General features: G+C 73.8%; 45 protein-coding genes and 1 pseudogene. 33 read left to right on the top strand and 13 right to left on the bottom strand.

What is annotated here, in order from left to right; all coding sequences use genetic code 11:
* Together E1212_RS19770 and E1212_RS19765 are read left to right on the top strand one after the other, a co-directional pair.
* Positions 1 to 394, top strand: a pseudogene (locus tag E1212_RS19770) (hydantoinase B/oxoprolinase family protein); the annotation flags it as partial.
* Between the two features lie 252 nt (positions 395 to 646).
* A complete protein-coding gene (locus E1212_RS19765; protein ID WP_203417020.1) occupies positions 647 to 1603 on the top strand; it encodes an MHYT domain-containing protein in 957 nt (318 codons plus the stop codon).
* On the opposite strand, the gene E1212_RS19760 is transcribed toward E1212_RS19765, so the two are convergent.
* Entirely contained in the window at positions 1567 to 2301 is a 735-nt protein-coding gene (locus tag E1212_RS19760) for a carbonic anhydrase (protein WP_131985586.1), read from the bottom strand. The two genes, E1212_RS19765 and E1212_RS19760, sit on opposite strands and share 37 nt — an antisense overlap.
* A gap of 23 nt (positions 2302 to 2324) precedes the next feature.
* Here E1212_RS19760 and E1212_RS19755 point away from each other — a divergent pair, with 23 nt between their 5' ends.
* Entirely contained in the window at positions 2325 to 3503 is a 1179-nt protein-coding gene (locus E1212_RS19755; protein ID WP_131985584.1) for a CaiB/BaiF CoA transferase family protein, read from the top strand.
* 129 nt (positions 3504 to 3632) lie between these two features.
* Here E1212_RS19755 and E1212_RS19750 read toward each other — a convergent pair whose 3' ends face one another.
* Positions 3633 to 3890 carry a hypothetical protein gene (locus E1212_RS19750; protein WP_131985582.1) on the bottom strand — a complete coding sequence of 86 codons (258 nt, stop codon included), beginning with the start codon at positions 3888 to 3890 and terminating at the stop codon, positions 3633 to 3635.
* Positions 3887 to 4993, bottom strand: coding sequence for a M48 family metalloprotease (locus tag E1212_RS19745; RefSeq protein WP_162605551.1), 1107 nt, complete (start codon positions 4991 to 4993; stop codon positions 3887 to 3889). The genes E1212_RS19750 and E1212_RS19745 overlap by 4 nt, the downstream gene beginning before the upstream one ends.
* A 113-nt stretch (positions 4994 to 5106) precedes the next feature.
* Between E1212_RS19745 and E1212_RS19740 the strand changes: the two genes are divergently transcribed.
* The 6 genes from E1212_RS19740 to E1212_RS19715 are packed head-to-tail and all read left to right on the top strand — an operon-like array spanning position 5107 to position 10755.
* Positions 5107 to 6081, top strand: a complete 975-nt coding sequence (locus E1212_RS19740; RefSeq protein ID WP_131985578.1) for a carbamate kinase — start codon at positions 5107 to 5109, stop codon at positions 6079 to 6081.
* Complete coding sequence (gene bar / locus E1212_RS19735) at positions 6074 to 7183, top strand: barbiturase (protein WP_131985576.1); 1110 nt, start codon at positions 6074 to 6076, stop codon at positions 7181 to 7183. Before E1212_RS19740 ends, bar begins: the two co-directional genes overlap by 8 nt.
* Before the next feature lie 30 nt (positions 7184 to 7213).
* The gene (gene fmt / locus E1212_RS19730) at positions 7214 to 8143 is read left to right on the top strand and encodes a methionyl-tRNA formyltransferase (protein WP_131985574.1); all 930 of its coding nucleotides are present in this window, start codon (positions 7214 to 7216) and stop codon (positions 8141 to 8143) included.
* Positions 8140 to 9519: an RsmB/NOP family class I SAM-dependent RNA methyltransferase gene (locus E1212_RS19725; protein WP_238992415.1), complete on the top strand. Its 1380-nt coding sequence runs from the start codon at positions 8140 to 8142 to the stop codon at positions 9517 to 9519. Before fmt ends, E1212_RS19725 begins: the two co-directional genes overlap by 4 nt.
* 1 nt (position 9520) lies before the next feature.
* Positions 9521 to 10075: a GNAT family N-acetyltransferase gene (locus tag E1212_RS19720; RefSeq protein ID WP_131985572.1), complete on the top strand. Its 555-nt coding sequence runs from the start codon at positions 9521 to 9523 to the stop codon at positions 10073 to 10075.
* Entirely contained in the window at positions 10072 to 10755 is a 684-nt protein-coding gene (locus tag E1212_RS19715; protein WP_238992414.1) for an NUDIX domain-containing protein, read from the top strand. Before E1212_RS19720 ends, E1212_RS19715 begins: the two co-directional genes overlap by 4 nt.
* Here E1212_RS19715 and E1212_RS19710 read toward each other — a convergent pair.
* Positions 10668 to 11339, bottom strand: a complete 672-nt coding sequence (locus E1212_RS19710; RefSeq protein ID WP_131985570.1) for a hypothetical protein — start codon at positions 11337 to 11339, stop codon at positions 10668 to 10670. The two genes, E1212_RS19715 and E1212_RS19710, sit on opposite strands and share 88 nt — an antisense overlap.
* Before the next feature lie 147 nt (positions 11340 to 11486).
* On the opposite strand from E1212_RS19710, the gene ald reads away from it, so the two are divergent.
* From ald to E1212_RS19645, 13 genes are read left to right on the top strand one after another with little or no spacing between them, the layout of a single operon-like run.
* On the top strand, positions 11487 to 12602 hold the full coding sequence (ald, locus tag E1212_RS19705; RefSeq protein WP_131985568.1) for an alanine dehydrogenase: 1116 nt from the start codon (positions 11487 to 11489) through the stop codon (positions 12600 to 12602).
* 19 nt (positions 12603 to 12621) lie between these two features.
* Complete coding sequence (locus E1212_RS19700) at positions 12622 to 13641, top strand: site-specific tyrosine recombinase XerD (RefSeq protein ID WP_131985566.1); 1020 nt, start codon at positions 12622 to 12624, stop codon at positions 13639 to 13641.
* Positions 13642 to 13667: 26 nt separating this feature from the next.
* A complete protein-coding gene (locus tag E1212_RS19695; RefSeq protein ID WP_420814400.1) occupies positions 13668 to 14582 on the top strand; it encodes a ParA family protein in 915 nt (304 codons plus the stop codon).
* Positions 14579 to 15424 (top strand): segregation and condensation protein A, encoded by an 846-nt coding sequence (locus E1212_RS19690; RefSeq protein WP_203417019.1) that lies wholly within the window; start codon positions 14579 to 14581, stop codon positions 15422 to 15424. The genes E1212_RS19695 and E1212_RS19690 overlap by 4 nt, the downstream gene beginning before the upstream one ends.
* Positions 15402 to 15977 carry an SMC-Scp complex subunit ScpB gene (gene scpB / locus E1212_RS19685; protein WP_238992413.1) on the top strand — a complete coding sequence of 192 codons (576 nt, stop codon included), beginning with the start codon at positions 15402 to 15404 and terminating at the stop codon, positions 15975 to 15977. Before E1212_RS19690 ends, scpB begins: the two co-directional genes overlap by 23 nt.
* The gene (locus tag E1212_RS19680; RefSeq protein WP_131985564.1) at positions 15970 to 16722 is read left to right on the top strand and encodes a pseudouridine synthase; all 753 of its coding nucleotides are present in this window, start codon (positions 15970 to 15972) and stop codon (positions 16720 to 16722) included. Before scpB ends, E1212_RS19680 begins: the two co-directional genes overlap by 8 nt.
* Positions 16723 to 16748: 26 nt before the next feature.
* Positions 16749 to 17114, top strand: a complete 366-nt coding sequence (gene aroH / locus E1212_RS19675; protein WP_131985562.1) for a chorismate mutase — start codon at positions 16749 to 16751, stop codon at positions 17112 to 17114.
* Entirely contained in the window at positions 17114 to 18211 is a 1098-nt protein-coding gene (locus E1212_RS19670) for a prephenate dehydrogenase (protein ID WP_131985560.1), read from the top strand. The genes aroH and E1212_RS19670 overlap by 1 nt, the downstream gene beginning before the upstream one ends.
* A gap of 43 nt (positions 18212 to 18254) precedes the next feature.
* Positions 18255 to 18959 carry a (d)CMP kinase gene (gene cmk, locus E1212_RS19665; RefSeq protein ID WP_131985558.1) on the top strand — a complete coding sequence of 235 codons (705 nt, stop codon included), beginning with the start codon at positions 18255 to 18257 and terminating at the stop codon, positions 18957 to 18959.
* A complete protein-coding gene (locus tag E1212_RS19660) occupies positions 18956 to 19609 on the top strand; it encodes a lysophospholipid acyltransferase family protein (protein ID WP_131985556.1) in 654 nt (217 codons plus the stop codon). Before cmk ends, E1212_RS19660 begins: the two co-directional genes overlap by 4 nt.
* Complete coding sequence (gene der / locus E1212_RS19655; RefSeq protein WP_131985554.1) at positions 19606 to 20985, top strand: ribosome biogenesis GTPase Der; 1380 nt, start codon at positions 19606 to 19608, stop codon at positions 20983 to 20985. Before E1212_RS19660 ends, der begins: the two co-directional genes overlap by 4 nt.
* Positions 20982 to 21977 (top strand): non-homologous end-joining DNA ligase, encoded by a 996-nt coding sequence (gene ligD, locus E1212_RS19650; RefSeq protein WP_203417018.1) that lies wholly within the window; start codon positions 20982 to 20984, stop codon positions 21975 to 21977. Before der ends, ligD begins: the two co-directional genes overlap by 4 nt.
* Positions 21974 to 23236 carry a winged helix-turn-helix domain-containing protein gene (locus E1212_RS19645; RefSeq protein WP_131985552.1) on the top strand — a complete coding sequence of 421 codons (1263 nt, stop codon included), beginning with the start codon at positions 21974 to 21976 and terminating at the stop codon, positions 23234 to 23236. Before ligD ends, E1212_RS19645 begins: the two co-directional genes overlap by 4 nt.
* Before the next feature lie 160 nt (positions 23237 to 23396).
* Here the strand turns inward: E1212_RS19645 and E1212_RS19640 are convergent, their stop codons facing one another.
* Entirely contained in the window at positions 23397 to 24506 is a 1110-nt protein-coding gene (locus E1212_RS19640; protein WP_131985550.1) for a winged helix DNA-binding domain-containing protein, read from the bottom strand.
* 564 nt (positions 24507 to 25070) lie between these two features.
* On the opposite strand from E1212_RS19640, the gene E1212_RS19635 reads away from it, so the two are divergent.
* Positions 25071 to 27125: an elongation factor G gene (locus E1212_RS19635; protein WP_131985548.1), complete on the top strand. Its 2055-nt coding sequence runs from the start codon at positions 25071 to 25073 to the stop codon at positions 27123 to 27125.
* Between the two features lie 12 nt (positions 27126 to 27137).
* On the opposite strand, the gene E1212_RS19630 is transcribed toward E1212_RS19635, so the two are convergent.
* Together E1212_RS19630 and E1212_RS19625 are read right to left on the bottom strand one after the other, a co-directional pair.
* Entirely contained in the window at positions 27138 to 27983 is an 846-nt protein-coding gene (locus E1212_RS19630; RefSeq protein ID WP_162605550.1) for a MerR family transcriptional regulator, read from the bottom strand.
* Positions 27984 to 28025: 42 nt separating this feature from the next.
* Positions 28026 to 30326 (bottom strand): exo-alpha-sialidase, encoded by a 2301-nt coding sequence (locus E1212_RS19625; protein ID WP_131985544.1) that lies wholly within the window; start codon positions 30324 to 30326, stop codon positions 28026 to 28028.
* Between the two features lie 152 nt (positions 30327 to 30478).
* Here E1212_RS19625 and E1212_RS19620 point away from each other — a divergent pair, with 152 nt between their 5' ends.
* From E1212_RS19620 to E1212_RS19595, 6 genes are all read left to right on the top strand, one after another.
* Positions 30479 to 31366 carry a helix-turn-helix domain-containing protein gene (locus E1212_RS19620; RefSeq protein WP_131985542.1) on the top strand — a complete coding sequence of 296 codons (888 nt, stop codon included), beginning with the start codon at positions 30479 to 30481 and terminating at the stop codon, positions 31364 to 31366.
* On the top strand, positions 31363 to 31755 hold the full coding sequence (locus E1212_RS19615) for a PPOX class F420-dependent oxidoreductase (protein WP_131985540.1): 393 nt from the start codon (positions 31363 to 31365) through the stop codon (positions 31753 to 31755). Before E1212_RS19620 ends, E1212_RS19615 begins: the two co-directional genes overlap by 4 nt.
* Complete coding sequence (locus tag E1212_RS19610; RefSeq protein WP_131985538.1) at positions 31752 to 32342, top strand: dihydrofolate reductase family protein; 591 nt, start codon at positions 31752 to 31754, stop codon at positions 32340 to 32342. Before E1212_RS19615 ends, E1212_RS19610 begins: the two co-directional genes overlap by 4 nt.
* Positions 32339 to 33298 (top strand): NAD-dependent epimerase/dehydratase family protein, encoded by a 960-nt coding sequence (locus tag E1212_RS19605; protein ID WP_131985536.1) that lies wholly within the window; start codon positions 32339 to 32341, stop codon positions 33296 to 33298. The genes E1212_RS19610 and E1212_RS19605 overlap by 4 nt, the downstream gene beginning before the upstream one ends.
* Positions 33299 to 33581: 283 nt before the next feature.
* Positions 33582 to 34607: a hydroxyacid dehydrogenase gene (locus E1212_RS19600; RefSeq protein ID WP_131985534.1), complete on the top strand. Its 1026-nt coding sequence runs from the start codon at positions 33582 to 33584 to the stop codon at positions 34605 to 34607.
* A complete protein-coding gene (locus tag E1212_RS19595) occupies positions 34604 to 35377 on the top strand; it encodes a sugar phosphate isomerase/epimerase family protein (RefSeq protein ID WP_131985532.1) in 774 nt (257 codons plus the stop codon). Before E1212_RS19600 ends, E1212_RS19595 begins: the two co-directional genes overlap by 4 nt.
* Positions 35378 to 35524: 147 nt before the next feature.
* Here the strand turns inward: E1212_RS19595 and treZ are convergent, their stop codons facing one another.
* From treZ to E1212_RS19565, 6 genes are read right to left on the bottom strand one after another with little or no spacing between them, the layout of a single operon-like run.
* On the bottom strand, positions 35525 to 37273 hold the full coding sequence (gene treZ, locus E1212_RS19590; RefSeq protein WP_131985530.1) for a malto-oligosyltrehalose trehalohydrolase: 1749 nt from the start codon (positions 37271 to 37273) through the stop codon (positions 35525 to 35527).
* Positions 37270 to 39561, bottom strand: a complete 2292-nt coding sequence (treY, locus tag E1212_RS19585; RefSeq protein ID WP_131985528.1) for a malto-oligosyltrehalose synthase — start codon at positions 39559 to 39561, stop codon at positions 37270 to 37272. The genes treZ and treY overlap by 4 nt, the downstream gene beginning before the upstream one ends.
* Entirely contained in the window at positions 39558 to 41699 is a 2142-nt protein-coding gene (gene glgX, locus E1212_RS19580; protein ID WP_131985526.1) for a glycogen debranching protein GlgX, read from the bottom strand. Before glgX ends, treY begins: the two co-directional genes overlap by 4 nt.
* 57 nt (positions 41700 to 41756) lie before the next feature.
* Positions 41757 to 43034 carry an RNA polymerase sigma factor gene (locus E1212_RS19575; protein WP_131985524.1) on the bottom strand — a complete coding sequence of 426 codons (1278 nt, stop codon included), beginning with the start codon at positions 43032 to 43034 and terminating at the stop codon, positions 41757 to 41759.
* Position 43035: 1 nt separating this feature from the next.
* Positions 43036 to 43443 carry a YciI family protein gene (locus tag E1212_RS19570; RefSeq protein WP_131985522.1) on the bottom strand — a complete coding sequence of 136 codons (408 nt, stop codon included), beginning with the start codon at positions 43441 to 43443 and terminating at the stop codon, positions 43036 to 43038.
* Positions 43440 to 44111, bottom strand: a complete 672-nt coding sequence (locus E1212_RS19565; protein ID WP_131985520.1) for a DUF998 domain-containing protein — start codon at positions 44109 to 44111, stop codon at positions 43440 to 43442. The genes E1212_RS19570 and E1212_RS19565 overlap by 4 nt, the downstream gene beginning before the upstream one ends.
* Positions 44112 to 44230: 119 nt before the next feature.
* Here E1212_RS19565 and E1212_RS19560 point away from each other — a divergent pair, with 119 nt between their 5' ends.
* From E1212_RS19560 to E1212_RS19545, 4 genes are all read left to right on the top strand, one after another.
* Entirely contained in the window at positions 44231 to 44728 is a 498-nt protein-coding gene (locus E1212_RS19560; RefSeq protein ID WP_131985518.1) for a hypothetical protein, read from the top strand.
* 41 nt (positions 44729 to 44769) lie between these two features.
* Positions 44770 to 45222 carry an SRPBCC family protein gene (locus tag E1212_RS19555; protein ID WP_131985516.1) on the top strand — a complete coding sequence of 151 codons (453 nt, stop codon included), beginning with the start codon at positions 44770 to 44772 and terminating at the stop codon, positions 45220 to 45222.
* Positions 45219 to 45557 (top strand): ArsR/SmtB family transcription factor, encoded by a 339-nt coding sequence (locus E1212_RS19550; RefSeq protein ID WP_131985514.1) that lies wholly within the window; start codon positions 45219 to 45221, stop codon positions 45555 to 45557. Before E1212_RS19555 ends, E1212_RS19550 begins: the two co-directional genes overlap by 4 nt.
* Positions 45558 to 45679: 122 nt before the next feature.
* Positions 45680 to 46333, top strand: coding sequence for a pyridoxamine 5'-phosphate oxidase family protein (locus E1212_RS19545; protein ID WP_131985512.1), 654 nt, complete (start codon positions 45680 to 45682; stop codon positions 46331 to 46333).
* Positions 46334 to 46508: the final 175 nt, after the last annotated feature.

Here is a 46508-nt window from a genome sequence, read left to right as displayed (position 1 = left end):
GGCCGGGCGGCCGTTCTCGGTGACGATCGACCCGGGAGGCCCCGGGGAGCGGACGGTGGACGCGCTCGCCGACGCCGAGCCGGTGCGGGCCGGCGAGGTGATCCGCATCCGGACCACGGGCGGGGGCGGCTGGGGCGATCCGCTGGACCGCCCGGTCGACGAGGTGCTGCGCGACGTGCGCTGGCGGAAGGTGTCCGTCGACGGCGCCCGCTCGGACTACGGGGTGGTGGTGGGCGGCACGCTCGACGACCCCGTCGCCGACGAGGCCGCGACCGCCGCGCTCCGCGCTGACCTGCGGGCGGAGCGGACCGGCGACGAGCCGTTCTTCGACCGCGGCCCCGGGTACGCCCGGCTGTCCGGCGGCGCGACGTCCGCCGCCGTCGACCGGCTCTGATCGAGAACGTGCCGAATCGGGCAATTCATCCGCAATCAGCTATTGACGGCGCATAGCGCGATATCACATGCTCCCCATTGTGGTTTCCGCGAGATGCCACAGTTGATCACTAGAAGTTGATCACATGAGTTGATCATCTAAACACATTGATATTGATCCACTGGACGCACGGGGGGCTGTGTCTGCATGAGTCATGTCGATCATTTCACGCATGGACCCATCACACCCGCGATCGGTTACGTCTTCATGGTGATGGCGGCCGTGATCGGGCTCATGTGCACCGTCCGCGCGCGAGAATCGTCCGGTGACGCGCGGCGCAATTGGTTGATCACCGGAGCGGCGTCGCTGGCCGCCGGGATCTGGACGCTGCACTTCATCGCAATGCTCGGCTTCCGCGTTTCCGGCAGCCCGGTGCGCTACAACGTAGCGCTCACCGTGATCAGTTTGATCGTCGCTTTCCTCGTGGTCGGTGCCGGCGTCCTGATGGTCGGTTACGGCAGGAACCGCACCCGTTCCCTGCTGCTCGGCGGGCTGGGTACCGGCGTAGGCGTTGCCGCCATGCACTACAGCGGGATGGCGTCGGTGCACATCAACGGGAGCATCCACTACCGGGGCGACCTGGTCGCGGCTTCGGTGGCGATCGCCATCGTCGCGGCCACCGTGGCGCTGTGGCTGGTGTTCAACATCCGCACCTTCGCCGGCGCCGTCGCCGCGGCCCTGGTCATGGGCCTGGCCGTGAGCAGCATGCACTACACCGCCATGGCGGCGGTGTCGGCCGACCTCGCCGACGCGGCCGCCCCGGTCGCCGGTGCGACGGCGACGGAGTTCCTGGTGCCGTTCACGATCGGGCTCGGGGCGCTGCTGCTGGCCGGGTTCACCGTCATCGCCGTGTCGCCGGTCGAGCTGCGCCCGCCCGACGACGAGGACGAGCCCTACGCCCCGCCGGTCGAGGGGGAGCGGGAGAACCTGTTCGTGCCGCGCTCGCGCCCGACGCAGCGGCAGGCCGCTGGACCGCCGTCGCCCGCGCCGACGACCCCGGCCGCCGCGCGCCCGTACGTGCAGCCGGGGGTCCGCCGCCAGCCCACGCCGCTGCGGCGGGCGCCGCAGCCGCGGCCGTTGCCCACCCGGACGCCGCGTGAGGACGGGGACTCGCGCGACGACCCGCCGGTCGTTCAGAGCTGGCTGACGCGGCCCGACTCGAGGTCGTAGACCCCGGCGACGACGGCGGTGCGGCCGGCGGCGACCGCCTCGTGCACGATCGGCGAGGCGGTGGTGAGCGCCGCCGCGGCGTGCCGGGCCTGGGCGGCGACGCAGTCGGCCAGGTAGGCGGTGTCGTCGCCGCCGGCGGGCACCTCGCGGACGGCCGGCTCGATGGCCCGCACCAGCGCCGCGATGGAGCCGCCGGGCGCGGGGGCTCCTCGGACGACGTCGACGGTGGCTTGGACGGCGCCGCAGCCGGCGTGCCCGAGCACGACGACCAGCGCGACGGCGACGTGCTCGACGGCGTACTCGATGCTGCCGACGACGGCGTCGTCGAGGACCTCGCCGGCGGAGCGGACGGTGAACAGGTCGCCGAGGCCCTGGTCGAAGACGAGCTCCGGCGCGACCCGCGAGTCGGCGCAGCTGAGCACGCAGGCGATCGGGTGCTGCCCGGCGACCAGCGACTCGCGGTAGGCGGTGTCCTCGTGCGGGTGCCGCGGCGTCCCCGTCGCGAACCGCTCGTTGCCGGCGGCGAGCACCGCCCAGACGTCGTCGGGACTGGTGGGGACGGGCGACGGGGTGGCCGCGGCATCGGCGGCTTCCGGCTCGCCCCCGCGCGAACAGGACGCGAACACCGTCGCCGACAAGCCGAGAGCACCGAGCAGGCCGAGGGTCTCACGCCGGGACAGCAGGCCGCCGTCGATCATGGTCGTCAGCGTAATCTGTGACGATGTCCGACACCCAGGAGTCCGCCGATGCCGGACCGCTGGCCGGCTACGTCGTCGTCGATCTGAGCCGGGCGCTCGCCGGGCCGCACGCCGGCATGATGCTCGGCGACCTCGGCGCGCGCGTCATCAAGGTCGAGGCGCCCGGCCACGGCGACGAGTCGCGCACCTGGGGCCCGCCGTTCCTCGGCCCCGACGACGACCCGGTGTCGTCGTACTTCCTGTCCTGCAACCGCAACAAGGAGTCGGTCACCGCGGACCTCAAGTCGCCGGAGGGCAAGGAGCTGCTCACGCGGCTGGTCGAGCGGGCCGACGTCCTGGTCGAGAACTTCCGCACCGGCGTCCTCGACCGCCTCGGCTTCGGCGTCGAGCGGCTGCACGAGCTCAACCCGCGGCTCGTCGTCCTGTCGATCACCGGGTTCGGGCCCGACGGTCCCGAGGCGGGCCGGGCGGGCTACGACCAGATCGCCCAGGGCGAGGCCGGCATCATGAGCCTCACCGGCGAGCCGGACCAGCCGGCCAAGGTGGGCGTGCCCATCGGCGACCTGCTGGCCGGCATGTACGGCGTGTCCGGCCTGCTCGCGGCGCTGCTCGAGCGCGAGCGGACCGGCCGCGGCCGCGTCGTCCGCGTCTCGCTGCTGTCGGCGCTGGTCGGCGTGCACGCCTTCCAGGGCACCCGCTGGACGGTGGCCGGCGAGGTGCCGCACGCCATTGGCAACCACCACCCGTCCATCGCCCCGTACGGACTGTTCAACGCCTCGGACGGGGCTCTGCAGGTCGCCGTCGGCAACGACCTGTCGTGGCGCGCCTTCGCCGGAGTGGTGGGCCTGGAGCCGGACGATGCCCGGTTCGCGACCAACCGGCTGCGCGTCCAGCACCGCGGCGAGCTGATCGCCGCCATCGAGAAGGCGTTCGCCGCCCACCCGCGCGACCACTGGCTCGCCCTGCTGGACGCCGCGGGGATCGCGAGCGGCAAGGTGCGCACGCTCGACGAGGTCTACGAGTGGGAGCAGACCCGCTCCCAGGGCCTGCTGGTCGACGTCGAGCACCCGCTGCTGGGGACCGTGCAGCTGCCCGGTCCGGCGATCCGCTTCGACGGCGCCGCCCCGAAGCGGCACGCCCCGCCGCCCCTGCTGGGCGAGCACGACGAGAGCGTTCGCGCCTGGCTGGCGTCCGACGGTTAGCGGGCCGGCCGAAGCCGGTGTGACGGCCGGAATCGGTGGAGTCGGGTATCGCCCGCGCCTGGCGGTGGATACCCGTGATGATCAACCTTCTGTGTCGTCAGGGCAGCACAGAAGGTTGATGATCATGGACTAGTGCTGGATCGGGCCGCCCACAGCGACGGGAGTGACGTGACCGGTCGGCGGGACGGCGAGCGCCAGGGCGATGCCGATGTCGACCAGCGACGAGCGGCGGAGCAGCGCGACCTCGGGGAGCGGCGTCCACGCCGACTCCGCGACCTCGTCGCCCGGCTGCGGCCGGAGCTCTCCGCCAGTGAGCGGCACCTGAAGGGCGAGCAGTACGCGACCGTCCTCGATGCACATGGCGTACGCGGCCGGCCGCCGACTCATGCCGAACCGCTCAGGTCGCGCGAGAGGGCGGCCAACGGCTCCAGCCGCGCCGCGAGCGGCGGGTGCGAGGCCATCGTCCGGTCGAGCAGCCGCGAGAACCAGTCGGTGCCGGTGCCGGTGCCGTCGGCGTCGTCGGGCGGTAGCGCGACGATCGTCATCGAGGACATCGCCCGGAGCTCGCGCAGGTCCTTCACCGGGATCGCCGGGCCGTCGGCGTGCAGGGCGGTGAGGGCCGCGGCGAGCGCGGCGGGCCGGCCCGTCAGCGCGGCCGCGCCACGGTCGGCGGCCAGTTCTCGGTAGCGGCCGAGCCGGGCGATGATGCCGGCGGCCGGCAGCGCCAGCAGAAGCATCGGCGGCACCAGCACGATGCCGAGCCCCGCCAGCAGCATGAAGTTCGCCACCCGGGCCAGCGTCAGCGCCGCCACGACCAGCAGCAGCACCGACGGCGCGTCGGACCGTACCGGCGGCATCAGGAAGTCGTCGTCCTCGGTGGCCGGCTTCCACTGCCGCCCGCACCAGCGCGCCGCCCGGCAGAGCGGCACCTCCAGAGCCATCAGCGGCGCCAGCAGCGCCATCGGCGCCAGCGCCAGCGACGTCGACAGCGCCATCGCGACGGTCATGGCGGCCGCGTCGCGGTGCGCGATGTGGGCGAGCTCGTGCGCCAGGACGGCGTCCAGCCGCGAGTCGTCACTCTGATCGAGCAGCCCGCGGGTGACGGCGATGGTCGGCTTGCGGCCGGGCAGCCGGAACGTCAGCGCGTTGGGCCAGGTCGCGTCGATGACCTTGAGCCTGGGCCGGTCCAGCGCGGCCAGCGCGCACAGCCGGTCCACGACGGCGAACAACCGGCGGTCGGCGACGGCGGCGGCATCGGCATCGGTCACGGGGAGCGTGCGCGGCAGCACCGCGCCGTCCTCGATGGCGTACACGACTGCGCCGCCGACCAGCGGAGCGACCAGCGCCACCCACCAGGGCCAGCCGACGAGCCACTGCAGCAGCAACCCGAGCAGCGCGGCGTACCCGAACGCGAGCAGCAGCACCAGTAGCCACGTCTCTCCGATGCGGTACGTGAGCCTGGTGTCCGGCGGGAAGCCGGCGCCGGCCATGGGGACCTCCGACACTCGAGAACGGCTGTGACGGCACATCATGCCGAACCCCGGAAGCCGATTGGGCGAAGGTGACCATCGTCGCGCCCGACGGCGGTCCGTAGGCTCGGCGCGTGCGGGTGCTGATCGCTCTGGGCGGCAACGCCATGACCTCGGCCGACGGGCGGGCGCGGCCGGGCGACCAGATCGCCGCGGTCACCGTCGCCATGGAGCCGGTCGCCGACCTCGTCGCCGCCGGCTATGACGTCGTGCTGACCCACGGCAACGGGCCGCAGGTGGGGAACCTGCTGGTCAAGAACGAGCTCGCGGTCGCCGTCGTGCCACCGGTGCCGCTGGACTGGTGCGGCGCGCAGACCCAGGGGACCATCGGGTTCATCGTCATCGACGCGCTGGAGCGGGCGCTGGCCGCGCGCGGCGTGCGCCGCAGGGTCGCCGCCGTCGTCACCCGGACGCTGGTCGACGCCGCCGATCCGGGGTTCGCGCGGCCGACGAAGCCGATCGGGCGGTACCTGCCGCGCGACGAGGCGGCGGTGCTGATCGACCACGGCGAGACCTGGGAGGACCGCGGCGCGCGCGGCTGGCGGCGGGTCGTCGCCAGCCCGGAGCCGCTCGAGGTCCTCGACGCGCCCGCGGCCGCCGCGCTGCTGGCCGCCGGGTTCGTCGTCGTCGCCAACGGGGGCGGCGGCATCCCCGTCGTGCGCGAGCCCGACGGCGAGGTCCGCGGCGTCGAGGCGGTCATCGACAAGGACCTGGGCGCGGCGCTGCTCGGCCGGGCGCTCGGCGCCGACGTGCTGGTCATCGCGACCGACGTCGACGGCGCCGTGCTCGGCTTCGGAACCCCGCACGAACGCGCCGTCGGCACCGGCGACGTCGGCACCCTCCGCGGGTACGCCGCCGAGGGGCACTTCGCGTCCGGGAGCATGGGCCCCAAGATCGAGGCGGCCTGCCGGTTCGTCGAGCGGGGTGGCCGCCGTGCCGTCATCACCTCGCTCGGCCGCATCGCCGACGCCGTCCGCGCGGATGCGGGCGGTGCCGCGACGACGGTTCTGCCAGCAGACATCACACGAGAGGTGGCCGGGCATGCCTGAGCCGATCGAGGTCCGCAAGGTGCCGATCACGCACGTCAGCGACGCTTCCGGGCTCGCCGAGCTGATCGACGCCGGGGTCATGGAGGCCGACCGCGTCATCGCCGTCGTCGGGAAGACCGAGGGCAACGGCGGGGTCAACGACTACACCCGGATCATCGCCGACCGCGCCTTCCGCGAGGTGCTGGTCGACCGCGGCACGCGCACGCCCGAAGAGGTCAAGCAGATCCCGATCGTCTGGTCCGGCGGCACCGACGGCGTCCTCAGCCCGCACGCGACGGTGTTCGCGACGGTCCCGGCGTCCTCGGCCGAGGCGACCGACGAGCCGCGGCTGTCGGTCGGGTTCGCGATGAGCGAGCCGATCCTGCCCGAGGAGATCGGCCGCCGCGGCATGATCGAGAAGGTGGCCGCCGCCGTCGGCGTGGGCATGGAGCGGGCCGGCATCGCCGACGCCGCCGACGTCCACTACGTGCAGACGAAGACGCCGCTGCTGACCATCCACACCATCCGCGACGCCAAGGCCCGCGGCAAGCAGGTGTGGACCGAGAACACGCACGAGTCGATGGACCTCTCCAACGGCGCGACGGGGCTGGGCGTGGCGGTCGCGCTGGGCGAGATCTCGATGCCGGACGACGACGCCGTCCTGCACGACCGGTCGCTGTACTCGTCCGTCGCCTCCTGCTCCTCGGGCGTCGAGCTCGACCGGGCGCAGGTCGTGGTGGTCGGCAACGTGCGCGGCGTGGGCGGTCGGTACCGCATCGGGCACTCCGTCATGCGCGACGCCATCGACGCCGACGGCATCTGGGCCGCCATCCGCGACGCCGGGCTGAAGCTGCCGGACCGCCCGCACCCCGACGACCTCGACGGCCGGCTGGTCAACGTGTTCCTCAAGTGCGAGGTCAGCCAGGACGGCGTGGTGCGCGGCCGGCGCAACGCCATGCTGGACGACTCCGACGTGCACTGGCACCGCCAGATCAAGGCCGCGGTCGGCGGCGTGACGGCCGCGGTGACGGGCGACCCAGCGGCGTTCGTGTCGGTGTCGGCCGCCCACCAGGGCCCTGACGGCGGCGGCCCGGTCGCCGCCATCGTCGACCTCGGCGAGTGATGTGATCCGGGACCGATAGGCTCGGCGCTCATGCGCGTGCTGTTCGCCGGAACCCCCGAGGTCGCCGTCCCGTCGCTGCGGGCGGTCCTCGGCTCGCGGCACGAGGTGATCGCCGTCCTGACGCGGCCCGACGCGCCCGCTGGGCGGGGCCGCAGGCTGACGCCGTCGCCGGTGGCGCAGGTCGCCGAGGCGGCCGGCGTCGAGGTGCTGAAGCCGGTCAAGCCGCGCGACCCGGAGTTCCTCGAGCGGCTGGGCGAGCTGGCGCCGGACTGCGCGCCGATCGTCGCCTACGGTGGGCTGATCCCGAGGACGGCGCTCGACGTGCCGAAGCACGGCTGGGTGAACCTGCACTTCTCGCTGCTGCCGGCCTGGCGCGGCGCGGCGCCGGTGCAGCACGCGGTGCTGGCCGGCGACGACATCACCGGCGCGTGCACGTTCCAGCTGGAGGAGGGACTCGACACCGGCCCCGTCTACGGCACCGTCACCGAGGCCGTTCATCCCACCGACACCAGCGGCGACCTGCTGCACCGGCTGTCGCTGTCCGGGGCGGAGCTGCTGGTGCGCACGCTCGACGGCATCGAGGACGGCGCGCTGCGCCCGCAGCCACAGCCGGCCGACGGCGTGTCCCTGGCGCCCAAGCTCACCGTCGACGACGCGCGGGTCGACTGGACGGCGCCGGCGCTGCGGGTCGACCGGGTCGTCCGCGGCTGCACGCCCGCGCCCGGCGCCTGGACGACGTTCCGCGGCGAGCGGCTGAAGCTGCGCCCCGTCAGCCTCGAACGCGGCCGCGACGGCCTCGCGCCCGGCGAGATCGTGGTCGAGAAGTCCGGCGTGCGCGTCGGCACCGGCAGTCACGCCGTCGTGCTCGGCGAGGTCCAGCCGCAGGGCAAGAAGGCGATGCCGGCCGCCGACTGGGCCCGCGGCCTCCGGCTGGAGCCGGGGGAGCGGCTCGGCACGTGAGACACGAGAAGGGCCGGCAGGGCGACCCCGCCCGCGAGGCCGCGTTCGAGGTCCTGCGCGCGGTCGCCGCCGACGACGCCTACGCCAACCTCGCCATGCCCGCGGCGCTGCGCCGGCACGAGCTGCGCGGCCGCGACGCCGGGCTGGCGACGGAGCTCGGGTACGGCGCGCTGCGCGGCCAGGGCACCTATGACGAGATCATCGCGGCCTGCGTGACCCGGCCGCTGGAGGACCTCGACCCGCCGCTGCTCGACGCGCTCCGGCTGGGCTCCCATCAGCTGCTGGCGACCCGGGTCCCGGCGCACGCCGCGGTGTCGACGAGCGTCGACCTCGTCCGCCGGCACGTCAACGAGGGTGCGGCGCGGCTGGCCAACGCCGTGCTGCGGCGGGTCGGCGAGCGCGACCTCGACGGCTGGGTGGGCGAGCTGGCGCCCTCGCGCGAGAAGGACCTGGTCGGTCACCTGGCGTTCCGGCACGCGCACCCGGCCTGGATCGTCCGGGCGCTGCGCGACGCCCTGAACACCGGTCCCGACGGCGACGACGCGGAGCTGGAGGCGGCGCTGCGGGCCGACAACGAGCCGGCCGAGGTCACGCTGGCCGTCCGGCCCGGCCGTGCCACCGTCGACGAGTTGGTCGAGGCCGGCGCCCGGCCCACCCGCTGGTCGCCGTACGGCGCGGTGCTCGAGTCCGGGTCGCCCGCTCGGCTGGCGGCGGTCCGCGACGGCCGCGCCGGGGTGCAGGACGAGGGCAGCCAGCTGGTCGCGCTGGCGCTGGCCACGGCTCCGGTCGAGCCGCCGGACGAGCGCTGGCTCGACCTCTGCGCCGGCCCGGGCGGCAAGGCGGCGTTGCTGGCGGGCCTGCTCACCCAGCGCGGCGGCCGGCTGCTCGCCGTCGAGCAGCACGAGCACCGCGCCCGGCTGGTCGCGCAGGCGCTGGCCGGCGACCTCGGCGAGCACGAGGTCCTGGTCGCCGACGGCACGCGGCCGGACTGGCCCGAGGCCGACTTCGACCGGGTGCTGCTCGACGCCCCGTGCACCGGCCTCGGCGCGCTGCGGCGGCGACCCGAGGCGCGCTGGCGGCGCCGCCCGGCCGACGTGGCGGGGCTGCGGAGGCTGCAGACCGACCTGCTGCGCTCCGCGCTGTGGTCGGTCCGGCCCGGCGGGCTGGTGGCCTACATCACCTGCTCGCCGCACCTCGCCGAGACGGTCACCGTCGTCGACGACGCACTGCAAGGGCGCGACGACGTCGAGAGGGTCGACGCGCGGCCGTACCTGCCGGGCGTGCCGGACCTGGGCGACGGCCCGGACGTCCAGCTGTGGCCGCACCGGCACGGCACCGACGCGATGTACCTGGCGCTGCTGCGGCGGACGGAGTGAGATGACCCTCGTGAGCCACATCTACGACCTGGCCGATGACGGCGACGCCGCGGCCATCGCCGATCTGCACACGCAGAGCTGGCGCTCGGCCTACCGCGGGCACGTGCCCGACGCGTTCCTCGACGGCGACCTGGCGGCCCAGCACGCCGCGGGCTGGTCGGCGCGCTTCGGCGACCGCACCGGCACGGTGACGGTGGTCGCCCGCGACGCCTCCGGGCAGCTGTCCGGCTTCGCCCACGCCGTGCTCGATCACGATCCCGAGCTGGGCACCCTGCTCGACAACCTGCACGTGCGGCCCGGCCTCAAGCGCCAGGGCATCGGGCGCCGGCTGCTGGCCGAGGTCGCCGTCCGCCTCCAGGACGCCGGCCGGGACCGCCTGCACCTGGAGGTCATCGAGACCAACGAGCCGTCGCGGCGGTTCTACGTCGCACTGGGCGGAGTCGAGGCCGGGCGCGGGACGGAGCGGTTCGGCGACCACGAGGTGGCGGTGCTCACGTACGCCTGGGCATCGCTCGACCCGCTGGCCGCACCCCTGCGCCTGGGGCCGTCGGCGTGAGCGGCGACGGCGTCAGCGGTCCGCTCCGCGACGAGCCGCTGAGCTGGCCGGTCGCCGCGTCCGAGAGGCGGTTCGAGGGCCGGGTCGTCGCCGTGCGCAGCGACACCGTCCGGTCGCCCGTCGACGGCTCGGAGTTCGTCCGCGACGTCGTCGTGCACCCGGGCGCGGTGGCCGTCGTCGCCGTCGACGACCAGTACCGCGTGCTGGTCGTCCGCCAGTACCGGCACCCGGTCCGGCTGCGCCCGGTCGAGCTGCCGGCCGGGCTCCGCGACGTGGCCGGCGAGCCGCCGCACGAGGCCGCCGCCCGCGAGCTCTACGAGGAGGGCCACGTCGAGGCCGCCGAGTGGCGCGTCCTCGCCGACCTGCTCACCTCGCCGGGCATGACCGACGAGGCGATCCGGGTGTTCCTGGCCCGCGGCATCGACACGCTGCCCGACGGCGACCGCTTCGCCGGCGAGCACGAGGAGGCCGACCTCGGGGTCGAGTGGGTCCCGCTCGACGACCTGGTGGCGGCGGTCCTGGCCGGCGACGTGCAGAACGCGACCCTCTGCGCCGGAGTGCTGGCCGCGAAGGCCGCCCGCGACGGCGCCGGCTACGACGCGCTGCGCCCGGTCGACGCGCCCTGGCCGGCCGGTGACCGGCGTGCGGGATCCAGGCCGGGCGACAGGTCCGGCGGGTAGGCCATCCCGAGCCGGTCCAGCTCGGCTCTGGCCAGTGCCCGGACGGCGGCCGGCTCACCCGCCCGCCAGCCCGCGACCAGGCGTCCGGCCCCGGGCTGCTGGATCACCCCCGCCAGCGCCTGCGCCGACAGCACCTCGTCGCGGTCCGGCAGGCGCAGCACGGCCCGCGCGTCGGATGCCTCGTGGTACCAGTGCATGCGCGGGCGCAGCCAGACCGAGGCGGCCGCGCCCACCCCCACCACGATGACGAACAGCCCGAAGAGGTCGCCGATCCGTTCGATCGACCCGGCCATCGACTCGCCCGACGTGCTCAGGCCGGCGGCGGCGTCGGCGGCCCGCCGCAGCGCCGCGGCCAGCTCGTCGCCGACCACCGGGACGTCGGCGATCCGGTCGGCGGCCTCGGCCAGCGCGTCGGCCAGCGAGGCGGCCGTGGACTCGACGAACATCGCCGGCTCGGTCCGGTTGCGGACCCACCCCCGTACCGCGATGCCCACGGCGACCGCCCCGAGGCACCACATCATCCCGAACAGATCGGTCACGATCTGCTGCATCCGCCGCTGCGGGCGGTCGGCGTAGAGGTACATGGGTGAGATGTACCCACGTGGCGCATTTCACTTGTCATGACAGCACCGAGACCTGGATGACGCGTCGCGGTTAGACTCGCCCCGCCGCTCAGACCGGGTGGCGGGCCCGACAGCGTCGTCGGGCGTACGGAAGAGGTGGAACGCGTCGTGCTGGTCGGCATCCCTACCGAGGTCAAGAACAACGAGTACCGCGTGGCCATCACGCCGGCCGGTGTTCACGAGTTCGCCCGCAACGGCCACGACGTCGTGGTGCAGGCCGGCGCCGGCGCCGGCTCGTCGGTGCGCGACGAGGAGTACGTCGCCGCCGGGGCGCGCATCGCGCCCGACGCCGACGCCGTCTGGGGCGCCGCGGACCTCGTGCTCAAGGTCAAGGAGCCCGTCGCCGAGGAGTACCACCGCATGCGCCGCGACCAGGTGCTCTTCACGTACCTGCACCTCGCCGCGTCGCGCGAGTGCACCCAGGCGCTGCTCGACTCCGGCACCACCGCCATCGCCTACGAGACGGTCGAGACCCCCGGCGGGCACCTGCCGCTGCTGGCGCCCATGAGCGAGGTCGCGGGCCGCATGGCCACGCAGGTCGGCGCCCACGTGCTCGAACGGGCGCAGGGCGGGCGGGGCATCCTGCTCGGCGGCGTGCCGGGCGTGAAGTCGGCGAAGGTGGTCGTCATCGGCGCCGGCATGGCCGGCATGAACGCCGCCGTCATCGCCATGGGCATGCAGGCCGACGTGTGGGTGCTGGACAAGAACGTCGCCCGGCTGCGCGACGTCGAGGAGCTCTACGGCGGCACGGCGCAGACCATCGCGTCGAACCTGTTCGAGATCGAGAGCGCCGTCGTCGACGCCGACCTCGTCATCGGCGCGGTGCTGGTGCCGGGCGCGAAGGCGCCGAAGCTCGTCTCCGACGACCTGGTGTCGCGCATGCGCCCGGGCAGCGTGCTCGTCGACATCGCCATCGACCAGGGCGGCTGCTTCGAGAGCTCGCGGCCCACCACGCACGACGACCCGACCTTCCCGGTACACGAGTCGATCTTCTACTGCGTCGCGAACATGCCCGGCGCCGTGCCGCACACCTCCACCTACGCACTGACCAACGTCACGCTCCCGTACGCCGTCGAGCTGGCGAATCGGGGCTGGCGCGACGCCGCGCGGTCCGACCCGGCGCTCGCGAAGGGCGTGAACGTGCACGACGGCGCTATCGTCTACGAGCCGGTCGCCGAGGCGCATGGGTTGCCGTCGGTCCCGCTGGAGAAAGTGCTGCACTAGCGTCGAGGAGCCGCCGTCGATGGTCACCGCCGAGTCCGCGCTCGAACGCGCCGTCCGCGGCTACCTCGACCACCTCGCCGTCGAGCGCGGCCTGGCCGCCAACACCCTCGCCTCCTACCGTCGCGACCTGCGCCGCTACGCGGAGTTCCTGAGCGAACGCGGCCGCGACGCGCCGGAGAAGGTCGAGGAGGAGGACGTGACGGCGTTCCTGCGCGACCTGCGCGAGGGCTCCGAATACCGGGTCGCGCTCAGCGCGACGTCGGCGGCGCGCACTGTCGTCGCCGTCCGCGGGCTGCACCGGTTCCTGCACCGCGAGGGGTTGTCCGACGGCGACCCCGCCGGCGCCGTCCGCCCCCCGACGCCGCCGCGGCGGCTGCCCAAGGCGATCCCGCTGGCCCAGGTCGAGCGGCTGCTCGAGGCGGCGTCGCTCGGCGACGGGCCGCGGGCGCTGCGCGACCGGGCGCTGCTCGAGGTGCTGTACGGCTGCGGTGCGCGCATCTCCGAGGCGGTCGGGCTCGACCGCGACGACCTCGACGGCGAGACCGGGACGGTGCTGCTGCGCGGCAAGGGCGGCAAGGACCGCGTGGTCCCGCTCGGCAGCTACGCCTGGGAGGCGGTCGACGCGTACCTGGTCCGGGCCAGGCCGGCACTGGTCGGCACCGGACGAGACACGTCTTCCCGTCGAGGGCCGGACATGAGTGGCAAGGGGACGGCGGCGCTGTTCCTCAACGCCCGCGGCGGCCGGCTGTCGCGGCAGAGCGCGTGGGCGGTGCTGCGGACGGCGGCCGGGCGGGCCGGGCTGTCCACCGCGGTCACCCCGCACACGCTGCGGCACTCGTTCGCCACCCACCTGCTCGAGGGCGGGGCCGACGTCCGGGTGGTCCAGGAGCTGCTCGGGCACGCCTCGGTCACGACCACCCAGGTGTACACGCTGGTGACCGTCGACCAACTCCGTGAGGTCTATGTGGCCGCGCACCCGCGCGCCCGCAGCTCCGCGGCGCCCCCGCGAGGTAGGCTCCCGTCCCAGGACGAAGCGTAGAAGGCCACTCAAACCATCGAGGAGCTCTGAACGACGTGGCACCCTCGAACCCGGACGCCGCGGGCGTGCTGCCGTTCGACACCGAGCCTGAGCTCGATCTCGGACCCACGCGCCGTCCCCCGGTCGACTTCCCGAAGCCCAAGCGGCTGGACCACCACGGCCCGGCGCGCATCGTCGCCATGTGCAACCAGAAGGGCGGCGTCGGCAAGACCACCACCACGATCAACCTCGGTGCGGCGCTGGCCGACTACGGCCGCCGGGTGCTGCTGGTCGACTTCGACCCGCAGGGCGCGCTGTCGGTGGGCCTCGGCCTCGACGCGCACGACCTCGAGCTGTCGATCTACAACGTCCTGATGGACCCGTCGCTGCAGGCCGGCGACATCGTGCAGAAGACGCCCATCGAGGGCATGGACCTGCTGCCGGCCAACATCGACCTCTCTGCGGCCGAGATCCAGCTGGTCACCGAGGTGGGCCGCGAGCAGGCGCTGGGCCGCATCCTCAAGCCGCTGGCGGCCGACTACGACCTCATGCTCATCGACTGCCAGCCGTCGCTCGGCCTGCTGACGGTCAACGCGCTCACGGCGGCCGACGGCGTCATCGTGCCGCTCGAGTGCGAGTACTTCGCGCTGCGCGGCGTCGCGCTGCTGCAAGAGACCATCGAGAAGGTCCGCGACCGCCTCAACCCGCAGCTCGAGATCGAGGGCCTGCTGGCCACCATGTACGACTCCCGGACGGTGCACGGCCGCGAGGTGCTGTCGCGGCTGGTCGAGGCGTTCGGCGACAAGGTGTTCCACACGGTCATCGGCCGCACGGTGCGGTTCCCCGAGACCACCGTCGCGGGGCTGCCGATCACCAGCTTCGCGCCGTCGTCGCGCGGCGCGTCGGCCTACCGTCAGCTGGCCCGCGAGGTCCTGGCCCGCTGGGAGCCCGCCCGCCCGTGACGGACACCGCGACGCTGCTGATCGAGCCGGAGCAGGACGAGAGCTCGACGTTCGAGGTGCACCTCGAGAACTTCGAGGGGCCGTTCGACCTGCTGCTGACACTCATCGCCAAGCACAAGCTCGACGTCACCGAGGTCGCGCTGTCGCAGGTCACCGACGAGTTCATCGCCTACATCAAGGCGTCGGACTGGGATCTCGACGAGACCAGCGAGTTCCTCGTCGTCGCCGCCACGCTGCTCGACCTCAAGGCCGCCCGGCTGCTGCCCAGCGGCGAGGTCGAGGACGAGGACGACCTCGCCCTGCTCGAGGCCCGCGACCTGCTGTTCGCCCGGCTGCTGCAGTACAAGGCGTACAAAGAGGTCGCGAGCATGCTGGCGCGGCGCCTCGCCGACGAGGCGCTGCGCTTCCCACGCGCCGTCGGCCTCGAGCAGCGCTTCGCCGACCTGCTGCCCGAGGTCGTCATCGGGATCGGGCCGGAAGAGCTGGCCATGCTGGCCGCGAAGGTCCTCACGCCCAAGCCGCCGCCCGTCGTCGGCCTGACCCACCTGCACCAGCCGCGGGTCAGCGTCCGCGAAGAGGCCGTCGTGGTCGTCGAGCGGCTGCGCCGCTCGCGGGTGCTGACGTTCCGCACGCTGGCCGCCGACTGCCCGACGACGCTGCACGTGGTCGCCCGGTTCCTGTCGCTGCTGGAGCTGTACCGCGAGAAGGCGGTCGCGTTCGAGCAGGTCGTCGCGCTGGGCGAGCTGACGGTGCGGTGGACCGGCGACGACGACGAGGACGTCGCGGTCGGCGGCGAGTTCGACGAGGAGGGCGGCAGCGGTGCACGAGCCGACGCTGACTGACGACGAGCCGAGCCTGCGGGCGTCGGTCGAGGCGATCCTGCTGGTCGTCGACGAGCCCATCGACGTCGTCACGCTCGCCCAGGTGCTGGAGCGGCCCCGCGGCGAGATCACCGACGTGCTCGAGATCCTGCGCGACGAGTACGCCCGGCCCGGCCGCGGCTTCGAGCTGCGCGAGATCGGCGGCGGCTGGCGGTTCTACACGCACGCCTCGTGCGCCGCCGTCGTCGAGCGGTTCGTCCTCGACGGCCAGCACGCCAAGCTGAGCCAGGCGGCGCTCGAGACGCTCGCCGTGGTCGCCTACCGGCAGCCGGTCAGCCGAGCCCGGGTCTCGGCCGTGCGCGGCGTCAGCTGCGACGGCGTCATGCGCACGCTGATCGCCCGCGGATTGGTCGCCGACGCTGGAGTCGATGCGGAGTCCGGCGCCATCCTGTACCGGACCACGTCATACTTCCTCGAGCGCCTCGGCATGGCCACGCTCGACGAGCTGCCGCCCCTGGCGCCCTACCTGCCCGACGCCGACTCCATCGAGGAACGTGACTCCGAACATGCCTGATGCCCGTGACGACGACGCGCAGGGCGTCCGGCTGCAGAAGGTGCTCGCGGCGGCCGGCGTCGGCAGCCGCCGGGCCAGCGAGGCGCTGATCGCCGCCGGCCGGGTCGAGGTCGACGGCCGCATCGTCAAGACCCTCGGCACCCGGGTCGACCCCACGACCGCGGTCATCAAGGTCGACGGCTCGCGCATCACCACCGCCGAGAGCGGCTATGTGTACCTCGCGCTGAACAAGCCGTCCGGCGTCGTCAGCACCATGAACGACCCCGAGGGCCGGCCCGACCTCACCGGCTACGTCCGCGGCCGGCGCGAGCGGCTGTTCCACGTCGGCCGGCTCGACGCCGACACCGAGGGCCTGATCATCCTCACCAACGACGGCGAGTTGGCGCACCGGCTGGCGCACCCGTCGTACGAGGTGCTCAAGTCCTACCTGGCCGAGGTCCCCGGGCCGGTGGCGCCGGGCCTCGGCCGCGAGCTGCGGGCCGGCATCGAGCTCGACGACGGCCCCGTGCGGGTCGACTCGTTCCGGGTCGTGAGCCGGTCCGGTACCCGCGTCATGGTCGAGGTCGTGCTGCACGAGGGCCGCAAGCACATCGTCCGGCGACTGCTCGAAACCGTCGGGCACCCGGTCAAACGGCTGGTCCGGACCCACGTCGGTCCGGTCGCCATGGGGGAGCTGCGCCCCGGCAACACGCGTGCGCTCACCAAAGCCGAGGTCGCCGCGCTGTACCACGACGTCGGGCTGTGACGCCGCACCCGGTACCTTGCTGTCCTGTGACTGTACGCGCGATACGGGGGGCCACCCAGCTCGACGCCGACGAGGCCGATCACCTGCTGGAGCGGACCGCCGAGCTGATGACCACGGTGCTCGACCGCAACGAGCTGACGCCCGACGACGTCATCAGCATCTTCCTCACCGCCACGCCGGACCTGCGTTCGGCGTTCCCGGCGGTGGCCGTCCGCCAGCTGGGCATCACCGACGTCCCGATGATGTGCGCCCAGGAGATCGGCGTCGCGGGGGCGCTGCCGCGGGTCGTGCGGCTCATGGCGCACGTCGAGACCACGAAGCCGCGCTCTGAGATCCGGCACGTGTACCTGCACGGCACGACCGTGCTGCGCGACGACCTCGCGGACCGGTGATGGACCCACTCGAGGGCCGCAGCGTCCTCGTCGTCGGCACCGGGCTGGTCGGCACGTCGGTCGGACTGGCGCTGACCCGGGCCGGGGTCGACGTGCGGCTGGCCGACGCGAAGCCGGAGATCCTGGCCGAGGCGGTCCGGCTCGGCGCCGGGCGGGCGGAGCCGGAGCCGGGTGGCGACGGTGCCGGCCGCGGCCCCGCCGCGCTCGCCGTCGTCGCCGTCCCGCCGGAGGCCGTCGCCGCCGTCGTCGGCGAGGTGCTCGAGAGCGGCCGGGCCGCGTACGCCACCGACGTCGCCAGCGTGAAGGTGCTGCCGACGACGCAGGTGCGCGAGCGCGTCACCGACCCCGGCCGCTACGTCGGCAGCCACCCGATGGCCGGCCGCGAGATCAGCGGGCCCAACGCCGCCCTGGCCGACCTGTTCGAGGGCCGGCCGTGGGTGATCTGCCCCGACGACGGCACCCACCAGCAGGCGGTCACGCGTGCGCTCGCCGTCGCCCGCCTGGTCGGCGCCGTCCCCATGACCATGACGGCGGCCGAGCACGACGCCGCCGTCGCGCTGGTCTCGCACGCGCCGCACGTGGTGGCCGCGCTGATGGCGGGCCGGCTGGCCGGCGCGCCGGGGCACGAGGTGCGCCTCGCCGGGCCGGGCGTCACCGACGTCACCCGCATCGCCAGCGGCGACCCGGAGCTGTGGACGGAGATCCTCACGGCGAACGCGGCGGCCGTCCGCCCGGTGCTGGAGGGGCTGCGCACGGACCTGGACCGGCTCATGACGGCGCTGGAGAGCCCGGTGACGGGTCAGCCGGTGCTGCGCGAGCTGCTGCGCGGCGGCAACGACGGCCGGTCCCGGCTGCCCGGCAAGCACGGCGCGGCGCACACGGAGTTCGTGACCGTCATCGTGGCCGTCGACGACAGGCCCGGCCAGCTGGCCCGGCTGTTCGCCGACGCCGGGGCGGCCGGCGTCAACGTCGAGGACGTCCGCATCGAGCACGCGCCCGGCCAGCCGCTCGGCCTGGTCGAGCTGGACGTCCGGCCCGGCGCCGAGCAGGAGCTGGCGGCGTCGTTGCGGGAACGCGGCTGGACCCTTCGTGGGTGAGAGCCGGCCGCGGGTGAGACCGGTGCCCGGTAACCTTCTGGACGTGTCCGATACCCCCGCTGACGTCAGTGCCCGAGATCTCGTCGTCGCCATCGACGGGCCCTCCGGCTCCGGGAAGTCCACGGTCGCCCGGCGCGTCGCCGCGTCGCTCGGCCTGCGCTACCTCGACACCGGCGCGATGTACCGTGCGGTCACCTGGTGGGCACTCGAGCAGGGGGTCGACCTCGCTGACACCGAGCGGGTGGCCGAGCTGGCCCGCGAGCTCCCGCTCGAGCAGGGGCTGGACCCCCGGACCGAGGCGGTCCGCGTCGCCGGCACCGACGTCGCGGCCGCTATCCGGACCAGCCGCATCTCGGCCGCCGTCAGCGCCGTCGCGACCAACCTCGGCGTGAGGGCCGAGCTGGTGGCCCGGCAGCAGGCGGTCGCGCGCGAGGGCGGCGTCGTCGTCGAGGGCCGCGACATCACCACCGTCGTCGCGCCCGACGCGCCGGTCCGGGTGCTGCTGACCGCCGACGAGCGGGTCCGGCTGTCGCGCCGGGCGCTCGAGGTGCACGGCTCCGACGACGACACCGCCGTCGACGCCACCCGCGACCAGGTGATCCGCCGCGACGCCGACGACTCCACCGTCGCCAGCTTCCACGAGGCCGCCGACGGCGTCGACGTCATCGACTCGTCGATACTGTCGCTCGACGAGACCGTCGACGCCGTCCTCAAGTTGGTGGAAGCCCGCTCGGGGGTGCGGGCGTGACCGAGCCGGCTCTACCCACGCACCGGGGAGCGATCGCCGGCAAGTACACCGCGGCCACGCTGGCCCGGCTGCTGTACCGCGTCACGATCACCGGCGGCGAGTACGTGCCGCGCACCGGCCCGGTCATCCTGGCCCCCAACCACACCGGGTTCCTCGACGCGCCGCTCCTCATGGGCACCTGCCCGCGGCCCGTGCACACGCTGGCCAAGAAGGAGCTGTTCAAGGGGCCGCTCGGCTGGCTGCTGCACGCCGTCGGGCAGATCCCGCTCGACCGTCACGACCCCAGCCGCAGCATGATCAAGTCCGGCCTCGGGGTCCTCGACGCGGGCCGTGTGCTGGTCGTCTTCCCCGAGGGCACGCGCGGCGCCGGCGACTTCTCCGAGCTGCGGACGGGGCTGGCCTGGTTCGCGCTGCGCACCGGCGCGCCGGTCATCCCGGTCGTCTTTGCCGGAACCGCGTCCCGGGGACGTACATTTGGTGCGATGCCCGGCCTGCGGTCCCGGGTCGAGGTCGTCTTCGGCCGCCCGGTCGTCCTGCCGGCCGGCGGCGGGCGCACGCGCTCGGCACTCGACGCGGCGACCGAACAGCTGCGCGAAGCCCTGGTGGCTCATCGCGAGGCCGTGGCGTCCCGAACCGAGGAGCACACGTGACAGAGCAGTTCCCGGCCGAGGCTCTCGAGGCCGACGCCGAGACGCCGGCCGACACCTACACGCCGACGGTCGCCGTCGTCGGGCGGCCCAACGTCGGCAAGTCGACCCTGGTCAACCGCATTCTGGGCCGTCGCGAGGCGGTCGTCGAGGACGTCCCCGGCGTCACCCGCGACCGCGTCGCCTATGACGCCGCCTGGGCCGGGCGGTCGTTCACGCTGCTCGACACCGGCGGCTGGGATCCCGAGGCCAAGGGCATGGCGGCGCGCATCACGGCCCAGGCCGAGGTGGGCATGGCCGCCGCCGACGTCGTCATGTTCGTCGTCGACTCCACCGTCGGCGCCACCGACACCGACGAGGCGGTCGCGAAGCTGCTGCGCCGATCCGGCAAACCGGTGCTCCTGGTGGCCAACAAGGTCGACGGCGCCAGCGGCGAGGCCGACGCGGCGGCGCTGTGGAACCTCGCACTGGGCGAGCCGTACCCGGTGTCGGCGCTGCACGGCCGGGGGAGCGGCGACCTGCTCGACGCCGTCGTCGCCGCGCTGCCCGAGGCCCCGCCCGAGTCGTTCGACGGGGCCGAGGGCGGCCCGCGCCGCGTCGCGCTGGTCGGCAAGCCCAACGTCGGCAAGTCCAGCCTGCTCAACAAGCTGGCCGGTGAGGATCGCGTCGTCGTCGACTCCGTCGCCGGCACCACCGTCGACCCCATCGACGAGCTGATCGGGCTCGGCGAGCGCGAGTGGCGGTTCATCGACACCGCCGGCATCCGCCGCCGGGTCCACGAGGCGTCGGGTGCGGAGTACTTCGCGTCTCTGCGCACCGCGTCGGCGCTCGAGCGGGCCGAGGTCGCCGTCGTGCTCATCGACGCCAGCGAGCCGATGGCCGAGCAGGACCTGCGCATCATCTCGATGGTCGTCGACGCCGGCCGGGCGCTCGTGCTGGCGTTCAACAAGTGGGACCTGCTCGACGACGAGCGCCGCGACGTGCTCGACCGCGAGATCGACCGTCAGCTCGACCGGGTGGCGTGGGCGCCGCGCATCAACGTGTCCGCCCGCACCGGCTGGCACGTCGACCGCCTGGTCCGGGCGCTGGACACCTCGCTCGAGGGCTGGGAGAAGCGCATCCCGACCGGCAAGCTGAACACGTTCCTCGGCCAGCTGGTCGCGGCGCACCCGCACCCGGTCCGCGGCGGCAAGCAGCCGCGCATCATGTTCGCCACCCAGGCCGACACGCGGCCGCCGCGGTTCGTGCTGTTCACGACCGGGTTCCTCGAGGCGTCGTACCGGCGGTTCATCGAGCGCCGGCTGCGCGAGGAGTTCGGCTTCGAGGGCACGCCCCTGGACATCTCGATGAAGATCCGAGAGAAGCGCTCCCGGTCATGATGCCGCGGCCGGGCACCGTCAAGCCGATGATGGCCTCGCCGTCGCCGGTGCTGCCGGCCGACGACGACGCCTACGGCTACGAGGTCAAGTGGGACGGCGTGCGGACCATCGCCTATGTCGACGGCGGCAGCGTGCGGTTGTCGAGCCGCACGCTGCGCGACGTCACCCGGGTGTACCCGGACGTGCACGGTGTCGGCGCGGCGGTCGCCGCCGGCGGCGGACGGCGGGCGGTGCTCGACGGCGAGGTCGTCGCATTCGACGACACCGGCCGGCCCAGTTTCGAGAAGCTGCAGTCGCGGATGAACGTCGAGGTCAGCGGGCTGGGCGACCCCCTGGTCTCGGGCGCGCCGGCGGTGTATGTGCTGTTCGACCTGCTCTGGCTCGACGATCGGTCGCTGCTCGACGCGACGTACGAGGAGCGGCGGGCGGCGCTCGAGTCGCTGCTGCCGGCCGGCGGCGGCGCGGGCTGGCAGGCGCCGGCGTACGTGCCCGGCAACGGCGCCGCCATGCTGGCCGCCACCAGGGCGCAGCGGCTCGAGGGCGTCATCGCCAAGCGGCTGGGCAGCCGCTACCTGCCGGGCAAGCGTGGGACCGACTGGCTGAAGGTGAAGAACGTCAACCGGCAGGAGGTCGTCATCGGCGGCTGGCTGCCCGGCGAGGGCGGGCTCACCGGCACGCTCGGCGCGCTGGCGGTCGGCGTGTACGACGACGGCGGCGTGTTCCGGTACTCGGGCCGGGTCGGCACCGGGCTCACGCTGGCCGAGCGGCAGCGGCTGGCCGGTCTGCTCGCGCCGCTGGTCACCGACGCGAGCCCGTTCGTCGGCGCCCAGCCGGACAAGCGCGGCTGCGTCTTCGTCCGGCCGGAGCTGGTCTGCGAGGTCGCCTTCGCCGAGTGGACCGCCATCGGCACCCTGCGCCACCCCGCCTACAAAGGACTGCGGCACGACAAGGCGGCCCGCGAGGTCGTCCGCGAAGGCGCCGGCGTGCGATGAGCGGCGGGCCGGCGCGGTCGCCTGAGCTGTCGCTCGCGCAGGCGCGCCGGATCGCGCTGCGGGCACAGCTGCTCGACCGGCCGCCTGCCGACGGTGCGGCGGTGACGGCGGTGACGGCGGCGCGGGTGCGGTCGGTGCTGCGCTCGCTCGGGGCGGTGCAGCTGGACGCCGTCAACGTGCTGGTCCGCTCGCACTATCTGACGCTGTACTCGCGGCTGGGCGCCTATGAGCCGGCGCTGCTCGACGATGTCGTGTACCGGCGCCGGCACGGATTCGAGTACTGGGGCCACGCGGCGTCGCTCCTGCCCGTCGAGCTGCAGCCGGCGTTGCGCTGGCGGATGACCCGGCGGGCCGAGCAGGCGTCGTGGCAGAGGTTCCGCGACCGCGTCGAACGGGAACGCCCCGGATACCTGGACGCGCTGACGGCGGAGGTCGCGGCGCGCGGGCCGCTGGCCTACACCGACCTCACCGACAAGGCGCAGCGCGACCGCGCGGCCATCGACCACCAGTACGCCGACTCGACGCTGCTCTGGTACCGCTGGTCCGATGGCAAGTCCGCGCTCGAGGGGCTGTTCGACGCGGGCGAGCTGGCGGCGGCCGGGCGGCGCGGGTTCGAGCGGCTCTACGACCTGCCGGAGCGGGTGCTGCCGGCGCCGGTACTGGCCGAGGCCACGCCGTCGCTGGAGGACGGGCAGCGCGAGCTGGTCCGGCGGGCCATGGCCGCGCTGGGCGTGGCGACGGCACGCGACGTCGCCGACTACTTCCGGATGCCAGGGGTCGAGACGCGGGCCCGGCTGCGCGAGCTGGTCGCGGCCGGCGAGCTGGAGCCGGTCCGGGTGGAGGGGTGGGCCGAACCGGCCTGGCTGGCGCCGGTCTCCGTGCCGCGCTCGGCCGGCGGCCGGGCGCTGCTGTCGCCGTTCGACTCGCTGCTGTGGGAACGCGGCCGGGTGGAGCGGCTGTTCGGCTTCCGGCACAGCTTCGAGCTGTACGTGAAGCCCGAGAAGCGCGAGTTCGGGTACTTCGTGCTGCCATTCCTGCTGGGCGACGCGCTGGTGGCCCGGGTCGACGTCAAGGCGGACCGCGCCCGCGGCGCGCTCCTGGTGCCGGGGGCCTTCGCCGAGGACGGCGCCGAGCTTGCCGCCGTCGTACCCGCGCTGGCCGGTGAGCTGCGCCGGCTGGCCGACTGGCTCGAGCTGGACGCCATCGACGTCGGCTCGCGCGGGATGCTGGCCGCTCCACTGCGGCGGGCGCTCGCCTAGGGTGTGTCTCCCAAGTCCATGGCCTACTGCGCGGCGTCCAGGCGGATGCCTCGCTGCGTTCTCGTCGGTCGTCATAGAACCCCGCTATGACTCCCTCCTCGGCCTTGCGAGGCATCCGCCTGGACGCCGCTCGCTACGGCCGAGACTTGGGAGACACACCCTAGGCCGTCGCGCTGGGGATCCGCAGCCGGACCTCGCGGCGCGCGGTCGCTGGGGCGACGAACGCCAGCAGTGCCGCCGCCTCTGCCTCGATACCGGCCTCCTGGTCGCCGGCCTGGTCACCCGTCAGTGGCTCGAGCAGCTCGATGGTGAGGGTGGCGGCGTCGTCGCCGCGGGCGACTGTCCAGAACCCGCGGACCTCGCCGTCGATCAGGACGGCGGCCTCCCAGCCGACCCGGGCGGCCGCGCCGGGGCCGACGAGGCGGGAGCGGTCGGCGTAGGCGAGGACGAGGTTGTCGAGCGGGGCGAGCAGCCGCGGCGGCGCGGGCATGTCGGGATCGGGCCGCGGCGCGTCGGGCAGGTCGAACAGCTCCTCGCCGTGCTCGCCGGTGAACGTGACCAGGTGCGGGCGCATCGTCTCGACGACCTCGCGCAGCCGGGTCAGCCCGCTCCACGCCTGAATGTCCTTGACCGTCGCCGGGCCGAACGCGGCGAGGTAGCGGCGGACGAGCGTGCTGAGCGCCACGCCGGGTGAGAGCGGCCGGCCGAGCCAGGTGCGTGCGAGCGCGATGTGCGCTGGGCCGTGCCGGTTCCACAGGCCGTTGGGCGGCGGGTGGACCACGGGCAGCAGGCCCTGCACCGAGCGGGCCAGCGCCATGGCGCTGTGGCCGGGCCAGACCTCGGAGAGCGCCCGGCTCAGGCGCGGCCGGGTGAGCGTGCCGCCGTCGAGCAGCCCCGTCGCCGTCTTGGCCAGCTGCCCGAGGTCGACACCGTCGAGCGCCTTGCCCCACGCGCCGCGCTGCCAGCGGTCGAGCATCGGCTGGAGCATCGGGCGCAGCCACAGGTAGTCGTCGGTGGCCACCAGGTGCAGCGTGCCCCGGAACAGCGTGGCCCGGACGACCGAGCGGTCCAGCTGCAGCGACGTGAGCCCGTCGACCGTGAACCCCTCGATGCGGTTCCACAGCATCAGGTACGGCGGATCGGGGTCTTGCCCCTGCAACCCGGCGACGTCCCTGATCACGTCGAGCGGGCGCCGGTCGACGCGGCCCAGCAGGTGCTGCCGTGCGAGCGTCGCCCGGTTCAGCCGCCGCCCGTCGAGTCGCTCATACATAGCAGCACGCTAGGCCCGATTGCGGTCATCCGGTGTCCGGAACGCTGTCCCACCTCGAACCGTGACACGGCCCGATCGGTCCGCCGGTCTCGGGTAGCGATGGCCGGTGGGCTGGTCCATCGGGTGGTGCCGTCGGGGTGTCTTGTGACGGTCCAGTTGGCGTGGTGTTGAGCAGGTGGTGGGTGCGGCAGAGGGCGTGGCAGTTGGCCGCGCAGGTGCTGCCGCCGTTGGTGAACGGCTCGAGGTGGTCGATGTCGTAGGCCCGGGCGGGGCGGTGGCAGCCGGGCATGCGGCAGGTCCGGTCGGGCGGCTCCGCCCAGCCGCCGGCCTCCGCCGGACCGAAGCCCGGCGCAACCGCAGGTGGAGTAGCGAAATCGAACATGCGAATGATCTTACTAGCCGCCACCGACAGGGTCGGCGCACGCGATTAATCGGTTGCCGCCCGGCGCCGGGAGGTGGTCGACTGGGCGGACACGTCCGAGCGAGAAGGGAGAGCGGTCATGCGCCGAGCTTTCGGGTCCACCCCATCGACACCTGTCGTCCGAGCAAGGGACTCGAGGCTCATTGCGTACGCTCAACCTGGGAATCCTCGCGCATGTCGACGCCGGTAAGACCAGTCTGACCGAACGGCTGCTGTACGCGGCCGGGGTCATCGACGAGATCGGGAGCGTCGACGCCGGGAGCACACAGACCGACTCGCTGGCCCTGGAGCGCCAGCGCGGCATCACCATCAAGTCCGCCGTCGTCGCCTTCACCATCGGCGCGGGCTCCGACGCCACCACCGTCGACCTCATCGACACCCCCGGCCACCCCGACTTCATCGCCGAGGTGGAGCGGGTCCTCAGCGTGCTCGACGGTGCCGTGCTGGTCGTGTCGGCGGTCGAGGGCGTGCAGGCGCAGACGCGCGTGCTGATGCGGACCCTGCGGCGACTGCGCATCCCGACCCTGATCTTCGTCAACAAGCTCGACCGCGGCGGCGCCGACCTCGACGCCGTCGTCGACCAGCTGGCCACGACGCTGACCCCGCGGATCGTCCCGCTGGGGACGGCCGAGCACCAGGGGACCAAGGCCGCCGCCTTCCGCCCGTTCCGCGAGCGCGACGCCGGGTTCCGGGCCCGGCTGCTCGACGTGCTGGCCGACGGCGACGAGGCGCTCTTCGCCGACTACGTCGAGGACCCGGCGTCGGTGTCGTACCGGCGGCTGCGCCGCGCACTGGCCCGGCAGTCCCGGCAGGCCCGCGTGCATCCGGTGTTCGCCGGCTCCGCCATCACCGGCGCGGGCATCGACGAGCTCACGACGGGGATCGCCCGGCTGCTCCCGTCGACGTCGACGTCGACGGCGACGGCGACGGCGACGGCGACAGCCGATGACGGCGGCGGCACGGCCGGCCCGCCCGGCCCGCCGCGCGGCACCGTCTTCAAGGTCGAGCGCGGCCCCGCGGGGGAGAAGATCGCCTACGTCCGCATGGTCGCCGGCGCCCTGCGCACCCGCGACCGGGTCACGGCCGGCAAAGTCACCGCGATCAGCGTGTTCGACGACGGCGGCACGGTCCCGCGGGCGGAGGTGCCGGCCGGGCGGATCGCCAAGGTGTGGGGTCTCGCCGGCGTCCGCATCGGCGACGACCTCGGCGAGGACGACGGCGACGGCCGGGAGAACGGCGGCGGGCACCACTTCGCCCCGCCCACCCTCGAGACCGTCGTCGTCCCGCGCCTGGCCCGCCAGAAGGGGGCCCTGCACGCAGCGCTCGCGCAGCTGGCCGAGCAGGACCCACTCATCGACCTGCGCCAGGACGACCTGCGGCAGGAGGTGTCGGTGTCGCTCTACGGCGAGGTGCAGAAGGAGGTCGTGCAGGCGACGCTCGCCGAGGAGTACGGCATCGAGGTCGAGTTCCGCGAGTCGACGACCATCCACGTCGAGCGGCTCATCGGGACCGGAGATGCGGTCGAGCTGATCAAGAAGGACGGCAATCCGTTCCTCGCCGGCATCGGCCTGCGGCTGGAGCCGGCGCCCGAGCGCGACGGCGTCACGTTCGAGCTGGAGATCGAGCTGGGGGCGCTGCCGCTGGCGTTCATCCGGGCCATCGACGAGACCGCCCGCGAGACGCTGCGCCAGGGCCTGCACGGCTGGCAGGTCCCGGACTGCCGGGTGGTCCTGACGCGGTCGCAGTACGCGCCGCGGCAGAGCCACATGCACGCCACGTTCGACAAGAGCATGTCGAGCACGGCCGGCGACTTCCGCGGCCTCACCCCGCTGGTGCTGATGACGGCGCTGCGCCGGGCCGGCACGCGCGTGCTCGAGCCGATCCACCGGTTCGAGCTGGAGCTCCCGGCCGACACCCTCGGCCAGCTGCTGCCGGCGCTGGCCCGGCTGCGGGCGGTGCCCGGCACGCCGGCGCCGGCGCCTGCCGGGACCGGGTACGTGCTCGACGGCGACCTCCCCGCCGCCCACGTGCACGCCCTGCAGCAGCAGCTGCCGGCGCTGACCCGCGGTGAGGGCGTCCTGGAGACCCGGTTCGACCGCTACCAGCCGGTCCACGCAGACCCGCCGGACCGGCCGCGCACCGACCACGACCCGCTGAACCGGAAGGAGTACCTGCTGCGCGTCAGTCGCCGGGTCTAGGACGCCACGACGCTAGCCCTCGACGCCGGGGATCGTCTCGAGGTCGCTGAGCAGCAGCTCACGGTCCTCGTCGGTGGTGATGTCACCGGCGGCGAGGCGCGCCTGGTCCGCGTGCCGGCGCGCCTCGTCGCGGTCGCCGGCGACGGCGTACGCACGGGCCAGCGACTCGTAGGCGAACGCCAGGTCCCAGTCGCCGATGCCGTGGTCCTGGCAGGTCGACAGCACCAGCCGGGCGTGGAACAGCGCTGGCTCGGACCGGCCGACGACGCAGTACACCCGCGAGCACAGCCAGTGGCTGCGGGCGACGTTGCTGGGCGTGCCGACCTGCAGCCAGTGGTAGGCCGACGCGTGCGCCTGGTGGATCATCAGCACGTCGTCGGCGGGGGAGCGGTCCTCGAGCTCCATCAGCCGCCAGGTGTCGTTGAACAGGTCGGCGCCCAGGCGGCGGTGCAGGTCGGCACCGGCGTCCGTGGCCGCAGCAGCACGACTCATGACGATCCCCTCCGGGTCGGTCAGCGCGTGGTCGATGGTGTGGAGGACGCCGCGCAGCCGGGTGACCCGGGCGTCGATGCGGCGACGGTGATCGGCCAGCGCGGACCGGAAGGCGTCGCCGTCGTCGACCAGCGCCAGCAGCCGGCGCACCTCCTCCAGCGGCAGCTCGAACTCGCGCAGCCGGCGGACCAGCCGCACCTGCTCGACCTGCTCCGGCCGGTACCAGCGGTAGCCCGTCGCCGGGTCGACGGCGGCCGGCCGGAGCACCCCGAGGCGGTCGTAGTGCCGCAACGTCTTCGGGGTGACCCCGGCCAGCCGAGCCACCTGCCCGATGGGCAACCGCCTGGCGTCCGCCGTGTCCTCCACGTCTCGAACGCTAGGCCTTCCCCCACGGGCAAGGTCAACGATTCAGTCCAACGGCCTGATCAGGACGTCGTCGTACGAGTGCTCCATGTTGCCGACGTCCTCGGGAAGCAGGCCGGTCTCGGCCCGGAACCCGGTGAACTCCTCGACGTCGGCCAGCGCGAGCGACGTGGTGCCCATGACCGTCCCGTTCAGGCTCACGGTGGTCTCCGAGCCCGTGCTGTCGATCGTGACGGACATCCACGTCCGGTTCGCGGGCACCGGGCCGACAGAGCCGACGTCGACCCACGAGTCGCCGTCCCAGGCGCGGACCTTCATCGCGTTCGCCGTCCAGTCGGGGGCGAAGTGCAGCCGGAACGCTGTGACCTCCTCGCCGTCGGCGTTCGTGCCGAGGATGTCCCAGAGCGCGCCGCTACCGTACCCGTAGCCCTCGTAGCCGAAGGAGATGTGCTGAGTGCCGGCCGGCCGGCTCGCGGGGAAGGTGGCGGCGGCCCGGGCCCCCTGGTCGGCGTCGACCAGCGCCATGTGGGCGCGCGAGTGGTCGAAGCCCGGGATGATCGTGTCGACCACGAACGCGTACCGGGTGTCCTTCAGTGTGCGAGGCACGCTGGTGACCGCGTCGTTCTCGAACGTCAGCAGGTCGGCCGCGAACAGCTCGAGCTCGGTGACGGCGGTCAGCGGCGCGCCACCGGAGCCCTGGTTGATCCGGACGTACTTCGCGCGCACCGGCTCGATGTCGGTGTACGTCATCGCGTAGTCGGTGCGGACGCCGGTGTCGACGACCGGCCGGCTCCAGCGTCGACCGTCCTCGGAGACCTGGACGCGGGCGCTGTTCGGCTCACCGCGCGACATCATCAGGCCGATCCGCTCCAGGGTGTAGACCTGGTCCAGTTCGACGGTGAGCGACGGGGTACCGGCCAGGCGGGCGGCCGCGCGGTACTCGGAGCTGCCGTCGACGGCGCCCTCGATGCGCTGCTCGGCGAACCGCTCGTCGGCCGCGACCACCGTGCCCGAGAGCGTGACGGTGCCGGCCTGCACCTTGGTGGCCAGGTCGACCTTGCCGACGCCGGGCGTCACCGCGTCGACCTTGCGCGTCCACACCTTGTTGTCGTGCCCGTACTCGCGGCACCACCAGATGTTGTGGCACGTGTCGCCGAACGCCAGCGACGCGCCGCTGCTCAGCGGGACGAGGTCCATGTTGCCGCTGCTGCCCATCCAGCGGCGCAGCGGATCGTCGCCGGGGTGCCGCGAGAACACGACCTGCCCGGCGTCCCAGGTCCGGCCGGTGCCGTCGCGCGACACCACCACGTTGTTGTCCGGGCGCCCGTAGGCCAGCAGCAGCTGGCCGTTCGGCTGCAGGACGATCTTCGGCATGATGCCGTTGTTCGGCATGCCCTCCGGCGGCACGTACGGCTGCAGCGGCGCCCAGGTCAGTCCGTCGTCGCCGGAGAACGAGACGGTCATCGGCATCGACGGAGGCCGGGCCACCGTCTCAGAGCCGCGCATGACGGCGATCAGCCGGCCGTCACTGGTCCGCGCCATGCCGAGCTCGTTGGTGCCGTACTGCGAGCCGGCGTTGACCGCCGAGCGCTGCCGGAACGTCTGCCCGCCGTCGCTGGACTCGAAGACCAGGCTGTACTCCTTGGTGACGCCGTTGATGGTGCCGTGGCCGTAGCCACCGAGCAGGAGCGTGCCGTCGGCCAGCTCGATCAGGTCCTGGTGAACGCGGTACCAGTTCAGCCGCCACTTGTTCTCGATCAGCGGCGCGTCCCACGTCGTCCACGACGTCGCGAGATCGGTGGAGCGGGCCATCGGGAAGGTGATGCGGTGCGTCGGTGCCGGTGGCGTCACGGACTTCGGGACGAAGCTGCTCGTCAGCACCGAACCGTCCCGCAGTCGCACCGTCGCCGCCATGGTGTACTCGGACGGCAGCGCCTCGTACGGGACGAAGATCTGCCCGTTCTCCTCGCCGACGGCGCGGGTGTTCACCAGCGGCGCGTTCGGGCTGTCCTCGTTGCGATTCCAGGACGCCACGACCTTCTTGACGGTACGGCCGTCCATGACGTGGTCGATCGAGAAGGCCCGAGGGTTGGCGCCGAGCTCGCCCGGCCCGGGCGCCCACGGGTACCACATGGCGCCGGCCGACAGCGACGGCTCGTCGCCGGGCGCGCCGTCCACGAGCTGCGGCGGCGCGGCCGTGGCGGGCCCCGACGAGCCGGGGGTGAGCACCGACCCGATGACGATGCCGACGGCCAGCAGGGCCAGGGCGAGCGCCCCGAGTCCCCAATGGCCGCCTGCCGATCGGTGTGGACGGGGCGTGCGTGGCGTGCGGCGGAACCAGCTCATGAGGCGCCTCCTGGTGCGATCCACGGCGTGGGCGGCCCGACTGTATCCAAGATGGAACGGCGTGCCATTCCACCGTCCACGGGTGTTGTTGCACCGAGCGCCGCCGCCCGGCGGTCTTCCACGAGGCGGGCGGAGGTGTCACACTCGCATGCGTGGCGGGCCAGACCTACACCGAGCGGCCGCCGGCCCCGCGGCTGGCCGCCCTCGTCACGACGACCTGGGTGCAGCGCATCCCGCCGGGGACGCCGGCCTACCCGCAGCGGCACCTGCCCACCGGCGGTGTCGAGCTGCGCTGCGTCGTGGGGTACGAGCCACGGGTCGCCGGCGCGCTGACCGGCCCGCACGTCGAGCTGCTCGCGCCCGGCACCACGGTCGTCGGGCTGCGGTTCCGTCCGGGCGCCGCCGCGGCGGTCCTGGGCCGGCCGGTCGCGGACCTCACGGAGGTGGTGGTCGACGCCGCGGATCTGTGGGGGACGGCGGCAGCCGCGGCCGGCGAGCGGGTGGCGGCCGCGACGACGGACGAGGCCGCGGTCGCCGCGCTGGAGGACCTGGTGGCGGCCGCCGCCGTCCGCACCGGCGCGACCGCCCCCGAGCCGCTGATCGCCGAGGCGACCAGGCGGCTGATGCCCTGGCGCGGGGCCGAGGTGCGCGCCGTCGGGACCGAGCTTTACGTCTCCGAACGCGGTTTCCGGCGGCACTGCCTGGCCGGCGTCGGGATCGCACCGAAGGCACTGCAGCGCATCCTGCGGTTCCAGGGCTTCCTCGCCCGGACGCAGGCGGCCATGGCGACGGGGACCGAGCCGTCGGGCGACGGGCTGGCCCGGCTCGCCGTCGACACCGGCTACGCCGACCAGGCGCACCTGACCCGCGAGTGCGTGCGGCTCACAGGGGTGACGCCGCGGGTGTTCCTGCGCGGTGCCGCGGACACCTGCGCCTGCGGGCACGACCACTCCGCGTCGTACGCGCCGCTGCTGCGTGCGGCGGGGTTGGCCGGTTCGTTCAAGAACGCCGCCGGAGGCGCTCCTAGCCTGACGGCATGAGCGAACTGACCGACGAGGCCCGCCGCCTGCTGGGCGGCGGCCATCCCGCGCATCTCGCCACGCTGCTGCCCGACGGCTCGCCGCACTCGGTCCCCATGTGGGTCGGGCTCGAGGGCGACCGCGTGACCATTCTGACCTCGGACGCCACCCGCAAGGCCCGCAACCTCGAGCGCGACCCGCGGGTGGCGGTCTCGGTGGTGGACCGGGACCGGCCGGCCACGTCGGCGCTGGTCCGCGGGCGCGTCGTGGAGAAGATCGAGGGCGACCGCGCCTGGGAGATCATCGACCGGATGTCCGACGCGTACATCGGCATGCCCTACAGCCCGCGCGTCGACCGGGTCGTCTACGCCATCGAGCCCGAGCACGTCCAGGTGGTGGTGATCGGATGAGCGTCATCGCCGCGCTGTCCGTCTCCGTCGACGGCTACGTCACCGGCCCGGACCCGAGCCCGGAGCAGGCGCTCGGCCGCGGCGGGCAGCGGCTGTTCGACTGGTACTTCGACGGCGACGTCCCCAGCCGGGTGTTCGACGGCTTCACGCTGTCGGCCCCGAGCGCCGAGGTGTTCGACGCGCTCGCGAGCCGCGACGGCGCGGTGATCGTCGGCCGCACCACCTACGACCACTCCGGCGGCTTCGGCGGCGCCAGCCCGCACCCGACGGCGCCGCTGCTCCTCCTGACCCACCGCCCGGCTCCCGAGGCGTCCGCCGCACAGACCGTCGCCGGCACCATCGAGGAGGCCGTCGCACGCGCCACCGAGATCGCCGGGGACCGCGACGTCGCGGTCATGGGCACGGGCGTGACGGCGGCCGCGTTGCGGGCCGGGCTGCTCGACGAGGTGACGCTGCACCAGGTGCCGATCCTGCTCGGCGGCGGGACGCCGTACTTCCACGCGCTGTCCGAGGCCCGGGAGCTGGAGCGGGTCCGCGTCGTCGAGGCGCCCGGCGTCACCCACCTGACCTTCCGGGTGCCGCGATGACCGGGCGGGTGCTCGTCACGGGCGGCCTCGGCTCGATCGGCGCGCACACCGCGCGGGCGCTGCTCGACCTGGGCGGCTCGGTGGTGCTGACCCGGCGCCGGCCCACGCCGCTGCCGTCGTTCCTCGCGGGTTACGGGCCGGACCGGGTCGCCGTCGCCGATGTCGACGTCACCGACACCGCCGCCGTCCTGGCGATCGGGCGCGAGCACGCGATCGGCGGCGTCGTGCACCTGGCCGCCGCCGGGCTCGAGGTCACCGACCCGGTCGCGTTCCTGCGCGCCAACACCGCCGGGCTGCTCAACGTGCTGCAGGGGGCGCAGGAGTGGGGCGTCACGCGGTTCGCGGTCGCGAGCAGCATCGGCTCGTACGCGGGCAACGAGCCGGGCCCCTGGCACGAGGGACTGGGCCTCGCACTGAACGTCCCGATCCACCAGATCCCGGCGTTCAAGCTGGGTGCCGAGGTCTTCACCAACCTGACCGCGCGGCAGTCCGGGTTCGACGCGGTGAACCTGCGGATCGGCTCGGTGTGGGGGCCGCTGGGCCATCCGGAGTCGCCGTTCCTCCCGATCCCGTGGTGGGTCCGGGCCGCCGTCCAGGGCGTCACTCCGGCGCTGGCCGAGCCGCCGTACGCCGACGACGGCGGCGACCGCGTCTACGTCAAGGACTGCGGCCGGGCGATCGCGCTGCTCATGACCGCCGACCGGCTGGCGCACGACACCTACAACGTGTCCAGCGGCGAGCCGGCGACACACCGTGAATTCGCCGACGCGATCGCGGCCGCCGTCCCGGGCACCGAGGTGGAGCTGAAGCCGGGCCGGTCGCCGGGCGCGCCGGAGCGCGACCCGTTCCTCGACGTCTCCCGGCTCCGCGCCGGCACCGGGTTCGCGCCGGAGTACGACGTCGAGCGGGGCGTCGCCGACTACGTGGCCTGGTTGCGGGCCGGCAACGCGTCCTAGCTCACCGTGATGCTGACCGGCCGGCGGACGAGATCGCGGTCCAGGCCCGCGCAGTAGGTGATCGCGGTGGCGTCGACGTACGCCGTCGAGCCGGTGGTCTCGACTGGCCGTACCGCGCCAGCTCCATCACCGTCTGCGGGGCAGGACGAGGGCGTGGCGCATCGGCCTGCTCGACTCGGAAATATGATCAGTCGTTGGCATGTGGATGATCGATCCGAATGACGGGGCCTTCAAGCAAGCGCTTAACCTGGACGCCGAGCCGAATCCGACGAGGGAGTTGCCGATGGCGGACGAGCGGGTCCGGGTCATGCTGGTCATGGCCGACACCGCGTACCGCGACCTGTTCGACGACGAGCTCCGGTCGCGGCTCGATGCGCTCGCGGAGCTGGTCCTGCCGGGGCCGGTGGAAAGCTTCGGCTCGCCGGGCGTCCGGGCCGCGCTCGGGCGCACCGACGTGCTGCTGACCTCGTGGGGCTGCCCGCCGCTCGACGCCGCGGTGCTCGGCGACGCGCCGCGGCTGCGGGCCGTCCTGCACGCCGCCGGCAGCGTGAAGCACCACGTCACCGACGCCTGCTGGGACCGCGGGCTGGCCGTCACGACGGCGGCCGATGCCAACGCCGTCCCGGTGGCGGAGTTCACGCTGGCCGCGATCCTGGCCGCGGGCAAGCGGGCGCACGCGTTCGCGGCCGGCTTCCGCGCCCATCCCGGCGAGCTGGCCTGGCGCGACGGCGTGGCGGGCGCGGCCGGCGAAGCGTCGAACTACCGCCGCACCGTCGGCGTCGTCGGGTTCTCGCGCATCGGCCGGCGGGTCGCCGGCCTGCTCCAGCCGTTCGACCTGACGGTGCTGGTGGCCGACCCGTATGCCGACGCCGCCGCGGTGGCCGCGGCCGGCGCCGAGCTCGTGGAGCTCGACGACCTCGTCCGGCGGGCCCACGTCGTCACGCTGCACGCGCCGGCGCTGCCGGCGACCCACCACCTCATCGACGCCCGTCGATGTGCCCTGATGAAGGACGGTGCCACCCTGATCAACACCGCCCGCGGCGCGCTCGTCGACCACGCTGCCCTCACCGGCGAGTGCGAGCGGGGCCGGCTGCACGCCCTCCTCGACGTCACCGACCCGGAGCCGCTGCCACCGGACTCACCGCTCTACCGGCTGCCCAACGTCGTCCTGACCCCGCACATCGCCGGCGCCATGGGCAGCGAGTGCCGCCGGCTCGCCGCGCTGGCCCTCGACGAGCTGGACCGGCTGGTCCGGGGCGAGCCGCTGCGGCACCGGGTGCACCGGGCCGAGCTGGTGGTGCAGGCATGAGCGTGGTCCCCGGCCTGGTGTCGATCACGTTCCGGCAACTGGGCGTCGGCGAGATCCTGGCGCTGCTGCGGCGGACCGGGCTCGAGGCGGTCGAGTGGGGTGGCGACGTGCACGTGCCGGTCGGCGACGTCGCGGCGGCGAAGCGCACGGCGGCGGCGACGGCCGACCACGGCGTCCGCGTCGCGGCGTACGGCTCGTACTACCGGGCCGGCGACCACGCCCCGGCCGACTTCGACGCGGTGCTCCGGACCGCGGTGGCCCTCGGCGCGCCGCGCATCCGCATCTGGGCCGGCGCGGCGGGATCGGCGGACCTGACGACGCAGCAGCGGGCCGGGGTCGTCGGCGACGTGCGCCGCATCACCGAGCTGGCCGCGGGCGAGGGCGTCGAGATCGCCGTCGAGCACCACCCGGGCACGCTCACCGACACGCTCGACTCCGCGCTGGCGCTCTACGCCGAGGTCGGCCACCCGGGGCTGCGGCCGTACTGGCAGCCTCGGCTCGGTCTCGGCCCGGCCGAAGCCGTCCACGAGGCCGGCGCGCTGCTGCCGGGTCTGGTCACCGTGCACGTGTTCAGCTGGACCGCCGACGGCGTCCGGCTGGCGCTGGCCGACGGCGCACCGCTGTGGCAGCCGGTGCTCGGCACCGTCGCCGGCGCGTCCGCCGAGGCCGGCGCCGAGCGGTACGCCTTGCTCGAGTTCGTCCAGGACGACGACCCCGAGGCGCTGGTGCGCGACGCCGTCACGCTGCGGAGCTGGCTAGGGGGTGGCTGATGAATCTTCGGCGGCGCGGATCGACGCCCAGACGCCGACCAGCTGCGGTGTCGTCGTCGCTCGATGGCTCCGCATCGACCTCCTCCTCCGCCTTGCTGGACCGACGACTGGACGCCGCCCGCATCCACCAAGATCCATCAGACGCCCCTACCGGATCCTGACCACGGCGGCCGTCTCGGCGCCCAGCTCGACGCTGCCGCCGTCGGCCGCGACCGCCGCCGGACCCGTGGCCAGCAGGAGGTCACCGCCGCCGGCCCCGGACAGCGGCACCGGCTGCGCCCGGTCGGCGAGGTTGACGACCACGCGCAGCGAGCCGCGGTGCAGCACGAACCAGGCGGCCGCCTCGTCGAACCCGGACGCGACGGCGGTGAGGTCGCCGTCGCGCAGGTCCGGCTCGGCGGCCCGCAGCGCGATCATCCGCCGGTAGAGGTCCAGCAGCTCGGCGTGGCCGGGCCGCCCGGGCTCGGACCAGTCCAGCTGGGCGGTCCGGTAGGCGGCCGGGTCCTGCGGGTCGATCATCGCCGAGGTGTCCCAGCCGTGCTTGCGGAACTCCTCGAGCCGGCCCGGGCCGACGGCGGCGGCGATGACCGGGTCCAGGTGCGAGGTGAAGAACGGCCACCGCGTCGACGCACCCCACTCCTCGCCCATCCAGAGCATCGGCGTGAACGGCAGCGACAGCAGCAGGACGGCGCCGACCCGCAGGCGGGCGGGGGACACCAGCTCGGTGAGCCGCTCGCCGGCGGCGCGGTTGCCGACCTGGTCGTGGTTCTGCAGGCAGACGACGAACCGGTGCCCGGGCGTGCGGGCCCGGTCGACGGGGCGGCCGTGCGGGCGGCCGCGGAACGACGAGAAGCCGCCGTCGTGCAGGAACGCGTCGCGGACCACCTTCGACAGCACGGCCAGCGAGCCGAAGTCGGCGTAGTAGCCCTGCCGCTCGCCGGTGAGCAGCGCATGCAGGGCGTGGTGCACGTCGTCGTCCCACTGCGCGTCCATGCCGTGGCCGCCGCGGTCGCGCGGCTCGATCATGACGGGGTCGTTGAGGTCGGACTCCGCGATCAGCGGCAGCGGCCGGCCCAGCTCGCCGGCGAGCCGCTCGACGGCCGCGGACAGCTCGGCCAGGATGTGCGGGTGCCCGTGCCCGGCGAGCGGGTCGGACAGCGCGTGGACGGCGTCGAGCCGCAGCCCGTCGAGGTGGTAGTCGCGCAGCCACATCAGCGCGTTCTCGACGATGAACCGGCGCACCGCGGGCTCGCCGAGGTTGACGACGTCGCCCCACGCGGTGCCGGCGCCGTCGGTGAGGTACGGCCCGAACTTCGGCAGGTGGTTGCCGCTGGGCCCGAGGTGGTTGTAGACGACGTCCAGCACGACGGCGAGGCCGCGGGCGTGGCAGGCGTCGACGAATCGCTTGAAGCCGTCGGGCCCGCCGAGCGGCTCGTGCACGGCGTACCAGCCGACGCCGTCGTACCCCCAGTTCCAGACGCCGTCGACGGCGTTGACGGGCAGCACCTCGACGTGCGTGACGCCGAGGCCGACGAGGTGGTCCAGCCGCTCGACGGCGCCGTCGAAGGTCCCGGACGGCGAGAAGGTGCCGATGTGCAGCTCGTAGAGGACGCCGCCGGCCAGCGGGCGGCCGGCCCAGGCGCCGTCGGTCCACCGGAAGGCCGCGTGGTCGTAGACGCGGGCCCGGCCGTCGACGCCGTGCGGCAGCCAGGCGGCCCGCGGGTCGGGCAGGACGTCGGGGGAGTCGTCGAGCAGCCAGCCGTAGTCGGTGCCCGGCGGGGCCGGCGCGTGCGCCGTCCACCAGCCGCCGGACGCGCGGACCGCCGTCGCGTTGCGTCCGCCCGCGCGCAGCGCGACCCGCCGGGCGGACGGCGCCCACAGCGTGAACGTCGTCATGGCGGCTCGGGTGCCAGCAGCGCGACGGGGTAGTGGGCGAGCAGGCCGGCCAGCGGCACTTTGCCGCCGTCGAATCGGCGGCCGGTGAGCACGTCGGTGCGGCCGTGCGGCAGGTCGGCGACGGTGTCGGCCCAGCCTCCGTTCGACGCCAGCCGCACCGGCAGGCGCGTCGCCACGGTGATCGCGCCGCCGCGGTCGAAGGCGATCGCGTGGTCCGCCGCCGGGCCGCGCACCGGGACCCGCCGGTACGCCGTGAACAGCGCCGGCCGGTCGCGCCGCAGCCGCAGCGCCCGCGAGACCACCCAGAGCTTGGCCGCGCCGGACGCGTCGACGGGCGGAGGCGCGCCGGCGCCGTCGAGGTCCGCCAGCAGCGCGCGCAGCCGGGCGAAGTCGACCGGGCGGCGGTTGTCGGGGTCGACCAGGGAGTCGTCCCAGCCCTCGGTGCCCTGGTAGACGTCGGGCACGCCGGGCATGGTGAGCTGCACGAGCTTCTGGCCCAGCGCATTGCTCCACCCGAACGGCCGGATGCGCTCGATGAACGCGTCGACCGCCGACCGCAGGTCCGGCCGGTCGGCCAGCGCGTCGAGGGCGGCGTGGACCGCGGCTTCGAGCTCCTCGTCGGGGTCGGCCCAGCCGGTGAACGTCGCCGCCTCGCGCATCGCCTTCTCCGCGTAGGCGTGCAGGCGTTCGGGCTGGTCGAGGCCGAAGCCGGCCACCGTCTGCCAGAGCAGGTACGCCATGGGGCGGTCGGGCATCGGCGCCTCGGCCGCCAGCCGCCGGACCAGCCGCTCCCACTCGTCCGGGATCTCGGCCAGCACCGCCAGCCGGGCACGCACGTCTTCGCCGCGCTTGGTGTCGTGGGTGGACAGCGTCGTCATCGACGACGGCGCCCGCTGCTGCCGCCGCTGCTGGGCGGCGTGGAAGTCGTCGAGGCCGAGGCCGAACGCGGCCGGGTCGCCGCCGACCTCGTTGAGCGCGACGAACCGGGCGTAGCGGTAGTAGGCGGTGTCCTCGACGCCCTTGGCGGTGACGGCGCCGGTGACCTGCTGGAACCTGACGGACAGCTCGTCGGCGCCGTCGCGGAGCCGCGGCTCGAGCGCGTCGAACGCGGCGGCCAGCCGGGGACGGCGGCGCCGGGCGGCGGTGAACGCGGTCCCGAGGTCCGCCGCGCCGTGCTCGGGCAGGTAGGAACGGTAGACCGGGAACGCCGACGCCAGCTCGGTCAGCGCCGCCACCGCGTCCGGGACCGATGGCGCCAGCCGGGCCATGCGATGGAACTCCGAGCGCAGGATGGTCGTCGCGACGGCCCGCTTGCCGATCAGGACGTGGTCGGCGAAGTCGAGGTCGTCGCCGGTGACCTCGCGGTAGAGCCGGTCGAACGCCGGCTCCGCCGCCGGGTCGACGAACAGCGGGCCGACCTCGGCGAGCGCGTCGTAACCCGTCGTGCCGTCGACCGGCCAGTCCGCCGGCAGGTGCTCGTCGGTGGCCGGCTCGAGGATCTTCTCGACCACCAGCCACACGTCCGGCACCTGCGAGCGCAGCCAGCGCAGGTAGCCGCCGGGGTCGGCCAGCCCGTCCGGGTGGTCGACCCGCAGGCCGTCGACGCCGTCGTCACTCACCCAGCGCAGGATCCGCTCGTGCGTGGCCGCCGCGACCTCCGGGTCCTCGACCCGCACCCCGGCCAGCGAGGTGACCGCGAAGAACCGCCGGTAGGTGAGGTCGTCGTCGGCCCGGCTCGCGTCGGCGAGCTCGTAGAACTGGCGATCGTGCACGTCGGCGGCGGTCTCGCCAGGCCGCGGCCCGGTGCCGGGCGCCAGCGGGAACCGCAGCTCACCCACGACCAGGGCGGCGCCGTCGCCGTCCAGCTCGAACCCGCCCGGCTTGTCCAGCACCGGCAGCAGCAGCCGTCCCGCCGCCCAGTCGACGTCGAACCAGCGCGCGTACGCCGACGCCGGGCCGTGCGTCAGCAGGTCGTGCCAGGCCGGGTTCTGCGACGGGTCGCCGACGCCCTGGTGGTTCGGGACGATGTCGACGACGACGGCCAGGCCGTGCTCGCGAGCCGCCGCGAGCAGCGTGCGCCAGCCGGCCTCACCACCCCGCGAGTCGTCCATGACCCGGGGGTCGACCACGTCGTAGCCGTGCGCCGACCCCGTCGTCGCCCGCAGCAGGGGAGAGCAGTACACCGCGCCGGCGCCGAGGTCGCGCAGGTACGCCGTCAGCTCGGCCGCCCCGGCGACCGGGAACACGTCGCTGAGCTGCAGCCGGTACGTCGAGACCGGCGTCGTCATGTGGTCGCGTTCCGCGGCGCCCGCAGCACCAGCAGCGACCGGGCCTGGACGGTGACGACGGCGCCCTCGGCGCGAGGCCCGCCGCGGTCACCGGCGTCGTCGTCGGCGGTGTCGAGGACGGTGTCCCAGGCGGCGGCGTACTCGGCGTCGGGCAGGGTGAACTCCAGCGGCTCGTGATGGGCGTTGAAGCAGAGCAGGAAGGAGTCGTCGACCACCCGCTCCCCGCGCGCGTCGACCTCGCCGATGCCGTTGCCGTTGAGGAACACCGCGATGGCCCGGCCGAACCCGGCGTCCCAGTCGGCCTCGGTCATCGGGCTGCCGTCGGGCCGCAGCCAGTCGATGTCGGGCAGTTCCACGGCGCCGGGGCGGCGCACGGGCCGGCCGTCGAAGAACCGCCGGCGCCGGAACACCGGGTGCGTCGCCCGCAGTGCGGTGACGGCGCGGGTGAACTCCTGCAGCGGCCGATCGGCGGCCTCCCAGTCGACCCAGGTGATCTCGTTGTCCTGGCAGAACCCGTTGTTGTTGCCGTCCTGGCTGCGGCCGAGCTCGTCGCCGTGGCCGATCATCGGCACGCCCTGTGACAGCAGCAGCGTGGCGAGGAAGTTGCGCTGCTGGCGCGCCCGGACCGCGTTGACCTCGGGATCGTCGGTGGGCCCTTCGACGCCGCAGTTCCACGAGCGGTTGTGGTTCTCGCCGTCCTCGTTGTCCTCGAGGTTGGCCTCGTTGTGCTTCTGGTCGTACGAGACCAGGTCGCGGAGGGTGAAGCCGTCGTGCGCGGTGACGAAGTTGATCGACGCGACCGGGCGCCGGGTCGACTGCTCGTAGAGGTCGGCCGAGCCGGTGATGCGCGAGGCGAACTCGCCCAGCGTGGCCGGCTCGCCGCGCCAGAAGTCGCGGACGGTGTCGCGGTACTTGCCGTTCCACTCCGACCACTGCGGCGGGAAGTTGCCCACCTGGTAGCCGCCGGGGCCGAGGTCCCACGGCTCGGCGATGAGCTTGGCCTGGCTGACCGTCGGGTCCTGCTGCACCAGCTCGAAGAAGGCCGACAGCCGGTCGACGTCGTAGAACTCGCGGGCCAGGGTGGCGGCGAGGTCGAAGCGGAAGCCGTCGACGTGCATCTCGGTGATCCAGTACCGCAGCGAGTCCATGATCAGCTGCAGCGTGTGCGGGTGGCCGACGTTGAGGGAGTTCCCGGTGCCGGTGTAGTCGAGGTAGTAGCGCTTGTCGTCGTCGACCAGCCGGTAGTAGGCGGCGTTGTCGATGCCGCGGAACGACAGCGTGGGGCCCAGGTGGTTGCCCTCGGCGGTGTGGTTGTAGACGACGTCGAGGATGACCTCGATGCCGGCGTCGTGCAGCGCCCGGACCATCGCCTTGAACTCGCCCACCTGCGACCCCGGCGTGGCGCCGGAGCTGTACTTGGGGTCGGGCGCGAAGAACCCGATGGAGTTGTAGCCCCAGTAGTTCGACAGGCCCTTCTCCATGAGCGTGGCGTCGTTGGCGAAGTGGTGCACCGGCATGAGCTCGAGCGTCGTGACGCCGAGCGACGTCAAGTGGTCGATGACGACGGGGTGCGCGATGGCGGCGTACGTGCCCCGGATGTCCTCGGGGATGTCCGGGTGGGTCTGCGTGAGCCCCTTGACGTGCGCCTCGTAGATGACCGTCTCGGCGTACTCGCGGCTCGGCGGGCGGTCGGTGCCCCAGTCGAAGAACGGGTTGATGACCACCGACTTCGGCATGTGCGGGGCGGAGTCGTCGTCGTTGCGGCTGTCGGGGTCGCCGAAGTCGTAGCCGAACAGCGCCTGGTGCCACTCGAAGGCGCCGTCGATGGCCTTGGCGTACGGGTCGAGCAGCAGCTTCGCCGGGTTGCAGCGGTGGCCGAGCTTCGGGTCGTTCGGCCCGTGCACGCGGAAGCCGTAGCGCTGCCCGGGCTCGACGCCGGGCAGGAAGGTGTGCCACACGAAGCCGTCGACCTCGGTGAGCGGTAACCGGGTCTCGGTGCCGTCAGGGTCGAACAGGCACAGCTCGACACCGTCGGCGACCTCGCTGAACAGCGCGAAGTTGGTGCCGGAGCCGTCATAGGTGGCGCCGAGGGGGTAGGCCGCCCCGGGCCACTGCGGCATCGACTCGGCAGACGTCATTCAGGGGCCTTCCGTCGCGGTGTTCGGTGGAGTGCTCGCTACGCCGCGAGTCTGGTCTCAATGTTCCCGGCTTGCGTCGTTTGATTCCACTCGGTCGGCTCGGCCGGTCAGATAACGCTGCAGCGGGAGGCTGGTGGCGAGGCGGGCCGCCTCGCGGTAGTGCTCGCGGGCGCCGGCGGCGTCGCCGGCCCGCTCCAGCAGGTGCGCCCGGACGGCGTGCAGCCGCTGCCCGGCGGTTCCTTCACCGCTCAGCCTCCCGGCGGCCTCGAGCTCTGTGAGCAGCGCCAGCCCGGCGAGCGGGCCGCGGGCCATGGCCACGGCGACCGCGTGGTTCAGCGCGACCACGGGGCCGTCGTCGATGCGCAGCAGCAGTTCGTACAGCGCCTCGATCTGCGCCCAGTCCGTCGCGTCGGCCGTCGGCGCCTCGTCATGGACGGCGGCGACGGCGGCCTGCAGCTGGTAGGGGCCGGTGGCGCCGCGGGGGAGCGCGGCCGTGATCAGCGCCGTGCCCTCGGCGATCAACTCGCGGTCCCACAGCGTGCGGTCCTGCTCGTCCATGGGCACCAGCTCTCCGTGCGGGCCGGTGCGGGCCGGCCGGCGGGCGTCGGTGAGCAGCATCAACGCGAGCAGACCCGCGACCTCGCCGCCGCCGGTGTCGCCGTCCGGCAGCAGGGTGTGCAGCAGCCGGGTCAGCCGGATCGCCTCGCCGGAGAGGTCGGTGCGGGCCAGGCGCGGGCCGGAGGTGGCCGCGTAGCCCTCGGTGAAGATCAGGTAGAGCACGTGCAGGACGGCGGCCAGGCGCGCGTCGCGGTCGGCCGGGGCGGGCGCGGCGAACGGCAGCCCGCTCTCCTTGATGGTCCTCTTGGCCCGGCTGATCCGCCGGGTCATGGTGTCCTCGGGGACGAGGAAGGCCCGCGCCACCTCCGCCGTCGTCAGGCCGCCGACCGCGCGCAGCGTGAGCGCGATCTGCCCCGCCGTGGTCAGTGACGGGTGGCAGCAGAGGAACAGCAGCACCAGCGAGTCGTCGGCGTCGTGGTGCTCGCGGTCGGCGCCCTCGGCCAGGCGGTCCTCCGCGATCGTCCACTGCGCGACGGTGTCCTCGCGCCGGCGGCGGGCCTGGTCGCTGCGGAGCAGATCGGTGAGCCGGCGCGAGGCGACGGTGATGAGCCAGGCCCGCGGGTTGTCGGGCACGCCGCTGGCGGGCCATTGCGTGGCCGCCGCCAGCAGCGCCTCCTGGACGGCGTCCTCGGCGGTGTCGAAGTGGCCGTAGCGGCGCACGAGCGCGCCGAGGACCTGCGGCGCCAGCGCGCGCAGCAGGTCCTCGACGGCCGGCATGTCAGACCTCCGGTCCGCCGCTGTACTCGTCGATCGGGCGGATGTCGGCGACGGCATCGGCGAAGATGCCGCCGGGGCTGGGGCAGGCCGCCAGCCGGGCCGCGATCTCGGTGGCGCGGTCGAAGCTCGCGACCTCGACCAGCCAGTAGCCGGCCAGGACCTCCTGGGTCTCGGCGTACGGGCCCTCGGTGACGACCGGCACGCCGGCCTGCAGCTGGACCCGGCGTGTGTGCACCGGAGCGGCGAGACCCCTGGTGTCGACCAGTTCGCCGGACGCCGTCAGCTCGTGGGTGAACGTCTCCATGAAGTCGTGCATGGGGGCGAAGTCCGCGGGCGTCAGCGCCGAGCCGGCGCCGCCCATCAGGTCGTAGTCGCGCTGCGTGCCGTAGGTCAGGATCAGGTACTTCATCGTGCACTCCTCTCGAACGGCGTCGCCGGGGAGTCCGGCGACGCGACCCGGGCCCGCGCGTGCGCCGCCACGGCGGCGACGAACGCGTACAGGATGGCCGATGCGGCGACCAGCCGCAGGCTCACCCCGTCGGGCGACGGGTAGATCAGGACGGCGCCGGCGGCGACGGCGGCGGCGGTGACCGCGCGGGCGGCCCTCCGGTCGCCGCTGCGGCGGAACGCGCGGGCGTAGACGATCATGGCCGCGATACCGCTGACCAGGGCCATGCCGGCGCCGGCGCTGTGCAGTATCCCGGTGACGGTGATCTCCTCGGGTGCCCCGGCGGGCGCGCCGGCCGGGAACCCGGCGCCCGGGTCGGTGACGAAGACGCCGCCCGTGATCAGCCCGACGCCGAACAGGGCGACCAGGCGCGGGCCCCAGCGGGTGCCCGGATCGTCCCCGCGGCGCAGGCCCACGGCGCAGGCGACGAACAACGCGCCGGTGACCACGAAGTTCGCGATCTGCACCCAGCCGCCGTCGCCGAGCGCCAGCAAACTGAGGGTGTGCTTGCGCGGGTCGAAGCCGTCGCGCACCAGGACCTGGACCAGCCAGGTCGTCAGGAACAGCGGGCCGGCGACGATGCCGGCGGTGAGCAGGCTCCGGGTCGGGTTCCTCGGTGTGATGGTCATGGTGTTCTCCTCTCTCCGACCGGGACGTCGGCGCCGCGGGCCGGAACCGGACACGGAGTTCTCCGACTGCTCGTCCGCGGGTCACCCGGGGCTTCACCCGGTGGTGGTGGAGTCGGGCCATGACCCACGACGCGGGGCTGGGACGCGTGCTCGTGCGGCACGAGGAGCGCAACGGCTGGCGGCTGCTGCTGGGCGCCGTCGTCACCGGCGGGGGTGTGCTGTCCGCCGTCGAGGCCATGACCATCGCCGGGGGCGGCACCGACCGCGTCGTCCACTGGGTCGTCGCCGTGGCGCTGGCGTGGCCCGGCGGGCGGCTGCTGGCACGGGCGCTGCGGGCCGGGACCGGCGAGTACGTCGAGGTCCGCGAGGACGGCCTGGTGCACGCGACGGCGGCCGGCGTGGTCGCGTGGCCATGGGACGCGTTCGCGTCGGTCCGCGTCGGCCACCACACCGACACGTTCGTGCTGCGCTGTGTCATCCGGATCCGGTTCGCCGGCGGGTCCCGGCTCACCCTGAGCCTGTGGGGACGGCGCACGCATGAGGTGGGCGGGCTGATCGCGGCCGGCTGCCGGCGGCACGGCCGGCCCGTCGTGGAGCGCGACGTGGCGTCGTTCTGATAGCGTTAACTGCAACCAAATGTTGCGGAAGGGCTGTCGGCATGGAATTCGGCACTTTGGAACGGCGGATCCACATCGACGCGTCGCCCGACGTGGTGTTCGAGGTCATCAGCCGCCCGGAGCACATCGAGGAGTGGTGGGCCGACGAGGCGTCGCTCGGCGAGCCCGCCCCGGGGGTCGTCGGCGAGCTGGTCTGGGGTGACCGCGAGCACGTCGCCACCATGACGGTCGTCGACGCCGACCCGCCCCGCCGGTTCTCCTTCCGCTGGGTGGCGCCCGAGGGTGAGCCGGCCGCTCCGGGGAACTCGCTGCTGGTGACGTTCGAGCTCTCGCCGTCGCGCGGGGGAACCCTCCTGCTGTTGACGGAGACGGGCTTTCGCGAGAAGGGCTGGGAGATCGCCGTCCTCGAGGAGCAGTACCGCGACCACGAGAACGGCTGGGACGCCTTCCTGCCCCGGCTGGCCTCGTACGCGGGCGGGCTGGTGCCGCGATGAGCAGCGCCGTCGACGACGACCTGTGGTCGGCGGTGGGCGACCCCACCCGGCGGCGCATGCTCGACCTGCTGCTCGCCGAGGGCTCCGGCACGGCGACCAGCCTGAGCGCGCAGCTGCCGGTCACCAGGCAGGCGGTCGCCAAGCACCTCGCCGTCCTCGACCGCGTCGGCCTGGTCCACGCGACGCCGTCGGGCCGCGAGCGCGTCTACCGCGTCGACGACGCCCAGCTCGCCCGCGCGGTGGCGCAGCTGTCCGCCGTCGGCGCCACCTGGGACGCGCGGCTGCGGCGGATCAAGCGCATCGCCGAGGCGATCGAGCGCAGCCGCACGCAGTGACCGTCGCGTGACGTCCCTCACGGCGTGACCGAATTGTGGCATTCCTGTATCGGAGGCCGCGATGCGTAGGCGATCATGGTGGGTCATACGCACCCGGGGGCGGGGGACGTGGAGGACCACACATGGATCATGCTGCGCACGACCGGCCCGGATCGGCCGGCGAGCACGCACTGCAAGAGGCGAGCGGCAGCCGCGAACGGGCTGACCGGTTCTATCGCGAGCAGATGTCCGACCACCTGAACGGCGACATGCGCGAGTTCGTCGCGCGCATGGAGATGATGTTCGTCGGCACGGCCGACGCCGGCGGCGAGTGCGACGTCACCTTCCGCGCCGGGCCGCCGGGCTTCGCGCGGGTGCTCGACCCGAGCACGCTGGCCTGGCCGGAGTACCGCGGCAACGGCGTCATGGCCAGCGCCGGCAACATCACCGAGAACGCCCACGTCGGGCTGCTGTTCATGGACTTCGTGCGCGACCTCGTCGGCTTGCACGTCAACGGCCGGGCCGCACTGCTGTCGCCGTCGGAGTTCACCGAGCGCCACCCCGACGAGCCGGTCGAGGGCGACGTGCCCGGCCGGCGCCCGGAGCGCTGGGTCGCCGTCTACGTCGACGAGGCCTACATCCACTGCTCCAAGCACGTTCCTCGGCTCATGCCGGTGCCCCGGAACCGGCAGTGGGGCACCGACGACCGCCGCGCCAAGGGCGGCGACGCGTTCGGTGTGGCGGCCGAGCGTGGCCTGGGGGTCTACGCCAAGCGGGCGCAGAGCCAGGCGTCCTGAGCCGGGCCGCGGCGGCCACAGTCAGCCGCGCGCCCGTTCCCCGGTCCGGAATGATCACAGTGAGATGCTTTGTGGTCCTGGGGTCGGGTGCGGCTGACTCGAATGATCAGTGACCGTGGTGTCTTGTGAACGACCTGTCGTCGTGCCCGGTCCTGGGGTTTGCACGCGACCGGAC

The sequence above is a fragment of the Jiangella ureilytica genome, from assembly GCF_004348545.1.
Lineage (GTDB): Bacteria > Actinomycetota > Actinomycetes > Jiangellales > Jiangellaceae > Jiangella > Jiangella ureilytica.
The sequence above is the reverse complement of the archived record's forward strand: the minus strand, read 5'-3'. Positions and strand labels throughout refer to the sequence as shown.

What these genes read in the sequence shown, in the direction of transcription:
- E1212_RS19765 (WP_203417020.1), top strand. Translation starts at nt 647, where the DNA reads ATGGCGGCCGTGATCGGGCTCATGTGCACCGTCCGCGCGCGAGAATCG.
- E1212_RS19760 (WP_131985586.1), bottom strand. Translation starts at nt 2,301, where the DNA reads ATGATCGACGGCGGCCTGCTGTCCCGGCGTGAGACCCTCGGCCTGCTC.
- E1212_RS19755 (WP_131985584.1), top strand. Translation starts at nt 2,325, where the DNA reads ATGTCCGACACCCAGGAGTCCGCCGATGCCGGACCGCTGGCCGGCTAC.
- E1212_RS19750 (WP_131985582.1), bottom strand. Translation starts at nt 3,890, where the DNA reads ATGAGTCGGCGGCCGGCCGCGTACGCCATGTGCATCGAGGACGGTCGC.
- E1212_RS19745 (WP_162605551.1), bottom strand. Translation starts at nt 4,993, where the DNA reads ATGGCCGGCGCCGGCTTCCCGCCGGACACCAGGCTCACGTACCGCATC.
- bar (WP_131985576.1), top strand. Translation starts at nt 6,074, where the DNA reads ATGCCTGAGCCGATCGAGGTCCGCAAGGTGCCGATCACGCACGTCAGC.
- fmt (WP_131985574.1), top strand. Translation starts at nt 7,214, where the DNA reads ATGCGCGTGCTGTTCGCCGGAACCCCCGAGGTCGCCGTCCCGTCGCTG.
- E1212_RS19720 (WP_131985572.1), top strand. Translation starts at nt 9,521, where the DNA reads ATGACCCTCGTGAGCCACATCTACGACCTGGCCGATGACGGCGACGCC.
- E1212_RS19710 (WP_131985570.1), bottom strand. Translation starts at nt 11,339, where the DNA reads ATGTACCTCTACGCCGACCGCCCGCAGCGGCGGATGCAGCAGATCGTG.
- E1212_RS19700 (WP_131985566.1), top strand. Translation starts at nt 12,622, where the DNA reads ATGGTCACCGCCGAGTCCGCGCTCGAACGCGCCGTCCGCGGCTACCTC.
- E1212_RS19680 (WP_131985564.1), top strand. Translation starts at nt 15,970, where the DNA reads ATGCCTGATGCCCGTGACGACGACGCGCAGGGCGTCCGGCTGCAGAAG.
- E1212_RS19670 (WP_131985560.1), top strand. Translation starts at nt 17,114, where the DNA reads ATGGACCCACTCGAGGGCCGCAGCGTCCTCGTCGTCGGCACCGGGCTG.
- ligD (WP_203417018.1), top strand. Translation starts at nt 20,982, where the DNA reads ATGATGCCGCGGCCGGGCACCGTCAAGCCGATGATGGCCTCGCCGTCG.
- E1212_RS19645 (WP_131985552.1), top strand. Translation starts at nt 21,974, where the DNA reads ATGAGCGGCGGGCCGGCGCGGTCGCCTGAGCTGTCGCTCGCGCAGGCG.
- E1212_RS19640 (WP_131985550.1), bottom strand. Translation starts at nt 24,506, where the DNA reads ATGTATGAGCGACTCGACGGGCGGCGGCTGAACCGGGCGACGCTCGCA.
- E1212_RS19625 (WP_131985544.1), bottom strand. Translation starts at nt 30,326, where the DNA reads ATGAGCTGGTTCCGCCGCACGCCACGCACGCCCCGTCCACACCGATCG.
- E1212_RS19615 (WP_131985540.1), top strand. Translation starts at nt 31,363, where the DNA reads ATGAGCGAACTGACCGACGAGGCCCGCCGCCTGCTGGGCGGCGGCCAT.
- E1212_RS19610 (WP_131985538.1), top strand. Translation starts at nt 31,752, where the DNA reads ATGAGCGTCATCGCCGCGCTGTCCGTCTCCGTCGACGGCTACGTCACC.
- E1212_RS19605 (WP_131985536.1), top strand. Translation starts at nt 32,339, where the DNA reads ATGACCGGGCGGGTGCTCGTCACGGGCGGCCTCGGCTCGATCGGCGCG.
- E1212_RS19600 (WP_131985534.1), top strand. Translation starts at nt 33,582, where the DNA reads ATGGCGGACGAGCGGGTCCGGGTCATGCTGGTCATGGCCGACACCGCG.
- E1212_RS19595 (WP_131985532.1), top strand. Translation starts at nt 34,604, where the DNA reads ATGAGCGTGGTCCCCGGCCTGGTGTCGATCACGTTCCGGCAACTGGGC.
- treZ (WP_131985530.1), bottom strand. Translation starts at nt 37,273, where the DNA reads ATGACGACGTTCACGCTGTGGGCGCCGTCCGCCCGGCGGGTCGCGCTG.
- treY (WP_131985528.1), bottom strand. Translation starts at nt 39,561, where the DNA reads ATGACGACGCCGGTCTCGACGTACCGGCTGCAGCTCAGCGACGTGTTC.
- glgX (WP_131985526.1), bottom strand. Translation starts at nt 41,699, where the DNA reads ATGACGTCTGCCGAGTCGATGCCGCAGTGGCCCGGGGCGGCCTACCCC.
- E1212_RS19575 (WP_131985524.1), bottom strand. Translation starts at nt 43,034, where the DNA reads ATGCCGGCCGTCGAGGACCTGCTGCGCGCGCTGGCGCCGCAGGTCCTC.
- E1212_RS19570 (WP_131985522.1), bottom strand. Translation starts at nt 43,443, where the DNA reads ATGAAGTACCTGATCCTGACCTACGGCACGCAGCGCGACTACGACCTG.
- E1212_RS19565 (WP_131985520.1), bottom strand. Translation starts at nt 44,111, where the DNA reads ATGACCATCACACCGAGGAACCCGACCCGGAGCCTGCTCACCGCCGGC.
- E1212_RS19560 (WP_131985518.1), top strand. Translation starts at nt 44,231, where the DNA reads ATGACCCACGACGCGGGGCTGGGACGCGTGCTCGTGCGGCACGAGGAG.
- E1212_RS19555 (WP_131985516.1), top strand. Translation starts at nt 44,770, where the DNA reads ATGGAATTCGGCACTTTGGAACGGCGGATCCACATCGACGCGTCGCCC.
- E1212_RS19550 (WP_131985514.1), top strand. Translation starts at nt 45,219, where the DNA reads ATGAGCAGCGCCGTCGACGACGACCTGTGGTCGGCGGTGGGCGACCCC.
- E1212_RS19545 (WP_131985512.1), top strand. Translation starts at nt 45,680, where the DNA reads ATGGATCATGCTGCGCACGACCGGCCCGGATCGGCCGGCGAGCACGCA.